The sequence below is a fragment of the Methylotuvimicrobium sp. genome (assembly GCF_050611805.1).
GTDB lineage: Bacteria > Pseudomonadota > Gammaproteobacteria > Methylococcales > Methylomonadaceae > Methylotuvimicrobium.
The window spans coordinates 1-57,671 of the sequence record NZ_JBNGHF010000010.1; the positions used below are offsets into that span (position 1 = coordinate 1).

General features: G+C 48.4%; 44 protein-coding genes and 1 CRISPR repeat array (1 of these 45 running past the window's edge). Of the genes, 10 read left to right on the forward strand and 34 right to left on the reverse strand.

The window, feature by feature from the left end:
• Positions 1-48 precede the first annotated feature (48 nt).
• Entirely contained in the window at positions 49-279 is a 231-nt protein-coding gene (locus ACRJJO_RS06810) for a sulfurtransferase TusA family protein (RefSeq protein WP_431065118.1), read from the reverse strand.
• A gap of 80 nt (positions 280-359) precedes the next feature.
• Between ACRJJO_RS06810 and cysG the strand changes: the two genes are divergently transcribed.
• The 3 genes from cysG (at position 360) to ACRJJO_RS06825 (ending at position 3,803) form a co-directional block, all read left to right on the forward strand.
• On the forward strand, positions 360-1,763 hold the full coding sequence (gene cysG, locus ACRJJO_RS06815; RefSeq protein ID WP_431065119.1) for a siroheme synthase CysG: 1,404 nt from the start codon (positions 360-362) through the stop codon (positions 1,761-1,763).
• A gap of 10 nt (positions 1,764-1,773) precedes the next feature.
• The gene (locus ACRJJO_RS06820; RefSeq protein ID WP_431065120.1) at positions 1,774-2,721 is read left to right on the forward strand and encodes a WD40 repeat domain-containing protein; all 948 of its coding nucleotides are present in this window, start codon (positions 1,774-1,776) and stop codon (positions 2,719-2,721) included.
• 746 nt (positions 2,722-3,467) lie between these two features.
• Positions 3,468-3,803 (forward strand): c-type cytochrome, encoded by a 336-nt coding sequence (locus tag ACRJJO_RS06825; RefSeq protein WP_431065121.1) that lies wholly within the window; start codon positions 3,468-3,470, stop codon positions 3,801-3,803.
• Positions 3,804-4,129: 326 nt separating this feature from the next.
• Here the strand turns inward: ACRJJO_RS06825 and ACRJJO_RS06830 are convergent, their stop codons facing one another.
• From ACRJJO_RS06830 to cas6, 20 genes are all read right to left on the reverse strand, one after another.
• Positions 4,130-4,735, reverse strand: a complete 606-nt coding sequence (locus tag ACRJJO_RS06830; protein WP_431065122.1) for a hypothetical protein — start codon at positions 4,733-4,735, stop codon at positions 4,130-4,132.
• A gap of 233 nt (positions 4,736-4,968) precedes the next feature.
• Positions 4,969-6,180, reverse strand: coding sequence for an argininosuccinate synthase (locus tag ACRJJO_RS06835; RefSeq protein ID WP_014149087.1), 1,212 nt, complete (start codon positions 6,178-6,180; stop codon positions 4,969-4,971).
• Positions 6,181-6,503: 323 nt separating this feature from the next.
• The gene (locus ACRJJO_RS06840) at positions 6,504-6,770 is read right to left on the reverse strand and encodes a GIY-YIG nuclease family protein (RefSeq protein WP_431065123.1); all 267 of its coding nucleotides are present in this window, start codon (positions 6,768-6,770) and stop codon (positions 6,504-6,506) included.
• A 6-nt stretch (positions 6,771-6,776) separates the two neighbouring features.
• Positions 6,777-7,112: an ASCH domain-containing protein gene (locus ACRJJO_RS06845; RefSeq protein ID WP_431065124.1), complete on the reverse strand. Its 336-nt coding sequence runs from the start codon at positions 7,110-7,112 to the stop codon at positions 6,777-6,779.
• 247 nt (positions 7,113-7,359) lie between these two features.
• Complete coding sequence (gene cas2 / locus ACRJJO_RS06850) at positions 7,360-7,668, reverse strand: CRISPR-associated endonuclease Cas2 (protein WP_431065125.1); 309 nt, start codon at positions 7,666-7,668, stop codon at positions 7,360-7,362.
• A complete protein-coding gene (locus ACRJJO_RS06855) occupies positions 7,668-8,414 on the reverse strand; it encodes a CRISPR-associated endonuclease Cas1 (protein ID WP_431065126.1) in 747 nt (248 codons plus the stop codon). The genes cas2 (ACRJJO_RS06850) and ACRJJO_RS06855 overlap by 1 nt, the downstream gene beginning before the upstream one ends.
• 2 nt (positions 8,415-8,416) lie before the next feature.
• Positions 8,417-9,370: a CRISPR-associated endonuclease Cas1 gene (gene cas1, locus ACRJJO_RS06860; protein ID WP_431065127.1), complete on the reverse strand. Its 954-nt coding sequence runs from the start codon at positions 9,368-9,370 to the stop codon at positions 8,417-8,419.
• Between the two features lie 3 nt (positions 9,371-9,373).
• Positions 9,374-9,658 carry a CRISPR-associated endonuclease Cas2 gene (cas2, locus tag ACRJJO_RS06865; RefSeq protein ID WP_017839245.1) on the reverse strand — a complete coding sequence of 95 codons (285 nt, stop codon included), beginning with the start codon at positions 9,656-9,658 and terminating at the stop codon, positions 9,374-9,376.
• Positions 9,659-10,381: 723 nt separating this feature from the next.
• Entirely contained in the window at positions 10,382-10,771 is a 390-nt protein-coding gene (locus tag ACRJJO_RS06870; RefSeq protein ID WP_254055184.1) for a hypothetical protein, read from the reverse strand.
• A gap of 802 nt (positions 10,772-11,573) precedes the next feature.
• Positions 11,574-14,712: a CRISPR direct-repeat array (repeat unit 37 nt; unit sequence GTCTTAATCCCTTCTTAATAAGGTCTGGTATTCAAAT).
• 83 nt (positions 14,713-14,795) lie between these two features.
• On the reverse strand, positions 14,796-15,926 hold the full coding sequence (locus ACRJJO_RS06875; protein WP_431065128.1) for a Card1-like endonuclease domain-containing protein: 1,131 nt from the start codon (positions 15,924-15,926) through the stop codon (positions 14,796-14,798).
• 583 nt (positions 15,927-16,509) lie between these two features.
• Positions 16,510-18,621, reverse strand: coding sequence for a CRISPR-associated ring nuclease (locus tag ACRJJO_RS06880; protein ID WP_431065129.1), 2,112 nt, complete (start codon positions 18,619-18,621; stop codon positions 16,510-16,512).
• A gap of 456 nt (positions 18,622-19,077) precedes the next feature.
• Complete coding sequence (locus ACRJJO_RS06885; protein ID WP_431065130.1) at positions 19,078-20,349, reverse strand: TIGR02710 family CRISPR-associated CARF protein; 1,272 nt, start codon at positions 20,347-20,349, stop codon at positions 19,078-19,080.
• 344 nt (positions 20,350-20,693) lie between these two features.
• A complete protein-coding gene (locus tag ACRJJO_RS06890) occupies positions 20,694-22,349 on the reverse strand; it encodes an RAMP superfamily CRISPR-associated protein (protein WP_431065131.1) in 1,656 nt (551 codons plus the stop codon).
• Positions 22,346-23,302, reverse strand: coding sequence for a type III-A CRISPR-associated RAMP protein Csm4 (csm4, locus tag ACRJJO_RS06895; protein ID WP_431065132.1), 957 nt, complete (start codon positions 23,300-23,302; stop codon positions 22,346-22,348). Before csm4 ends, ACRJJO_RS06890 begins: the two co-directional genes overlap by 4 nt.
• Positions 23,302-24,021: a type III-A CRISPR-associated RAMP protein Csm3 gene (gene csm3, locus ACRJJO_RS06900; RefSeq protein WP_431065133.1), complete on the reverse strand. Its 720-nt coding sequence runs from the start codon at positions 24,019-24,021 to the stop codon at positions 23,302-23,304. Before csm3 ends, csm4 begins: the two co-directional genes overlap by 1 nt.
• 14 nt (positions 24,022-24,035) lie before the next feature.
• Entirely contained in the window at positions 24,036-24,416 is a 381-nt protein-coding gene (gene csm2 / locus ACRJJO_RS06905; protein WP_125219792.1) for a type III-A CRISPR-associated protein Csm2, read from the reverse strand.
• Between the two features lie 177 nt (positions 24,417-24,593).
• Complete coding sequence (locus tag ACRJJO_RS06910; RefSeq protein WP_431065134.1) at positions 24,594-25,124, reverse strand: REP-associated tyrosine transposase; 531 nt, start codon at positions 25,122-25,124, stop codon at positions 24,594-24,596.
• 98 nt (positions 25,125-25,222) lie between these two features.
• A complete protein-coding gene (cas10, locus tag ACRJJO_RS06915; RefSeq protein WP_431065135.1) occupies positions 25,223-27,910 on the reverse strand; it encodes a type III-A CRISPR-associated protein Cas10/Csm1 in 2,688 nt (895 codons plus the stop codon).
• A gap of 2 nt (positions 27,911-27,912) precedes the next feature.
• Complete coding sequence (csm6, locus tag ACRJJO_RS06920; protein WP_431065136.1) at positions 27,913-29,010, reverse strand: CRISPR-associated ring nuclease Csm6; 1,098 nt, start codon at positions 29,008-29,010, stop codon at positions 27,913-27,915.
• Positions 29,011-29,131: 121 nt separating this feature from the next.
• The gene (cas6, locus tag ACRJJO_RS06925; RefSeq protein ID WP_431065137.1) at positions 29,132-30,100 is read right to left on the reverse strand and encodes a CRISPR system precrRNA processing endoribonuclease RAMP protein Cas6; all 969 of its coding nucleotides are present in this window, start codon (positions 30,098-30,100) and stop codon (positions 29,132-29,134) included.
• An 847-nt stretch (positions 30,101-30,947) separates the two neighbouring features.
• On the opposite strand from cas6, the gene ACRJJO_RS06930 reads away from it, so the two are divergent.
• The 4 genes from ACRJJO_RS06930 (at position 30,948) to ACRJJO_RS06945 (ending at position 37,763) form a co-directional block, all read left to right on the forward strand.
• The gene (locus tag ACRJJO_RS06930) at positions 30,948-32,510 is read left to right on the forward strand and encodes a Re/Si-specific NAD(P)(+) transhydrogenase subunit alpha (protein WP_431065138.1); all 1,563 of its coding nucleotides are present in this window, start codon (positions 30,948-30,950) and stop codon (positions 32,508-32,510) included.
• A gap of 9 nt (positions 32,511-32,519) precedes the next feature.
• Positions 32,520-33,911, forward strand: a complete 1,392-nt coding sequence (gene pntB, locus ACRJJO_RS06935; protein ID WP_431065139.1) for a Re/Si-specific NAD(P)(+) transhydrogenase subunit beta — start codon at positions 32,520-32,522, stop codon at positions 33,909-33,911.
• An 810-nt stretch (positions 33,912-34,721) separates the two neighbouring features.
• The gene (locus ACRJJO_RS06940; protein WP_431065140.1) at positions 34,722-35,909 is read left to right on the forward strand and encodes a glycoside hydrolase family 57; all 1,188 of its coding nucleotides are present in this window, start codon (positions 34,722-34,724) and stop codon (positions 35,907-35,909) included.
• Positions 35,910-36,299: 390 nt separating this feature from the next.
• A complete protein-coding gene (locus tag ACRJJO_RS06945; protein WP_431065141.1) occupies positions 36,300-37,763 on the forward strand; it encodes a glycosyl hydrolase family 57 in 1,464 nt (487 codons plus the stop codon).
• 499 nt (positions 37,764-38,262) lie between these two features.
• Here the strand turns inward: ACRJJO_RS06945 and ACRJJO_RS06950 are convergent, their stop codons facing one another.
• From ACRJJO_RS06950 to ACRJJO_RS06970, 5 genes are all read right to left on the reverse strand, one after another.
• Positions 38,263-38,868, reverse strand: a complete 606-nt coding sequence (locus ACRJJO_RS06950; RefSeq protein ID WP_431065142.1) for an alpha-ketoglutarate-dependent dioxygenase AlkB family protein — start codon at positions 38,866-38,868, stop codon at positions 38,263-38,265.
• A 33-nt stretch (positions 38,869-38,901) separates the two neighbouring features.
• Positions 38,902-41,280, reverse strand: coding sequence for an EAL domain-containing protein (locus ACRJJO_RS06955; protein ID WP_431065143.1), 2,379 nt, complete (start codon positions 41,278-41,280; stop codon positions 38,902-38,904).
• 92 nt (positions 41,281-41,372) lie between these two features.
• The gene (locus ACRJJO_RS06960) at positions 41,373-42,674 is read right to left on the reverse strand and encodes a M18 family aminopeptidase (RefSeq protein WP_431065144.1); all 1,302 of its coding nucleotides are present in this window, start codon (positions 42,672-42,674) and stop codon (positions 41,373-41,375) included.
• On the reverse strand, positions 42,671-43,060 hold the full coding sequence (gene msrB, locus ACRJJO_RS06965) for a peptide-methionine (R)-S-oxide reductase MsrB (RefSeq protein ID WP_404355873.1): 390 nt from the start codon (positions 43,058-43,060) through the stop codon (positions 42,671-42,673). Before msrB ends, ACRJJO_RS06960 begins: the two co-directional genes overlap by 4 nt.
• Entirely contained in the window at positions 43,057-43,581 is a 525-nt protein-coding gene (locus ACRJJO_RS06970) for an O-acetyl-ADP-ribose deacetylase (RefSeq protein WP_431065145.1), read from the reverse strand. Before ACRJJO_RS06970 ends, msrB begins: the two co-directional genes overlap by 4 nt.
• 102 nt (positions 43,582-43,683) lie before the next feature.
• On the opposite strand from ACRJJO_RS06970, the gene ACRJJO_RS06975 reads away from it, so the two are divergent.
• A complete protein-coding gene (locus tag ACRJJO_RS06975) occupies positions 43,684-43,935 on the forward strand; it encodes an OadG family protein (protein WP_431065146.1) in 252 nt (83 codons plus the stop codon).
• Positions 43,936-44,105: 170 nt separating this feature from the next.
• Here the strand turns inward: ACRJJO_RS06975 and ACRJJO_RS06980 are convergent, their stop codons facing one another.
• From ACRJJO_RS06980 to ACRJJO_RS07015, 8 genes are all read right to left on the reverse strand, one after another.
• The gene (locus tag ACRJJO_RS06980) at positions 44,106-44,828 is read right to left on the reverse strand and encodes a hypothetical protein (RefSeq protein WP_431065147.1); all 723 of its coding nucleotides are present in this window, start codon (positions 44,826-44,828) and stop codon (positions 44,106-44,108) included.
• A gap of 51 nt (positions 44,829-44,879) precedes the next feature.
• A complete protein-coding gene (locus ACRJJO_RS06985; RefSeq protein ID WP_431065148.1) occupies positions 44,880-46,214 on the reverse strand; it encodes an O-antigen ligase family protein in 1,335 nt (444 codons plus the stop codon).
• A 1-nt stretch (position 46,215) separates the two neighbouring features.
• Entirely contained in the window at positions 46,216-47,343 is a 1,128-nt protein-coding gene (locus ACRJJO_RS06990; RefSeq protein ID WP_431065149.1) for a glycosyltransferase family 4 protein, read from the reverse strand.
• Between the two features lie 751 nt (positions 47,344-48,094).
• On the reverse strand, positions 48,095-49,120 hold the full coding sequence (locus ACRJJO_RS06995; protein ID WP_431065150.1) for a glycosyltransferase: 1,026 nt from the start codon (positions 49,118-49,120) through the stop codon (positions 48,095-48,097).
• A gap of 343 nt (positions 49,121-49,463) precedes the next feature.
• Complete coding sequence (locus tag ACRJJO_RS07000) at positions 49,464-50,384, reverse strand: branched-chain amino acid transaminase (protein WP_431065151.1); 921 nt, start codon at positions 50,382-50,384, stop codon at positions 49,464-49,466.
• Between the two features lie 37 nt (positions 50,385-50,421).
• A complete protein-coding gene (gene glnE, locus ACRJJO_RS07005; RefSeq protein ID WP_431065152.1) occupies positions 50,422-53,292 on the reverse strand; it encodes a bifunctional [glutamate--ammonia ligase]-adenylyl-L-tyrosine phosphorylase/[glutamate--ammonia-ligase] adenylyltransferase in 2,871 nt (956 codons plus the stop codon).
• 343 nt (positions 53,293-53,635) lie between these two features.
• On the reverse strand, positions 53,636-54,400 hold the full coding sequence (locus tag ACRJJO_RS07010; protein WP_431065153.1) for an ABC transporter permease: 765 nt from the start codon (positions 54,398-54,400) through the stop codon (positions 53,636-53,638).
• Positions 54,400-55,329 carry an ABC transporter ATP-binding protein gene (locus tag ACRJJO_RS07015; RefSeq protein WP_431065154.1) on the reverse strand — a complete coding sequence of 310 codons (930 nt, stop codon included), beginning with the start codon at positions 55,327-55,329 and terminating at the stop codon, positions 54,400-54,402. Before ACRJJO_RS07015 ends, ACRJJO_RS07010 begins: the two co-directional genes overlap by 1 nt.
• A 369-nt stretch (positions 55,330-55,698) precedes the next feature.
• Between ACRJJO_RS07015 and ACRJJO_RS07020 the strand changes: the two genes are divergently transcribed.
• Together ACRJJO_RS07020 and ACRJJO_RS07025 are read left to right on the forward strand one after the other, a co-directional pair.
• Positions 55,699-57,198 (forward strand): exopolyphosphatase, encoded by a 1,500-nt coding sequence (locus ACRJJO_RS07020; protein ID WP_431065155.1) that lies wholly within the window; start codon positions 55,699-55,701, stop codon positions 57,196-57,198.
• Between the two features lie 6 nt (positions 57,199-57,204).
• Positions 57,205-57,671, forward strand: the 5' end (the start) of a protein-coding gene (locus ACRJJO_RS07025) for a hypothetical protein (protein WP_431065156.1). Its footprint extends 784 nt past the window's final position; 467 of the gene's 1,251 nt are visible here — the first part of the coding sequence; it begins with the start codon at positions 57,205-57,207; its stop codon lies beyond the right edge, outside the window.

A 57,671-nucleotide genomic window follows, 5' to 3' on the forward strand; every position in this document is an offset into this window, starting at 1 on the left:
TTTCACCTTTCACCTTTCACCTTTCACCTTTCACCTTTCACCTTTCACCTATTTCTTCTTGATATAAAAAATCTGCTTATCTTCTTCTTTTAAATAATCGAGAATTCGGTGCCCGGTTTGATCGGAATAAACCCCGATATCCAAATGCGCGGCGGGGTCGGTTGCGATGACTTTGACCACATGGCCGCTCATCATTTGCTGCAGAGCTTTTTTCAAACGCAACAAGGGCAATGGGCAATTAAGGCCGGTGGCATCGACTTCAATATCGTATTCAATCATGATTGGGTTTTATTTTTCAGTACAGTCTGAGGAGTCGCTATAATATCACTCTCGAACCCATACGCGAATTGCCAAACCCAATGGACTATTTTCCGATTTTTTTCAAATTGACCGGTAAACCCTGCCTGGTCGTCGGGGCCGGAGAAATTGCCGCCCGTAAAATCGATCTACTCGCTAGAGCCGAAGCCGACATTACCGTCATCGCCGAAGACATCGGCGAAACGGTCGCCGCCATGGCCGAACGCTGTCAATTGACGATCAAACAAAAATCTTTTCAACCTGAAGATATTGAAAACATCATATTGGTCGTCTCGGCAACTAACCGGCTCGAAACCAACCAACAGGTTTCAAAATCCGCACACGAACGCAACATACCGGTCAATGTCGTGGATAGTCCGCAGCTTTGCTCATTCATTTTTCCGGCCATTATCGACCGCTCGCCGTTAATCGCAGCCGTATCCTCGGGCGGCGCGGCGCCTGTTCTAGCACGACTACTACGTGCGAAAATAGAAACGCTAATTCCGGCAGGATACGGTCGCTTGGCGCAACTCGCCGAGAAATTCAGACCGTTGGTAAAACAACGAATCGGCTCTCCTGCTCTGCGTAAAATTTTCTGGGAAAACACCTTTCAAGGATCGGTAGCGGAACTCGTATTCGCCGGTAAGGACGAAGAAGCCGAACGACAGATCCAAAATTCCTTGCACGAACATCAAAGCGCCAAGCCCCAAGGCGAAGTCTATTTAATAGGCGCCGGTCCCGGCGACCCTGATTTACTCACATTTAAAGCCTTGCGTTTAATGCAACAAGCCGATGTCGTCGTTTACGACCGCCTGGTCGCGCCGGCCATTTTGGATCTGGCACGCCGCGACAGCACCAAAATTTATGTCGGCAAACAGCGTAGCGAACATAGCCTGCCGCAAGATCGGATCAACGAATTACTGGCCGATTTAGCTAAACAAGGCAAACGGGTGGCGCGGGTAAAGGGCGGCGACCCGTTCATCTTCGGGCGCGGCGGCGAGGAGATCGAAACACTAATGGAACAAGGCATTCATTTTCAAGTCGTCCCCGGCATTACCGCCGCATCGGGTTGCGCATCCTATTCCGGCATTCCTTTAACTCACCGAGAACATGCACAATCCGTTACTTTTGTCACCGGCCACTTGAAAGACGACACCATTAACCTTAACTGGCAGCAACTCGCAAAACCGAATCAAACGCTCGTCATTTACATGGGCTTGGTCGGCCTACCGATTATTTGCCGCTCGCTGATCGAACACGGCGCCAGCGAAAACTTACCGGCCGCATTGGTACAACAAGGCACAACCGATCGTCAGCGCGTGTTTACCGGTACGTTGAGCACCCTGCCCGAGATTGCCGCAAAACAAGATATCACGCCGCCAACATTAATCGTTATCGGCACTGTCGTCTCCTTGCATGAAAAACTTCAATGGTTTACCGGCAATCAAGCTGCAACCGTCTTATGAGAACACTAATATGATCATCCGGATTATCCTGGCACTCTGGCTTGTCGCATTATCGATCGGGTGCGACCGAACGCCGAAAGCCGATAAAACGGTCGTCTTGGCTAATGACGGCATTTTTTCCGCCGATCTGACCGATCATTATGCGTTAATAGGAAGAACCTCGGGACCTGCGGAACTTTGGCAATTAAAACCCAGGGCGCTTTTGCATAGCTGGAAACACCTTGAAGACGAAAGCGGCATCGTCCATGCCGCGATTTCAGGAAACGAACGCTACGCCGTCACCGCGCAGCGCGACTCGATTGCCTGGTGGCGAATCGCCGACGGCGCGTTGCTGAATGTTTGGAGCCTGCCCGGAATCGGTTCGGTCAGCTTATCCCATGACGGCTTACACGCCTTGATCGGACTCCCGGATAAAGCCGTCTATTTTGCATTGAATCAAGGCCGAACGCTTTACGCCTTTGCGCACGATAAAGCCGTCTTAACTACTGCACTAGACCGAATCGGTCACTATGCATTAACCGGGTCGGAAGACAACACTGCAAAATTATGGGATTTAACCAACGGTACGCTCAAATACAGTTGGCCGCATCACAATAAATTGGCGACTGTAGCATTAAGCGATGACGGACAATATGCATTGACCAATGCGGCCTTGAGTCAAGTTCTTATTTGGAAAACATCAACCGGCAAAGTGTATAAAGACGTAGGCCCTAAACTGCTAACCTTATCCGCCGCGCGCTTCTCCCGCGACAGTAAATACGTAGTTACCGGCCGCACCTCGCAGCGCATCGATCTTTGGAGAGTCAGTACCGGCAAACTCGAAAAACTTTGGCGCCCCAAAAAAGAAGACGCCTGGCGTCCTTCGGCCGCAACCATATTGTCTCTAAGCTTTACCGACAATGAATCGAAACTATGGAGCATCGCCGCCAACGGCTACCTCCAGCGCTGGAAAAAATAAGGCTGTGTTCGCGTTAATATAGTCATCGCACCCCAGATTTCGGCATTAGTATCTACTTGGCCTGGCTGCCCCGAAGCAAGATCGGTATGCATTCCCACGCAGGAGCGGTGGGAACGAGGAGTAAAACATCCCACCACCGGAAGCACTTCTCCCTGTAAATAATGATTCCGGTTCAGTTTGTATTCAGCCGGAATAACAATAATACACCTCAACAAAGCGATATTTTTCAATTGAAATGCCGAAGAATCAGCCCTGCTGACTTAAATCTTTAGCATGAATTGGACAAGATCCGTTCTTTGTTTCAAAACCATACTATTATCCTCCAGCCGAAGGCAATGGCTAACCGGAACAAGGAAGTACCGGAACTTTTTGTGTAACGCGTATTGTTTAATAAACTCATAGAGAATCAGTCAACTTTTTACGAGGCTCAAACCTATGATTTACGATTACCCGTACTCACTCCATTATCGGCGATCGAGCTTAATTTCGTTGTCTAGCTATGCGCATACATACGTCGTTACAAAACAACAATCTACAAATACATTATTCAAATATACCGAATAGTTACAGAAAGGCAACCACGCTTATCTCGGAATTCAAGCGAAGCATTTCAGGAAATAATCCTAATAAAACAATCAAATTGTATTTGAATTTTTACGTTAAATCCCCTATTCTTTGCGGCTTTAACTTTTAATCGAACCGTAACCGGGTTATGGTTCTTTTTTAATAACCAAGAGAGGTCAAAAATGAAAAAATCCTTAATCGCAGCAGCAGGTTTCGTAGCTCTGGCTTTAAGCAGTCAAGCATTCGCAGCCAGTGACGTAAAAGTCGGCAAAAAAATCTATGATCGCGCATTCGGTCGCGGCTGCGGTGCTTGCCACGATATTTCATCAAATCCGCAATTACGTGAACTAATCAAAAGCGGAGCCTTAGACCGTGCAAAATTCGGCACTGTATTGAAAGAAGGCAAAGGCGGTATGCCGAAAGCAGTCGATCAAATCATGAAATTGGGCCCTGTCAAAAAATCAGGCATGAGCGAAGAAGAAGCGATCGATTCTGTTTACGAATACCTGAGCAAATAAATAACAATAATCATCGGTCAAACTTAAACGTTTGACCGATTTGCTTAAAAAAGCCGCTAAAGTTTATACGTTAGCGGCTTTTTTGTTACTCTTAAGTTCAAGACATGTCCTCGTTCCCATCGCTCCAGCGTGGGAACGCATACCGATCTTGCCTCGGTAGCCAAGGTATGGATTCCCACGGAGGACCGTGGGAACCAGAAATGGGATAAGCACTAAGTTGGCGTAGAGGGGGAGGTTAGCTCTTGCTAGTTTTATCGATCACTGGGGACGCAGAGCGTCCAGGGATGCATTCCCACGCAGAGCGTAGGAACGATGATACATTAGGATTAATGCTTACCTAAAAAACCGCGACGGTTATTTTGGTGTACCAGCCTTCTGCGCGTTCTAAACCAAACGCCGGCAATTGCCGCCAGCATCAACCCGCAGGAACCAAGAGTCAAATAGATCAGATTCTTTAATTGAGACATTTCAGCCAACAATTGTTCGTTATTGGCTTCAGAAGGGTTGGGTTTAGCCGCATCGGAGTAAGAGCGCAGCATCTTGACATCGTTCTTAAGATCCGCAATCGTCCCCAAAGAATAATTGACGCTACCTAATTTCACGCTTTGCTCGAGCGTTGTCAACTTACTTTCTATCGAACCGCTAATCAAGCCGATCAACTGCGCCTTGAGAGTATCAATTTCAGCAGACATGGCAGGATTCTTAGTTTTATTAAAAGCCTGTTCCATTTGAACGGCCTTTAAATGGTTGATAGTGTCCTGAGAAGGCATAAGAAAAAACCCCATCAGAAACACCATAGTTGTTAAAAAAAACACCGCATAGATCAAAACCCGGTTCACCTTGACCAGACTCTGATGCGACGGAATTCTTTCCACAACGATCAAACCACTGTCCCGTCCATTACCAGAGTTCGAATTTAGCTTTTCGCTCATTATTTCTTCCTCTCGATACGGAAATTCCTTAGCTGACAGCTTCCCCACCGAAATTTTTTATTATTGACAAAATTGACTCGCATAAATCGCTTTTATCCGATAACCGCGTAATAATGCCTAACACTCAGCGGTTTGAGATAAAAAATTAACCTGGCAATTATACAAGTTTAAATGAAATTGTCCTTCTTTTTATCGGGATCGCCAACCAATCGGCATGACGACCTCTTATCGGTTCAACGGCCTTTTTTTGCTGCAATACGCATTCTCAATGCATTCAATTTGATAAAGCCTTCGGCATCCTTTTGATTATAGGCGCCCGCATCGTCCTCGAAAGTCGCAATCGACTCGTCAAACAAACTATCGGTATCGGAAGAACGGCCGGCCACAATGACATTGCCTTTATAGAGTTTGATTCTAACGGTACCGTTAACATTGACTTGCGATGCATCGATCATTTCCTGCAACATTTTCCGCTCAGGACTCCACCAATAACCGTTATAAATCAAACTGGCGTAACGCGGCATCAACTCGTCCTTCAAATGCGCGACTTCTCTATCGAGCGTCAAAGACTCGATTGCTCGATGCGCTTTGAGCATGATCGTACCCGCAGGCGTTTCATAACAGCCGCGCGACTTCATACCGACATAACGATTCTCGACGATATCGAGCCGACCGACGCCATTGGCGCCTGCGACTTTATTCAATTTCTCCAACACTTCGGCAGGCGAATGAGGCACGCCGTCGATCGCGACGATATCGCCGCCTTGGTAAGTCAATTCGATATAAGTCGGCTCATCGGGCGCCGCTTCCGGCGAAACCGACCAACGCCACATCGACTCCTCGGGTTCCGCCCAAGGATCTTCGAGAATACCGCCCTCATAAGAAATATGCAGTAAATTGGCATCCATCGAATAAGGCGAAGCCTTGCCGCGTTTCATTTCGACCGGAATACCATGCTGCTCGGCATAGCTGAGCAATTTTTCGCGCGAGGTCAAATCCCATTCGCGCCATGGGGCGATAATATGAATATCGGGCCGTAACGCATAAGCGCCCAACTCGAAACGAACCTGATCGTTGCCTTTGCCGGTCGCACCGTGAGAAATCGCCTCAGCGCCGGTTTCATTAGCAATTTCGATCAAACGTTTCGCAATCAACGGACGGGCAATCGACGTACCGAGCAAATATTCGCCTTCGTAAATCGTATTGGCGCGGAACATCGGAAACACGAAATCGCGCGCGAACTCCTCGCGCAGATCGTCGATATAAATTTCCTTGATGCCCATGGCCTGAGCCTTTGCTCGCGCCGGCTCGACCTCTTCGCCCTGGCCGATATCGGCGGTAAATGTGACCACTTCGCAAGAATACACATCCTGCAACCATTTCAAAATGACCGACGTATCCAAACCGCCGGAATAAGCCAAAACCACTTTATTAATATCGGACATATCGCCTTTAAATACCTTGAGTTAAAAAATGTCGTAAATTATACCGTAAAAAAGCCGTAACAATACTCCCTTTATAGTCAAAAAATGGCTAACTTTATGAAGGTATGGGGTGTGGCTAGCGAGGATGTCGGCAGCAGGGATTGCTGCCGTCAAGCCCCCATGGATGGGTTCACCCAGCACCTAAATTCCATAGTCCATTGGCTATGGTTAACTATATTGGATAATTTAGGTGCTGGGTTTACGGCGGTCCTCGATAGACACATCCCATACCTTTTATTCTTAGACGGTTTTTCGATCAAAAGGGAGTAGAGTCGAATCCTACGTTAATCGGTTAATTGATTAACGTCCGAACGCAACAAAAGCAGTTTATGCGCGCGTTTCAATCGCTTGATGGCGATCTCGCGTTTTGTTGCGGAACTGCGGTCGTGCCCGCCTTCCAAATAAACTAGACGCGATGCTTGCCGCCCGCGAAAATATTTGGCGCCCAGCCTACCTTCCGAATGCTCCCGAAAACGCCGTTCAATATCATTGGTAATACCGGTATAAAGCGATTCGTCGCTACACAGAATCATATACACGAACCACTGCATCGCTGATTAATCGTCCTGCTTGATCTTGAAACTATGCACCCACACCAAATGCTCCGGCTCCCAGGTCATGCCCGGATGCATCGACAGAATCAACGCGCGATAGCTTTCCAAATTCGGATAACCTTCCGCCTTGGCATGCTCGTCGGTCATATCGCCCAATCGTTCGCGTTGCAAATCGGTTACGACGAAGGCCGTGCCGTCTAACTCGAATCCCTCGCCCGGCCAAGCATAAACGCCGTCTCGGCGTTGTTGAGTTTTTACACCGGACTTGGCGGCCTCGATGAGCTTCGGGTGACGAATCAAACGATCGATAGAACAGGTTTTCTCAGGGTATTGGGACATAATGACTAATTTCCAAAAACTCGAAAGTATAGCGGACCTGTCGTTATACACAAGCGCAGACGGCTATCCGAGTAAAAACAGTAATCGGGCGATAAATAGCATTAAGCGTTAATACTGTGGGAGCGACGCCTTCGTCGCGATTTCGGAGTCGAAAATAGATGGGAAACAAAAAACGACATTGAGGCCGCAATAATCAAAATAACAAGCCAGTCAAATTTCAGCCCAACATCGATAGACTTCTACCGGATCAACTCAAAATCCTATTCACGCCGCCGGTAAACAACAACACATCTTCCGGAAACAACTGCACGCCCAAGGTTTTGATTTCGCCGCATTCCGGCAAACGATAACAACGAATATCATCCTCCCGTTCATCGATCAAATGTCCAAGAGCCTGCAACAAGCGCAACAAACGAGGCCGCTTCATCACGACGATAAACACCGAATATTGCACCGGCAGACCCTGTTTTTTCAACACCCGATGGGTTTTCGACAACCGCTTGGGATCGGCAATATCATAAGAAATCAAATACAAACCCGCCGAACTGTCCGCCATTACGAAGCCCCCATCAAAAACCGGTGCAACTTATTGACCGTACCCCGAAACAAGATGCCGACCCGATCGGAACGGCCTTGATACAATTCGACCAAGGCGCGTTCGCCGGGAAGCGCAGAAGAACGCCCCTTCATATTCAACAGCGGCACATAAAAATCCCACAGCAACAAGCGGCTGAAATCGGCGGCTAAATCCAAGCGGTTGACTTGAACGGATTCATCCTGCACATCCAATCCCTGCTCCAGCAACAACAATGTCATTTCGCCATACAGCAACGACTCGACCCGATTTACTACATTCGGCCAATCGTTCAATAAATTCAAGCGCAAACCGCTAAGCAAATCCGCAACCGGTATTTCCCGCCAATCATGTAATCCCGCGCGCCGGGCAAAACTGCGTGCCGCCATTTTTTGCATGGCCGCCCGCCAAGTTTCATAACGTTGCATGCCATCCGGCCTTGACAATAAATCGAGCAAACGCTGGGCAAACAACTGCCTATCCCGGCTGACGCCCAACCAACGCGCCCTGACCTCGCCGGTTTTCGACAAAATCAACACGACGATACCGGCATCGGCGCAAGCCAACAATGCGCCCATCGTCCACTCGACCGAGCCGGAACACACCACCCGCGAAATTCGGGCTAACGGAAATAAGCGGTCGGCCTTGTCCGGCACCGAAATCCTAAGCGCCGGCTCGTCCAAAACCACCCGGCAACCGGTCTTCCCTTCGATATATAAGGGGCGCATTATTAACCCTCCCCTTCCGGCCGCAGCCTGTCTGCCAAGGCATAACCATAACGGCGCAACAAACGCCGGGCGCTTCCGACTTGACTCTCATAAAAACCGTAAAAACGCTGTCGGCCTTCCTTATTGAGTAAACACCGGCCTTTATCGTCGCTGAAATGCTCGGCCCGCAAACGCCGTTCGCGAAACAAATGCCAAACCCATGTATCCATTAAAGGTCGCAACGGCTCCATCAAATCGCAGGCCAAAGAATCCCGGCCGAAACTCACATCGTGATAAAAACCCAGCATCGGGTCCAAACCGGTCCAATGACAAGCCCTGATCGCATCGTAATGCAGTAGTGTATAACCTAACGACAAACACGCATTGACCGGGTCCGGCGGCGGACGTTTCTTGCGCCCGGCAAAATTGAGCGAGTCGGCGAATAAATGGCGGTAAGCACCGAAACAAGCCGCCGCCGCACTACCTTCATAACCTCGCAATTCCGGTAATGAAGCGCTAAACGCATCGCCGCGTAAAGTACCGCCGATGCCTTGCAAGGTATTCAGCGCGCCCGTCAAAGGCTTTCTCAAATCGGGACGCGCGGCCAAGGCATCCTGCAACAAACGCTGCTGCCCTCGCAACTTGGCCAAAACCAACCACTTCGCCAGCGGACGCCGTGTCTCATCGCTCAAACTCATCCGGTACTGCCCTAACCTTCTAGCCGCATCGCCATGCGGCTTAGCCGCCAACATCGCGGTCGCCTCGGTAGACCGCCCCGACAATACCAAAAAACCGATATTGCGTTGGGTCAACGCGCCCAACACCCGGCTTTCCAATTGAATATTGCCTCTAACGATTACGCGATCCAAAAGATGCAACGGAACCGTCCCTTTCTTTTGACCTGCTTCATAAAGCGCCAAAGCCTGGCCGTCGAGCTTGACCGCCAATTCCTTTCTATCCAAATACAAACTGCTCATCGTTCACCCCACATAAAAAAACGAACCGTCCTGAGGCAACACCGCCTTGCCGAGCGTCCGAATCGACTTCGGCCCAACCAACTTCAGCAAAATAAAACGGTCTTCCACAGGATCGATAACCCCGGCAACTTCATCCAACAGCGCGCGCTTTTCCGCCGGCGTCAAAAAACATTCGAACACCGACTTTTGCCCACCGGACGCATAAGCGCGCAGCACATACAAAGCCTTACGCAAACGCTTGTTGCAGGAAATATCGTAAGCCGCGAGATAAAGTTGCCGTTTTGTCATGGTTAAACAGCATAACGGTTAATTGCGGAGCATGAAGGGTTGGCAAGCTTGCCGGGGTTGGGGGGAGTGGTGAGTGGTGAGTGGTGAGTGGTGAGTGGTGAGTGGTGAGTGGATTTGCAAGGGGCGACGCGAGTTCCCGCACTAAAACGCTTTAGCCTGGAACCCCTAATTACGGATGTACCAATGCTCGAAAAGTCTAGACCCTCTGTGGGAGCGACGCCTTCGTCGTCCCTCACCTAATGCTAGGTGAGGGAAAGCCGCTGCCGCCAAACGACCGTTGTCGTTTTCGAAGGCTACAACGTTTAACTTAAAAAGAGCAGTGACATGTGTTGTAGACCGTTCGTGCTGAGCCAAGTCGAAGCATGAACGGTCTACACACTTTCACCGGCTTGGTGAAGTCTCAAATGTTTTTTTAGGTTTAACCGACTTGATTTCTGTGCTTAGGCGTTGCGACTTCGATCCCGCTATTCGTTTTTTGGCGTTATCGACCTCGAAAATCGCGATCTGGGGATCGCTCCCACCGTGCGATTATCGTTCCAACGCTCAGCGTTGGAATGCATCCCGCAATGCTCCAGCGTTGCGAGTGCACATTTAATTAAAACCGCTAAACCCGGCACGCCTAAAAGCATTTATCACACAGAACGCTGACGAAAAATAAAACGCTCCGCCGTTTCGTCAACGATGCGGAGCGCGGGGTTAAAAGGTAAAAGTAAAAGAAAAAAGTCAATCGACAACCACAGTAGGCGGTAAATTGACTTCCGGCTTCAATTCGGCAGCCTCATAACTATAGATAGCCGGATTATAAGCTTTATTCACATATTCGATAGTCAACGGAATCTCGGTTTCTTCACCTACATGCGCATAACTGTGAATGGCTTGCCCGTATGCTCTATTGACATAGATCAGGGTCGGTTTCAGAGATATCTCGCCGGCTTGCTTGCTCAAGTAACTGTAAATGTTGTGATTGATCGATTTGGATTGATAAATGAATTGAGGTTGACCTTCTGTTTCGGCATTCATTCTCGCTTCCGCACTTAATGGCGCCATGCCAATCAATGCTACAGCCAATGCTACCGACACAGTGCTTTGAATTCTTCCTGTTTTTATTTTCATTGCCGTGATCCTCATTTTGTTAAGGGCACTTCTAAGACTTAAATCTTGCGGTTGAGGTTCCAATGAAAATTCAACGCTGTTTACAGCAACAGGGTCAAGATACCCATAGCGCCATGATGCCTGACTATAATTCCGTTAAACCTGATTCGCAACGCAGGAGCGTTGCGGGATGCATTCCCACGCAGAGCGCTCATCGTTATACATAAATTGTAGGGTACGCTGCGCGTACCAAAACCGTGCCCTGGCGGCTCGGTTGGCACATGAACATTGCGGGGTTACCATGGTACGCTCAGCGTACCCTACGCGGATCGCCTAGCGCTAGGTGGTCCGCGAGTGTTAAGTGACAATAAATGGTATTGAGGTCTCATTGGCTAAGCTTGCAAAAGGGTAATTTTTTGGCTTATGTATAACGATGAGCGCAGAGCGTGGGAACGATGAAAGTGCACTCCGTACCCTTTTTTACTCTCAAATGGGGAATTGCTGCTATGTAGATTGCTCGTAATTATGGCTCTTCCGTACTTGCCGTGGTAATAGCGGATCGACACCGAATAAGAAAAGAAGATTTTCTTTAAGCAGATGGTATTAAATGTAATTTATTCATTAAGAATTAGCTTTGTCACTAATTTTTCAAATTACCACGGGAAATCCGGAAGAGCCGTAATTATTCACATCCCCCCTATCGTTCCCACGCTCCAGCGTGGGAATGCAGCCCGAGACGCTCTAGCGTCTCGTACCGCTGGAGCGGTACTCAGGCATTCCCACGCAGAGCGTGGGAACGATAAAAATAATCAAAAAAACCGCAGTCTTAATCCCTTCTTAATAAGGTCTGGTATTCAAATGATAATCACATCAGAGTTTCACGGAAATCTATTGGTCTTAATCCCTTCTTAATAAGGTCTGGTATTCAAATTGCTATTTACGCTCAAGACAAAGTCAGACAATTCGTCTTAATCCCTTCTTAATAAGGTCTGGTATTCAAATCTTAAAAGAAGCTAACCGCATAAGATACGCGGTTGTCTTAATCCCTTCTTAATAAGGTCTGGTATTCAAATAAATGAAGCTAAAGAACTAGCAACGAAAATGTTTGTCTTAATCCCTTCTTAATAAGGTCTGGTATTCAAATTTATTTGACGTGAGCAATGAGCAGGATAGCTTTGTCTTAATCCCTTCTTAATAAGGTCTGGTATTCAAATGGTTATGGATTGCACACGGAGGTACGTCAATAAAGTCTTAATCCCTTCTTAATAAGGTCTGGTATTCAAATCCGACCCTAATAACAAGGATGAAATTTCTAAGTCTTAATCCCTTCTTAATAAGGTCTGGTATTCAAATTAGAGCGGCATGTCGTATCTGATGGGCGTATTATTGTCTTAATCCCTTCTTAATAAGGTCTGGTATTCAAATAAACTAGAGACGGGCGTGACGCCCGTATTCGTCTTAATCCCTTCTTAATAAGGTCTGGTATTCAAATAAAGCGAATGATAGAGAAAGGCTTTAGATTTGTCTTAATCCCTTCTTAATAAGGTCTGGTATTCAAATCCAACATCAAAGAAAAACCGAACCGGCGGAACCGGTCTTAATCCCTTCTTAATAAGGTCTGGTATTCAAATTTTTTGAAATGCTTAAATTCGTGATTAAAAAACGTCTTAATCCCTTCTTAATAAGGTCTGGTATTCAAATGCTCAAGAAATGGGCAACAATAAGTTGCCAGAACCGTCTTAATCCCTTCTTAATAAGGTCTGGTATTCAAATCGCTTTACTCAGATACGCCCATCCCCGCGATGTCTTAATCCCTTCTTAATAAGGTCTGGTATTCAAATAATTATGAAATAATATACCCAACATCAAAGAAAAGTCTTAATCCCTTCTTAATAAGGTCTGGTATTCAAATTTTTAGCATCTAATAACACTGGTATAGGTGCAACGTCTTAATCCCTTCTTAATAAGGTCTGGTATTCAAATCGGACTATAACTACAAGTCTGGAATGTATGAACCGTCTTAATCCCTTCTTAATAAGGTCTGGTATTCAAATTATTTGAGCCTTCAAGGTCTCGATTTTTTTATCGGTCTTAATCCCTTCTTAATAAGGTCTGGTATTCAAATACATTCAGCAGTGGGATGACCGGGATATGGCGGTCTTAATCCCTTCTTAATAAGGTCTGGTATTCAAATACTTTATTTATACCAACGAAGAGGATATATTAGTCTTAATCCCTTCTTAATAAGGTCTGGTATTCAAATCTTTAAAAAACCACAAGATGGACATTGCAGCCGGGTCTTAATCCCTTCTTAATAAGGTCTGGTATTCAAATATAAAAAAAAGGGCTCAATAAAGAGCCCTTCTTTTGTCTTAATCCCTTCTTAATAAGGTCTGGTATTCAAATCTAGTAGAAAAAACAAAATTGATTGATAGAACGTGTCTTAATCCCTTCTTAATAAGGTCTGGTATTCAAATTCCAATAGTAGAGCAATACCAAACATACTTCGCCGGTCTTAATCCCTTCTTAATAAGGTCTGGTATTCAAATAGCCACACCAGAACAATGCCAAGCTGGTGTATTCGTCTTAATCCCTTCTTAATAAGGTCTGGTATTCAAATGGAACAACAAAATGAGGTTAATTCCAGACTATAACGTCTTAATCCCTTCTTAATAAGGTCTGGTATTCAAATTTATTAAGATTAGGTTATGATCTTAGATTGTCGTCTTAATCCCTTCTTAATAAGGTCTGGTATTCAAATATTACGCGATATACCAGCCTTACCAGAGCCATTTACGTCTTAATCCCTTCTTAATAAGGTCTGGTATTCAAATATTAAGAAACGGCAAGGTAATTGCCCACGCAAGCGTCTTAATCCCTTCTTAATAAGGTCTGGTATTCAAATATTAAGAAACGGCAAGGTAATTGCCCACGCAAGCGTCTTAATCCCTTCTTAATAAGGTCTGGTATTCAAATTATATATATATATATTATCAATCATTGAGGCTAATGTCTTAATCCCTTCTTAATAAGGTCTGGTATTCAAATGGATTTAAAATAATATAATAAATATAGGTAATCATGTCTTAATCCCTTCTTAATAAGGTCTGGTATTCAAATCAGATTAATAAACTAGGTAAGGTACATTACGAAGAGTCTTAATCCCTTCTTAATAAGGTCTGGTATTCAAATTTCACAGTAGGTGACATATGTAAACGTTGGTGTCTTAATCCCTTCTTAATAAGGTCTGGTATTCAAATCTGGTATATTTAGCTACACTCTTTTAGATTTGATAGTCTTAATCCCTTCTTAATAAGGTCTGGTATTCAAATAATAATAACATTATTAATATTGAAATTAATAATGTCTTAATCCCTTCTTAATAAGGTCTGGTATTCAAATGGGCTGATCGCTTCGGCTTCCGCCTTGCGCGTCTTAATCCCTTCTTAATAAGGTCTGGTATTCAAATAATGAAAACATTATACGATCAAATCGATAAAAACGTCTTAATCCCTTCTTAATAAGGTCTGGTATTCAAATGATATCTATTATAGAATTACGCTAAAATCTGATGTCTTAATCCCTTCTTAATAAGGTCTGGTATTCAAATTAATTTTAATTAAATTAAAGGGAAATTATAATGGGTCTTAATCCCTTCTTAATAAGGTCTGGTATTCAAATACACGTACCGTGCAATGGTAAACATTTATTAATGTCTTAATCCCTTCTTAATAAGGTCTGGTATTCAAATGAGTATGCACATTATTGGTGTTACCAAGTATAAACAGTCTTAATCCCTTCTTAATAAGGTCTGGTATTCAAATGACAAAGAATTGGACAAAGTACGAAATAACATTAGTCTTAATCCCTTCTTAATAAGGTCTGGTATTCAAATATTTAGTGAATGGGAGTATGCACATTATTGGTCTTAATCCCTTCTTAATAAGGTCTGGTATTCAAATAGCTCGTCTCTGTTCTCCTTTTGTTATCAATAGGTTGCAAAGGGGGTTGACGGGATTTACGGTTTTTGAAAAGTTAATTGATTTCACGTGATCCATTCCGTCAATTTTTGCGATAATTGCGCCAAACTTCGATGCGCGCAAATGGCGATGCCGAGATCATGCGCTCGTTGCTGATCGTATTTATTCGGCGGGTTGTAGCTTACCAGCATTGCGCGGGCTTGTAACCCTCCCAATAGATCCTTAAGACTATCGAGTTTGTACAATGCCTGGGTATTTTTGTTGTTGACCGGGTTTTTGTCGTGATGGGTTTTGCATTCTATGATGTATAGCCGGTTGTCCTTGAGAATCGCAATATCCATTTCATTCTTGATCGGCGGTTTTCTGTGGTTGCGTTCGACCTCGATGCTTCGTCCGACGTCTTGCAATACTAGAGATTTTTTCAGATTTAGGCAGACGCCCCACACATGTTGCTCCAACCAGCCGCCGTTGATGTAAAAGCGCGTGTCCTCGCTGGGAAAGATTAGCTGGCCGCCTTTTAATTCGAGTAATTGATGGCCTTGGAATAGTTCGATCAATTTTTCGAGTTGACGGTAATTTCGATGCTTCGGGTCCAGTGCAACTGTCAGCGCGGGTTTGGCTTTTGCCGCATAAGCATTGAGCACGCGCAACGGTTCGGTGTAGGTTTCCGCGTTTAGGATCAGAGTTTTTGTCAATTCCCGGAAGCGTCGCGGCACGCCGTATTTATCGCCTTGGGCGGTCACTTCGGCACCGAAGGCTTTTAGAAATTCCGGTAGTTTGAGGCGGTCGGCCAAGTCGCCGCCGGGTAAGTCGGTCGGATGCATCCAGATTATCCGGTCGTGCTCCGGATGTACATAAAAAATCGGTTTATCGAATTCGCGAAAGACTTCATAGGCTGCAATACTCATCGGTTTGGTGCCGCCGGTGGCGTTGAGCGCGATGTTTTCATGATGCACGGCGAGCAAATCGACAACTTGATCGCGAATATGCTCAATATCCCAGGCATTTTCGACCGGCCAACGAGTTATATTGCCTACTCTGCTTCGAATCACCGATTCCAACCAATCGGCGCGTTGCCGCATATCGGCGCTGACTAGCATGACGACTTTCTTCGGACGGTATTGTTCATCGAGTATCGGCGTGATGTTGGGCACGGCTTGGGCTGAGATTAGGATCAGATGGGTGTCGATGTTCATGGTGTTTTTGGGGTTGATATTCTTGTTCAGTTGGGCTTAGGGCCAACCGCCGTGGGCCGATAGGGTTTTGAGCTAGGTTGTCGAAGAAAGCCGCTTTTAGCAAAGTGCCGTGTCCCCACTTTTTAAACTCAAAATATTTTGGAATTTGTGTAATTATTCACATCCCACTATCGTTCCCACGCTCCAGCGTGGGAACGAAGACCGAGACGCTCTAGCGTCTCGTACCGCTGGAGCGGTACTCAAGCATTCCCACGCAGAGCGTCACTGCCATTAAGTTAAGCCGTTCGTGGTGAGCCTGTCGAACCATGGACGGCTTAACTTATCGACCCAGGATTTTTCCATTCACCCTTCGACAGGCTCAGGGCGAACGGAAAAATCCTTAACTTAATGGCAGTGACGCAGAGCGTGGGAACGATAATTTTATTTATTTTTTGCTTTTTCGGTAGGGCCGCCGAACTCCCGCCTGTCTAGGTAGCCGGTGCTTTAATCGAAGCCTTGGCACTTTCGGCTTCGATATCGTCTGTTGGTTATCGGAGTTTTCGGACTTCGACGATCGCGATCTGGGGATCGCTCCCACAACAGCTTAGCCTTGCCGGCTGAGTATTTCATACATCTCGCTATCGCATTGCTTTAACAGTGCTTCTTTCTGCTTGCCCGGTAAGAAAGCATGAATGAAGCTTTGCTTTATCATCGCTAGAGCGTCCCATTGCGTTAATTCGCCCCCGCTCATCCTGGCCGCCGTTAAATATTCGCAGCTCAGCGTGGTAAGGCTGATGCCGGGATTGTCGGTGCATAACGTCAACGGCAAACCTTCCCGCCACAATGCCATTAAGGGATATGGCTTGCAGTCTTCGCTTTCCGGCCATTGCGGGTCTTGAAAGCCGACTACTTCGCGGTTGGAGGTCGGGCATAATTCCAAACAAATATCACGATTACGAAACCGCTGCGCCAGCGGCGGATTGTCATTTAAAGTCAGGCCATGACCTATTCTGTCCGCATGCAAATGATAGGCGGCTTGCCAGATCGATTCGGCCGGCTGGCCTTCTCCGGCATGGATGGTAATCGGTAGGCATTGTTCGAATGCAGGCGTAAACAATCCGGCGATTTCCGAGGGCCGAGTTTGCTGTTCGTCGCCGGCCATGTCCAGTCCGACCACAAAATCAGGCCATTGATGCTGCGCCGTGATCGCCAATTCAATGGTTTGTTGCAGTCTTGCCGTTCGGTCTCCTTCAATATCGCGCCGGTCTGCGATCACGATAAAGCGAAATTGCGGTTTTTTTCCGTCCGGCAAGCTTGTCAGTGCTTTTTTCAGGGCGCTATAAAAACACTCCAGAAACACCAGACCATCGCCATATTTCTGGGGACTTCCACGCAATTCGATATAGGCAAGGCCTTCTTGCACGGCTTGTTCGACTATGGCTTGCGCGTAGGGTTCGATTGCCGCAGGATGACTTAATATAGCGGAACCGGTGAGTTCGCCGGGCCGTTCGTAGGCTGCAAATTTTTGCGGATGCCGGCTCGTTAATGCGATGCGCGGTTCGGTACAACGCCAGAGGTTGTTTTGCAGTTGCTCGTCGTCGGCATACCTTAGCAACGCGGCGCTGTTATGACTGCGAACGCCTTGTATTTTCAAAGATTCCGGCCAATGCCAAGGCCATTCAATGCTTTGCAACAAGGGCCGGCAATGGCCCCTCGCTCGTTGTTGTTCCTGTTGCGTCAGGCTTTGCCAGACTGCTTCGGCGACTCGTCGTTGGGCTTTTAGATCCAAACAGCCGCCGATATGCCGATGCAAGTCGGCTTTCGGCAGCATATCCAGCCAATCGAGATGTTGTACATCGAGCGGCACGGTTCTTAGCTGTTCTATGGTTCTCGGCGGCAGCCGGTAAAGACTGCGCCAGTTTTCGTGATGTTCGCTGCGGCCGAGTTCGGATAGATAATTACCTAGCAAGCGGCTGCCGTGTTGTTCGCGTTTTTTCAGTTCTTGCACCAACGATGGCGTATCGACCGCCCAGACTTGCGACCAACCCGACTGCGGTAGCGGCAATGAAAAGGCTTCGGTGGCGATAGCTTCGGTCCGGTCCATGCGCAAATCCAGCAAATCGCTGCGCTGGGTTTTGCCGGTAATGAGCGGTGTAACGGCAAGACAGCAGTCCGTATCGAAGGGCCGGGTGAACAATTCCGGCGCCGCGTCTTGCAATGCTTTGGGCATGACTTTGAAATCTTTGCCGACCACATGCAGCAATGCTTGACAGCCGAATAAACCCGCCGCCCATTGCAAATCGGCGCTCATCGTTTTGCGTCCGCCGGCCAGCGATAGAACGACTTGTCCGCCCCGAGCTTCGGCGTGTGCTTTCAGACAGGCGCGAGCGATCAATTCGCGCATCCGTTCGCATTCCGCTTGAGTGGCTAGTTCGTCGGTATCGGCTGCTTGCCAGATACGCAATGTCATGGGTTTTGTCAGTAGCCGGCTCCATGCGGTCAATGAACTTAGGCTTTTTTGGGTGGCTTCGCCTTGCGTGGTGCACAGCCAGATTTCGTCCGGTGCTTGTAAGCCGTATTCGTTTCGAAGTCGTTCGAAAGATTCGTTTTCGGGATGTTCGGCATACAGCGGCAAGCGGTCCGGCGCCAAAAAGCCGTATACTTCGGGAACGACGGCCCAACTGGCGCCAAGGGTCATGAGTACGATATTTTTCATTGATTGATCATTTGGGAGAGGCGCTATTGTAGAAGATACGGGTATTGTTTGTGGGAGCGACGCCTTCGTCGTCCCTCATCTAACGCTAGGTGAGGGAGAGTCGGTGCCGTAAAGCTGTCTCTGTCGTATTCGAAGCCTGCAATGTTTAACCCTAAAAAGAGCAGTTGAGAGCCTCAAACTACCGTTCGCCCTGAGCCCTTCGGCTGCGCGCTCAGGAGAGCCCCGTCGAAGGGTGAACGGTAGTTTGAGGCTCCACCAAGACGGTGAAAGTGTTGTAGACCCTTCATGCTTCGACTTGGCTCAGCACGAACGGTCTACAACACATGTCAACTGCTCTTTTTAGGTTAACCGCTTTTTTTCAAAGCTTTGCCGTTGCGGCTTCCCCTCACTGAGGGGCGATCTAGGGATCGATCCCACAGTAGCTGCGCTCAGCTACCAAGTCTTCTATTGATAAATTTACAAGTCATAACTTTGCGGCAATTGCGGCGGCATGTCTTTTATCCCGACTCGACGGCTTTCGTTCAGTAACATCGGTAAAAAGTGCTTTTCCAACCAGTCCGCCAGTTGTAGCCAATGCGGCTGTTGAACGGGCGCGAAGCCGTGCGCCAGGATCGATTGATTGCGGCTTTTGATTTGATTGAGCAAGTTTTTTTCTTCCGCCTTGATAAATTCGGCAGCCGCACCTTGGGTTTTGACCTTGACCAACTGCCAAGCCTGAAATAAACCGGCTTGATAAACTCCTTCTCTATTGGCCGTCAGCTCCATGCCGGCGGGAATTTCGGCTTTCGCGATGTTGGACGTATCGATGCCGCAATGCGATTTCAGCAGCCATTGCGCGGTCCATTCGATCAAGCGGTAAACCCGCGCGACGGCATCGTCGTAGCGGCCTTGCGCGGCGCGGCGCCGGGCATTGAGATACAAGTCGAGCAGTTGCGCCGGCTCGCGTTTTTCCGGCCGTTGGTCGCGCAAACGCATTGCTATCGGCAAATAGGCTCTAAGTTCGTTCGGCAAGCCGGGCGCGTAGTTTTGCAACAGATCGAGCGCGGTTTGATGGTTGAAGTTGTCCCATTCGGCAAAAGCGCGGCTCAAGTCGCGAAAACGCGTGAACCGGCTGCGTAATTGCGCCTGGTTCGGCGCTCTGATGTCTTTGAGCCCGGCCTCGGCTTCGCCATAAGCGAAACGACTCCACGCTTGACGATATGGCGAAATTTGCCGTTCGAAGCGGATTTGTTCGATATTGGCCAAGGCCGCGTATTGCGAGCCGTCATGTACCTTGATCAAATCGGCTCGGCTGCCGGTTACCAGTTGCAGTTGAATGTCTTGCCGTTCCATCGCCGCCATGACCAATCCGGCACTCATCGATTTGGTGCCGCCGGTGTAATCGGCCATGATCGACGCGTTCGGAAAGCGCCGCACCAGTCCATCCAGTGCTCGATTGCAATCGGCGTAGATTTGGTCCAAGTCGTCCGATAAAGTCGTACACACCTCGTATTGTTCCGGCGTCAATCCGGTTTGCGCCGGGATATTGGGCAGGCTGGGTTTGTCGTCCTTGGGCTCGGCTTTGATGCAATTGCCGCTGCCGGTAATTTGCACGACGGAACCGGGCCGCCCGGTTGCGGGATCTTTGTCGGTGCAGACAAACAAAACGAAGTCGGGGCGCAGGTCGTTGATGGCGGTTACGATCGGCTGATGACTGCCGCCGACGGTGCAGATTAGGATTTGGGTCATGGTTTGATTATTTTTAGTTGTAGATTATCGTTCCCACGCTCTGCGTCACTGCCATTAAGTTAATAAGCCCGTCATTCCGCCATGGACTGGCGGAATCCAGTGCCATGGATGGCAAGCTTTTGAGGCACACTAGAGCCTGAATGCAAGCATTACTTATACAGTGATGGCTTAACTTAATGGCAGTGACGCTCTGCGTGGGAATGCAGCCCGAACCGCTCTGCGGTTCGGGTACGCTAAAGCGTCCCTGTCAGGGTCCCACGGTCCTCCTTGCGAACGCAAACATTGGCTGCCGAAGCAAAATCGGTATGCATTCCCACGGAGGACCGTGGGAACGAGGATAAAAATCAATCCTGTAGATAGGCAAGCACTTTCAAGCTGCGTTGTTTCAGTTTCACTTTTTGCTTATTCGTTCCTTCAAAATCCGGAAGCCATTTGCCTGCATCGGCCATCAACTCTTTGATTTTTTGGGCAATACGTTTGGCGTCTTCTCCCTGCCATCGGTCCGATTCCAAGGCTTGCAGCAAGCGGGTGTCGTGTTCTTGTTGTTGAAACGGTTTTAGAAATTCTTCGACTTCCCGGTCTATCGGGCTTAATGCTGCCAGGCGTTGCTGCTCCGCCTCTTGTTGCAGGCGCATTTCCTCTGCGCGTTGTTGCTCGGCCTGTTTTTTCGCTTCTTCTTGTTGTTGCCTTAATTCGGCTTGTTGCTTGAGTGCGTTTTGTTTGGCCGATTGCCGCTGCAGCCAATCGACCAAATCTTGATTGCCTTGCTCCAGCCAGTTTTGCAGTCGGCTATCCGGGGTTTTCGGATCGATTTCGACCAAGAGCCATCCGAATGGCAGCAGATTGGTTCGATTGCCGATGTCGTCGGCGGCCAGCCACCAGGTTTTGGGTTGATTTTCCCATTTCGGCTTTTCGCCTCTGCCCTGCATGATTCTAATGTTGCGAACGCCATTGAGGGTTAAAGCCTCGGCTCCGCTATGCCTGCCAACACGCAGCAGGAAGGCTTCGCCGTTATGCAATCGCTGAGTAAGCCCTTTATCCATTAACTGTTCAATCTGTCTGAGCCAATCGACTTGTAAATAATCCCTTTCTTTCATGCCGTTGATTTCTCTCCAAAACAAGCCCATATAAAAATCGTTACAGGCCTTGGCGATGTCTTGTGCTGTCCAGTGCAAGTGTGGCTTGGGCAGTTTGCGGTTATCTTGAACGACGGATTGCGTATCCAACAGCGTTAAACTGCCGGTGAAACCTTGGTAATGATGAGGCGCCACGCATTCCAACAATTGATAAAGATTGCTCACTTCGGCTTGCGATTGCAGCAATTTTCCGTTTTTTATGACAGGCTTGCGTTTGCGATTGACGGCGAATTGTACCTGGCAAGCCGGCTTATCGGCTTTGCCTTGCCAGCCCGCGTCGCCGACCGATATAAGCCGCATCGGATCGGTATGAAACTTCCCTTCAAACAAGGATTCTTGCAGTTTTTGGTTCGTTTGTTTACGGTCGATCAAGGACTTTCCGTCATTGATATCGTCTAACAGCGCTGTCCTTATAGCGCCTTTGATACTGCTGCCCGGTAAGAGCGGAAGGCCGTCGACCGGATTATAAAAGGTGCGATCGATTTCCAACTTGTTGATGACTCTTCGGCCTTGACCTTCGTGTTGCGCGGTTTGGCCGATCCGTTTTCGATACAACGATTTGATTCCGCCGGCCGTTGGCACGGGGGGCTTGGCAAAGGCCAGTAGTTTCTCTCTATGGTTATGAAAGAAAGATTGCACCTTGGTTAGCATCGTGTCATCGGGCTTGCCGTTGACGATAGCCAATAATTGTTGTCTGTCGCTGTCGCTCAAACCAGCCAGCGCAGCCCGGCTATCGAAACTGTATAAAGCCCCTGCTTCATCGTCGATAACATAATTGCCCGGCTCGTAGCTTTCATCGGCGCCAATGTGAATGGGCGATAACGGTGTGTATTTCAGCGTGTAGTGATTCAAAAAATGTGTCATGAACATTCCTTGGCTTGAAAATTGACGGCTATGACGGGAGCATAGCCTTGATGTACCGTGGCGGGCAGCGTTTTCGAGAGTTCGCCGTTGCCGCCGATGCCTTGGCCGATAAAACCGGACGCCGAGGGCATCGTAGCCATGAGCGCGGCGGTTTGCGCCAATAGAATCGGATTTTTGAACGGTTTGCCTGCTTGGTGAACGGCGATATCGCCGTGCCGGCCAAATCGGGTGAAGAGTTGATAATAGCTGCGTTCAGGCGCAAAGCCCATGCGTTGCGGAGCGCATGGCGCCAGCGTCAAACTGCTATTGGCATCGGCTTGAGAAGGTAACTCGGCGGCTTGAAATGCTTCCAGCTTGAATTTACCAAGCCCGATGCTGGCATCGCGTCCGAAGCCGAATTCGCCGATATCGGTCAGGCAATTTTGATAATCCTCCGCGCTCAACCGCTCGGTATCCAATAGCACATAGATATGCCAACGCAGACCGGGAATGAACCATTCCTGTTCGATGCTATAGGGAGCAAAACCTCCCTCGCCTGTCGTATTGCTTCGCCGGTCGATGGTATTGTGGGGCTGTGGATGTTTTTCACTCAATTTACCGAAGTCGCCGGCGATATCTGCCGCCGTTTTCGCCAAGCCCAACCATTCCGACACCGGTTTTTCGATTTCCGCTTCGGCTAGCCAACAACGCTTTTTGACGGCTTTTCGATCCGTTCCGTCGATCGGACGATAATAGCTAAACGGTAGTTTCGGTAACGGTAGATAACCTTGCGGAAAGGCATCGGATGCGACCGCGAAAGGCCTACCTTCAGTATAACCATTTAATAGCTCGGTCAGGCTTGCTTCACCGAACCGGTTGCGAATCGCCCAACACAGTTGACCGAACAAGGTATCGCCTTTTAGCGGCGTCGCGAATGCCGACAACGGCGTAAGCGTCACACTAAAGCATTGCATCAGACGGCCTCTTTTAAATCGAGTTGTTCGAGTTCCGTTTGAATGTTTCGGCCTTCCAGTTGCAAATCTCGAAAGACGATTTTGCCGTAACCGCGCGATCCGGAACCGCCCAGGCCGGTCAATTCCAACAATTTCATGCCTTGCAGCACGGTATCGAGTAAGTTTTCATCGTCATGAACGCGAATCGTCAGATTGAAATCGAATTTGGCGGTTGCAGGGACGCGCTCGGTGTTGCGAGGATGCTCGGCCGTGCCTTTGATTCGGTCGATCATGTTTTCCATTTTGGTTTCCGTCAGCAGCAGGTTTTTGTCATCCATTTCTTTCGCCCACTCCGGGCATAACGAACAATCCCAAAACGATAGCCGGCTCGGGCCAATTTCAGCCAATAGTTCCGAAGCAATATCGCCATCGGGCGCGCCTCCGAACAATTTGACTAAGGCTTTCGCTTTATCTAACACGTTGCCATCGAGTTTCTTCAAGTGTTTGAAGCTAAGCGGTTGCCCATCCGTTTGTCCGACCACGCCTAATTGCCATTCCAGGAGGCTACGCATTTTGCCTTTGATGCTGGAACCGGGAATATAAGGCTGTTGCGTAATAGGATTTTTGATAACCGGATTATCGGTGCCGCCAATATGAATTTCGGTGTTGCCGCTACCGATATGAAGACCACTCAATAATTCGATTTGGCCGGTAAGTTTTTGTATTTTGGTAAGTTGCATATTGTTGCCTCCGATCAATTTGGGCGTTCTTGTTTATAAAAGCCCATGAAGGCTTCCATGAATAATTTGAATGTGTGCAGGGTTTGAGCACAGATGACTTGTTGCAACCCTTTATGGATCAAGTCAACAAAATTGTCATCGACTAACTTACGGCCTCTCGCATATGCTGCCTTGGCGTTGATCATCCGAATAAAGGGTAAATAATCATCAAATTTTTCAGGATTTTGGCGTACCTTGCTGTCCCATAAAACAATTTCGTCATAAAACTTTCTGAGTTGAGTTGCCTTATTGACTCTGTCACCTCCGCTCGCAACAACTTTGGCCACATTTTTGGCTATGTCATTGAACAAGTCCGGGTTGATTTTTTCGCCCGGTTTACCGATGTTTATTTCCATGTTGTTCTCCTGTTTGTCTATGTCGCTTAAATTTCATTTCGCGCCGCAAGAGCGGCTTAGGCTTGCTCCCACGCCGGAGCGTGGGAGCCATGTTTTAAAGCTCTTATCGTTCCCACGCTCCGGCGTGGGAATGCATCCCGGGACGCTCCGCGTCCCGAGTAAAAGAGCCATTCGACTTCACCACGGGTCTATCTCAAGCAGAGGCTCGCCGCCAAAATAATTCGCCGCGCTGGAATAACGCCAATGCTCCGGCTTTGCGACATAACCCCGCTTTACCGGATTATGGTGAATGTAATCCAGCTTCTGCCTCATCATCGCTTCGTTGAGTACCAACTCGGCATGCGCGCCTTCTTGCCAGAACTGATACGCTCTATCCGTTTTATGCGCTCGTTTTGCGAAACGAAGCCGGTCCAGGATGCGATCGACTCGATTTTCTTGTAGGTAATCGATGATCTTCCGTGCCGTATAGGATTTGAAGCTATTCAGGCATTTATCCAAGCGCTCCGAATGTGCGACGAAGTGCAGATGATTTTCCAGCACGACGAAGCCGTATAGTTTCAAGCCTTGCTCTTTGCGTTGATATTGCCAGCAATCGAGTAGTACCTGCACGGTCTCCGGACGCGTGAAGACCGGTAGCCATTCCATTATGGTGCAGGTTAGAAAATGCGGCTGGCCCGGTTCTTTTATCGTGTAGCGGCTTCTTCCCATAGTGTTTCCTATCTCGACGCGGAGCGTCTTCGGATGCATTCCCACGCTGGAGCGTGGGAACGATGAAGGCCGCGACGCAGCGTCGCTTCCGAAATCACTTAATCGCGTTGCTGGTATAGGTGGCAAAACAGCGCGACTCGATAATTACTGCCGTGCCGAATGATGCCGGCATTGGCGATTTCCTCAGCCAGTTCCGCTTGTCGGCGTTTACGCTGTTCTTTATCGAGATGCTTGTTGCGCTCCAGCATGCGCACGGTACGGTAAGCGAAGTAGCTATGCCAAATCGCGTTTTCCGGCTTTTCGTCGACCTTCTCGGCCATGTCGATCAAGTTGAGCAGGCCGTAAACATAGCCGGTGCTTAAGTCCATGTCTTCGCTGAGTTCCTGCAAACGTTTCCGGCGGGTTGCCAAGGCGCTGAACTCTTTCCAAACCATGGCTTGATTAAAACAGTTGACGGCGTTTTTGGGCGAAGGCGCAACTTGACCGGGATTATGCGCTTTGGCTCGCTCCAGCGCATCCTCCGCCATTTCGCCCAACTGATTGATCGGCAGGCCGGGCTTGGTGGTGCTGATACCGGCGGAAAAGTGTACTTCGGGATTGTGCGCGACGTATTCTTGAAAAGCTTGCCGCATTTTGCCGGCCATATTTATCTGCGACAGCCAAGGACCTATCAGAAAAAAATCGTCGCCGCCGGCAAAGACCGTGTAGGTGTTTCGATATTGGTCATCGGATCGGCACAGCCATGGTAAATAAATCGTAAAGAATGCGTTGATTTGCCGGGACAAGGCGGCGGTTTTACTGAAACTGGTATCGTCTCCAAGTCCCGATTGAAAGATCATGCCGAGATTATCGACATCGCCTTTTAAGGTCGAAAGTGCCGTAATACCCTGCCATCGATGGTTTTCCTGCAAGGTTTGATCTTCGCAGGCAATATGATTGAGCGTTTTCGCATCGCCCAATTCCAATTTGTCCTCGCCGGCATATTTGCCCAATAGCGCCTCCGCTTGCGCCTTGTCATCAAATATCGGCACATAGGCATTGATCGTTCGTCTGGCATAACCGTTCCACAATGCGCCATCCGCAGATTTCGGCAGCGAAAAATCCCACGCCCTGAGCAGATTGCCGTTTTTGGCCTGTTCGCCGAATTTACCTTGGATGTCTTGGTTTTCGGCAAAACCGATATGGTAGCCGAACACCGGTATTTTGAGTGTGCTGGACATATTCAAGGATTGCCGAGTGATCAGAATACGCTCCCGGCGCGTCAACCACTCCCCGGTTTTCAGTTGGTCCCACGCCAATCGGCTAATGCTGGTTTCTTGGTCGAGTTGCTCGCTGGCCGGCGATTTTCCGTCAATTTTGCAAACGCCTTTTGCATTATCAAAGCTGTCGAGAAAGTCTTTGAATACGATCGGCGCCTCTGTATCACCGCACAGATTCAGCCGCTGGTTTTTGGTAATCTCCAGTTGATCGAATAGTTTAGTAATCAGTCTCATATAGGGGCTTGGCTTTCCGGCTTTACCGCGCCGAAAATCGTTACACGAGGCATCCGTCCAAGCTAATCCGACCCCTGCTTGCCCCCAACTATGCTGTAAAAACCAGTCGTTTAACTCTTGCTGAACCTGTTGCAGCGTTTCAATAGTCGCCGGCGTATTCGGCGCGACGATCATGAACTTGCCGGCGGCGTTGATGACTTGGCTCGTGGATGGTAAAGCCAATGCTTCCAAAACCTTGAGCGCCGCGCATTCGCTGAGCAATGAGACATAAAATGAACGGCCGCGCAGCAATTTGGCGGCTCTCTTGTTGGTTTCGCCGCCGCTGGCGAAAATGAAATCCTGAATACCGAAAAAGTCGCCTTGAATCAGTAGAATCTTCTTCTCTTGCCAGCTTTGTTCTTGGGCTTTGAGTGCTTTGGCAGCGTTTTCATCGGTTTCGCCCCGCTCGTGGTGATAACGCCACAATGCCGTTGCCAGCGCCGCCGCGACTCGGGAATGGTCGTATAACGAAACATCCGGGCGGATATTGAATGCCGTGGCGGAAGGAATGGCTTGTGTATAAACGCCCCATAAGGTTTCAAAATGATCCAGCCATAACGACCAGTTGTTACGGTGCGATTTCGGCAATAATTTCAACGCCTCGACAAAGCCCTGCCATAACTTCTCATATTCCTTTTGTGCGGCTTTGTCGTCGTTGCCTTCGCATTTCTCGCTCTTTACCGGAAAAATACTATTTGGCGACAGCGGTTTGAGCGGATAGCGATACGCATAGTGTTGCTTGTCTTCGCTATGCAAACGTATTTGCTCGAACAAGGTCAACTGCCTTGCGGTGTAGTGATTTTTGCCCGTCTCTGTAATATCTTCGCCGTGATTGTAGGTTTCGAATTCTTCTCGGTCGAAGCCCGATGCCACGCGATCTGCCGTCGCGATGATCCATTGTAAAAAGGTCTCCGGCTTATGATGCTTGGCTGCGGCATTGATAAACGAGTCATCGGCTTCCTTGGATTTCCACGAACCGAAAGGCGCGAAATCGGTGCCTTTCAACTCGGGCATGGATTCTTCGATCAAATCCATCGCTAAACCCGTATAGGCTGCATGAACATGACTGAACCAGCCTTTGTCATCGACATGATTTTTCCGATGCGGACAATAAAGCTGTTTGTTGGCGTCTAGTATTTCTTGGTCGACCGGTATCCTCGCCCGTTCGGCAAACTTGCCTAAATCGTGTAAAAAAGCAGATAAGGCGATGCGGCTCGATTGATCCAATAATTTTCTTTTTTCTTGTTCTTGCATATTTATGACTCCTGATAATGTATCTGCCCTACTTCCAACGGTATCCAATACCCCGTCCTGGGCCGCTTGCCAACTGCGGCGATCAGGTAGGGTTTGGCGTTGACGCCTAGCGCTTCTTTTAGCCGGCTGTTGACTCCGGATTTTCTTTGTTCGAAAAAGGCTTTGCTCATGCCCTCTTCCAGTGTTTTCAAGGTTCGGTCGGACAAGCCCAGTTCGCCGGCGATTTGCCGGTAGCTTTTTAGGTATTCGAACATGTATTCCATGTCGGGCACGCCGTCGGACGGGCATGTGACAGGCGGCATGTTGTGCGCTTGCCGGTTGAGCAGCCATAGATAAAACGCCAGTTCGACCGGTTTGAGTTTGATCGCGGCGCCGTGCGCGCTGAGGGTTCTTTGTTTGAAGTCGATGGTCAATTCGGGCGGGCCGAGTTTTTGTTGAGCGTTGGCCACGGCGCGGCTGAAGCTGGTCTTGCCTTCGAGTAAAGCCGGGTCGAGGCCGTGGCGTAAGCGCACGAAGGCTATGTCGGCCAGGACGACTTCGGCGTGTTGCGTGTCCAGCGGTTTTCGGGTCGGGTCGTTGCCGTAGATGATTTGCGACTGCGGCGTCGGGTAATAAAACTGCGGATGCGATTCGTAGTCTGGCGATACCAGGACATGGCTGAGCCGGTCTTGCGAACGTCCGTAAAGCGACAGTGCATAGCCGGCGTAGAAGCCCATGGTTTTTCTGCCGCCGGCGATCGATACGTGAAGTTCGCGGTTTGGGTCGGCGGTCAGTTGTCTGATCCATTCGGTGATGCCGTCGGCCATCGCTTGGTTGTCTTCGCGGCTGCGGATGTCCAGCAGCGGTTCGCCGCTATCGCGTTGCAGTAAATGGATGTCGCTTTCGTCGAAGGGCGGCATGGGCAAATCGTAGTCTTGATAAAATCTCTTGAGCCAGCCGTCGTTGATCAATGTTAGCTTGGCTCGTTGCCGGCCTTCGGCCGTGGTTAGGATATGGATGCGCGCGGGCATTTCGTCTTTCTGCTTGTGCAGAGCGTAGAGCGTTTCGGTGACGATTTGCGGTGTTAGGCCGGTTACGGCGAATAGGGTTGTGTTCGGCATTGGGTTGTTCTTCTTTTTTTTATAAGTTTTCGGTGCTTGGGCCTTGCGGCTTACCCTCACCTAGCGTTAGGTGAGGGTCGATCTGGGGATCGCTCCCACAGGGTAGTCATTCGATCCTACCTTACTTCGTTGACTTTTCTTCACTTGGCAAGCTTGTCGGCTTTATCGTGTAGGCGCCGAGCCCCATGCTGGTCGCCTTGCCGGCATGCGTCCATTGGCCTAGCCAAAGATAAGGCCAAAATGCTTCATTATTGCCTTGCATGTCTAAACTGAATCGGCCGAGCAGTCCGCCCATGTTCATTTCGGTTTGTTGTCTCGACGAGTAGCGCGTCCAGTCATGCCATTGAAGTTTGGTTTCGGTGCAATGCGTTGCAGATGCCTGTTTGGTCAGTCCGGCAAAGTCGGTTTCGAGCGGCTTGTCGGTATGAAAGTAGCTGAGCATCGACTGACGGCGCAGCAGGTTGGCGAAGAATGCGCCGAAGTTAAAATGATCCGGCGTCAGGTTTTTTCCGTCTTGTTTGATGCGTAGCGGCGTCTCCAATAAGATCGTAATCGATTCAGGCGGATCGGGTATCTTAGGCATCGATGCCGGCGGCCTCGGTTGCAGTTCACCCTCGCGATATAGGGTTTGCCCGCCCTCCATGGAATCGAGATAATCGATATGATGCAGTTCGAAGCGTTGTCGGTGTCCGCCGATGCCGTCGAGCCCGGCCTTTTGCAATGCATGAACGATGTACGGAAAGTAACGTTCGGCATGTCCGAATAAGATCATATCTAACGTATAGTTCGTGTCGATGGCGTCTTGCCGGGGAAACCGTAATACGAAAGGATGCGGCGCTGCATTGTATTTTCGCATTTTCTCGCTACCCGGTGGCGGCGGCGTTTCGAACACGACGCTGTAGGCGCAGGCGTTTTTTAATAGACATTGCGCGCAAGGCGTATTACGAACGACGCAAACGGTCTTTTTTAATGCATGGCCGAATGCGCCGCGCCAGGCGGAACCGGGAAAAGCCGGCAGACGAACCGGATGTTCGGTTTCGAAATGGAATCGGTAGTGATTGAACGGAATGGTGAGCGGTGTTGGGTGCATATGTAACCTCCTTGTTTAAGTTTAAACAATCTAACGGCTTTTCCCCGCTTCGGCAAGCTTTTCAGGTTCATTCATTTCATATTAAAGAAAACTTGAAATGCCCTGATTAGCAAGTTTCTTTAGCTAAAACGCAAAGCTGGTACATCCTTAGGATTTCGTGACAAATAACTTTCTTGTTCTATGAATTTTGTAGCGGGTTCGGTAACTCGCTTGACAGGACGCCATGAATACGTCCGTGTAGTCTTGACGGCGGCTTTCCCTGCCGCCGACACCTGTCAAACGGTAAGTATTCAGACCCCGTTGGCAAATTACCGCAATTCAGGCGTTATTGTTGGCCTCCCCCTTTGAAAAAAGGGGGGATTGAGGGGGATTTATTTAAGAAATCTCCCCTAGCCCCTCTTTTTCAAAGAGGGGCCTGAATACTTGCGTCAAACGAGTTACCGAACCTGCCTACCCTGAATCAAAAAACAGGGAAGTTATTTATGACCAAACCCTTAGCAGGACGGGTTAAATAACCCATCCTGCTAAAGATGGATACCGAAAGCACTTCGTTTGTAACTATTCAGTCCCCGGCAATTATAGTTTCCACGCTCTGCGTGGGAACTATAGGGGATTTGAATAATTACCTCGATTGGGCTTTCTCGCAGTTATTATCAATAGTTATTGAAATGCAATGGCGAATTGCCTATGCTCCGCAAGCGGAGTTTAATTAACTTCGTATTTCATAACGCTCGACTCGATTCACGGCACATCAACAACGATATTGCCCTATAAGCCCACAGGTCTAATCGGTCAGTAGCCCTCATACCGGGACGATGTGCTTAAACAAAAACAAAAAGGAAGCACTATGAAAATTGGTATCCCTAAAGAAGTACACGAAGGTGAAAAGCGCGTCGCGACGACGCCCGAGGCAGCCGAAAAAATCATCAAGCTCGGTTTTTCGGTCGCGGTCGAATCCGGCGCGGGTCTCGGTGCCGATATTTCGGATGAAGCCTATCGAAAAGCCGGCGTTGAAATCATCGATAGCCCCGAAAAAATTTGGCGGGACTGCGATGTAGTCATGAAGGTACGTCCGCCGCAAAAACATCCGAAACTCAAAAAAGACGAAGCCGAATTGCTCAAGGACGGCGGTCATTTAATCAGCTTTATTTGGCCCGCACAAAATGAAAAATTAATGCAGAAACTGGCCGCGAAAAACGCCACGGTAATGGCGATGGACAGCATCCCTCGCATCTCCCGCGCGCAAAAAATGGATGCGCTCAGTTCGATGGCCAACATTGCCGGCTACCGCGCCGTTATCGAAGCGGCTCAACATTTCGGCCGCTTCTTTACCGGTCAAATCACTGCGGCCGGTAAAATTCCGCCAGCCAAAGTCCTGGTCATCGGCGCGGGCGTTGCAGGGCTGGCCGCGATCGGCGCCGCGAAATCGCTCGGTGCGATCGTCCGGGCCTTCGACACCCGCCCCGAAGTCAAAGAACAAATCGAAAGCATGGACGCCGAATTCTTGATGCTGGATTTCGAGGAAGAAGGCTCCGGCACCGGCGGCTATGCCAAAACCATGTCCAAGGAATTCATCGAAGCCGAAATGGCTTTGTTCGCGCAACAAGCCAAGGATGTCGACATCATCATCACGACCGCTTTGATTCCCGGAAAACCGGCACCGAAGTTGATCACGAAAGCAATGGTCGAATCGATGAAGTCCGGCAGCATCGTCGTCGATCTAGCCTCGGAACAAGGCGGTAACTGCGAACTCACGCAAAAAGACAAGGTGGTTGTCGAGCATGGCGTCACGATCATCGGCTACAGCAATCTTCCCAGCCGTTTGGCGAATCAATCCAGCCAGCTCTATGCCACCAATTTAAGACATTTATTAACCGATCTTTGTCCCGAGAAAAACGGGCAACTCAATATCGACATGGAAGACGAAGCGATACGCGGCGCCACGGTTATCAAGGAAGGCAAGATTACTTGGCCACCACCTCCGCCGACATTGTCTGTCGCGCCGAAAACAACGGAAGATACTAAAGTCCCGGCCGTCATCGAGAAACCATCAGGATTACCGATACCACAACCGGTCAAGCAACTGCTTCCGCTGATTCTCGGCGGCCTGGCGCTGTTCAGTGTCGGCTCGGTCGCACCGGAATCGTTCATGTCGCATTTCACCGTGTTCGTGCTAGCCTGCTTCATCGGCTATCAAGTGATCTGGAATGTCACGCCGTCGCTGCATACGCCGTTGATGAGCGTTACCAATGCGATTAGCGGCATCATCGTGATTGGCGCTCTGATTCAAGTCTCGGCGCCGGGCTTTTTGATGACGTTATTGGCCGGTCTCGCCGTACTGGTCGCGTCGATCAATATCGTCGGCGGCTTTGTCGTAACACGCCGTATGTTAGAAATGTTCAGGAAATAGGAAGGTCCCATGTCTCAAAGTCTAGTTTCAATGTCTTACATCGCGGCGGCCGTTCTGTTCATCTTGAGCCTGAGCGGACTCAGCAATCAAGAGACCGCCCGTCGCGGCAATTATTACGGCATGGCCGGCATGACCATCGCGATTTTAGCCACCGTGCTGAGCGATTCGGTCACGGCCTATGTCACGCTGATCATCGCTTTGCTGATCGGCGGCTCCATCGGCGTCAAAGCCGCTCTGAAAGTCGAAATGACGCAAATGCCCGAATTGGTTGCAATCATGCACAGCCTGGTCGGTCTAGCGGCGGTTCTAGTCGGCTACGCGAATTTTATCGAGGAAGGCACTTCGCTTTTCGGAGTCGAAAAAACCATACATGAAATCGAGATTTATGTCGGCGTGCTGATCGGCGCGATTACGTTTTCCGGTTCGGTGATCGCATTCGGAAAGCTCAGCGGCCGTATCGACGGGAAACCGCTAATATTGCCCGCCCGGCACTGGCTTAATCTTAGTCTGCTGATCTTGGCGGTTTTGTTCGGTAAATGGTTTCTCGCGCAAGCAGAAACCGGCGGCGGCATGTTTCCGTTATTGTTGATGACGCTTATCGCGCTGGCCTTCGGCGTGCACATGGTCATGGCGATCGGCGGCGCGGATATGCCGGTCGTCGTTTCGATGCTGAATAGTTATTCGGGATGGGCCGCGGCCGCGACCGGCTTTATGCTCAGTAATGATTTATTGATCGTTACCGGCGCGTTGGTCGGTAGCAGCGGCGCAATCTTGAGCTACATCATGTGCCGTGCGATGAACCGGCATTTTCTTAGCGTGATTGCCGGCGGTTTCGGTACCGGTAGTAGCGGGGCGGCGGCTGAAATCGTCGGCGACGTCAATCCGATCACGCCGGAAGAAACCGCGCAATTGCTGATGTCGGCGGGACACATCGTGATCGTTCCGGGCTACGGCATGGCAGTCGCACAGGCGCAGCATACTGTGTTTGAAATCACTAAACTGCTCCGCCACAAGGGTAAGAATGTGCGTTTCGGTATTCACCCAGTTGCGGGACGCATGCCCGGCCACATGAACGTACTGCTGGCCGAGGCTAAAGTGCCTTACGACATTGTTTTCGAAATGGAGGAAATCAACGAAGACTTCCCCCATATCGATGTCACGCTGGTGATCGGCGCAAACGATATCGTCAATCCGTCGGCGCTCGACGACCCGAACAGCCCGATCGCCGGCATGCCGGTTCTTGAAGTCTGGAAGGGTCAAACGACGATCGCGATGAAGCGCAGCATGGCCTCGGGATACGCCGGCGTCGGCAATCCCTTGTTCGTGATGGAAAACACCCGCATGCTGTTCGGTGACGCAAACGACACGCTGCAGGCGGTTTTGAAAGCCTTGAGTGCTTGATAATTACTCCCTTTATACTCAAAAATTAGCTAACTTTATGAAGGTAGGGGTGTGGCTAGCGAGGATGTCGGCAGCAGGGAGCTGCCGTCAAGCGCCCATGGATGGGTTCACCCAGCACCTAAATTTCATAGTCCATTGGCTATGGTTAACAATCCTTGATAATTTAGGTGCTGGGTAAACGGCGATCCTCGATAGACACATCCCATGCCTTTTATTATGCTGTTACCCAAGGTCCACAGCTTGGGTAACCTGTTCAGGAAGCTGGAGCTTCCGGGGTGTCTTTCCCAAGCTGGAGCTTGGGAAAGAGCGTGATGTGGGTTGGCCGTTTTTAGCTTTATGCGCATAGGCGACGGGCCGAATTTTCATCTAAGAAGGGTTATATTTACAGGGCTGTCAATCGCATCCCTGCTATCAAAATCACCGAACAATTTTTCAGAATGAAGGACGTGATGAGGAACCTCAGCCTTATTCTAACCATAAGGGCGTCAAGGTTGTTGCTTATTTCGAAATGCCGGTGTTAAAGTACAGATAAGATTGATTGAATCAAGTCGCATGGCGTCTTAGGATTTCGTGAAAAATAACTTCCTTGTGCTATTGAGTTTTATAGCAGGCTCGGTAACTCGCTTGACAGGGCGCCGTGAATACGTCCGTGTAGGCTTGACGACGGCTTTCCCTGCCGCCGACACCTGCCAATCGAGCAACCGAACCGGCTTGCCTTGCATTCAAATAGGGAAGTTATTTATGACCGAATCCTTAATAAAGGTTAGTCAAATCAATTAACGGTCACACCACTTTTTAACGGTTACGCTTATGATCCATCATGCCCTAGCCTTACATTTTCACCAACCAGCCGGTAACCTTGAGTTTCTTTGGGAACATGAGCCCTGGGAAGCGGAAAAAATTCTCTTTGCGCTTGACCGGATTCCGAGAACGCTTTGGCCATATCAAGGCTTGGGTAAAGTCCACATCTCATTATCGGGAACTTTACTCGAAACTCTGTCGAACCCGTCTTTCCAGCAGCTCGTATACGGGAAAGTCGACTGCGGTACATTACTATGGTATCTCCAAAATGAAGAGATCATCCGAGTACTCGGCTCCGCTTATTACCACCCCGTTCTGCCGCTGATACCCGTAGCCGATCGCGAGCCTCAGGTGGAGCGCTGGCAGGGTATAGGAAAACACCTCTTCAACCGCGAGAAATTTTCGGGTTTTTGGCCGCCTGAAATGGGTTTCACGATGGAGTTGATTCCACTACTCAAACGATTCGGCTATAAATATGTCTTTGTCGATAGCGAACATGTGGAAGCATTAACACCGATGAGCTGGGAAGAATTGCATTATCGGCCTCACATAGCCCGTAACGGCAACGATAGCATTGTAGTGATCGTCAGAGACAGAGATCTATCGAACGCTCAAGAGTCTGGAATGGACTACGGTTGGTTCAGCCGCGAGGTTCACGACAGAACGCGTTGGTGCGATTTTGAACCATTAGTAACAACCTGCTCCGATGGCGACAATGGCGGATGGTTCCGCGATACCTCGCCTCATAACAACTTCTGGGGCGTCTTTTATCAAGAATTCATGGCGCAAGCCCAAAACGGCACCGACAATATTCGACCCGTATTTGTGGAAGATTATCTGGCTAAGCACGGTACCTATGGCGAGGTCTATGTCCGCCCCGGCGCTTGGAATACCGGTTGGCATCACGGCCGCGACTTTCAACAATGGACCGGCTCGCAAGCTCAAAAAGACGCCTTGGCTCGTGTCCATGCGATCAGCAAAATCGTTCACGAAACCCACTGGCAGACTTTAGAACAACCAGATATGAACTCTAAACTTGAGGATTTGCAAGAATCCACGATGTGGCACTTACTTCGTTCGGAAACCAGTTGCAACTTCTATTGGGGAGAAGCCTGGGTACATCGCTGTCATGAAGACCTTAACGACTGTGTAACGACCTTGGAAACTATTCACGAACTTATTGCCAACCCGAAATGATTGATTAAGATCACACATAAAATTAATTTTGATAAGCAAGAAAATTAAGCCGATTGCCAAGAATAAACCTACCCAATTGACACCGGATTTTTGTTCGACTACAACATCCGGAAAGGAGCCTAGAGTTGCGCTCTGTAACTCTTTCCGGCTTGCAGTAGTAGATAGGCCGAAAGACCAATCTGTTGAGTATTTTTTCGCCGGAAATCGCTTAAACCAACGTTTTTCGTTGATACTTCACCCCCCATCATCCCTATCGGCCGGATGCCGTCATCAAGCTTTCAAGGAAGCCAAAGCCCATTGCAATCCACGATGTCGCCCCGGCAGCCCATGCCCGAGCGACAATTAACGCATATATAATCTAACGTAAACTCAACCAATGAGGAATCTCAAATGGATCAACTTGCGGAATATGTCGATGAATTTCCCAATTTTTGCGGTGCCGAAGAACAAGTCTTGAAAGCCGTCCGACAAGGACGTCGTCAAGAATTCTATCGAGAAGCCGGCAAAATAGACTTCAGCAATACTCGCGCCGCCTGCGCGATTGCACTACACATGCATCAACCGTTGATTCCTGCGGGCGGTGACGACTTGTCGACCGCGGCCATTATCAGCAATCTTCAATATATGATGGAACACCCCGATATCGGCGACAATCACAATGCCGGCGCGTTCCATTATTGCTACAAACGGATAGGCGAGTTTATCCCACAATTAATCAGTGAAGGCAAAAACCCTCGCGCGATGCTGGAGTATTCCGGCACACTGTTCCACGGCCTGCGCAAAATGGGGCTTCACGATGTTTTCGATACGCTCAAAACCGTCACTTGCAATCCCGAATTCAATCACGCGGTCGAATGGTTAGGCGCGCCATGGGGACATGCCGTCGCACCGTCGACCCCGGTTCAGGATTTTCGTTTACACGTATTGGCGTGGCAACAGCATTTCGCGGCTATTTTCGGTTGGCAAGCCTTAGAGCGCGTCAGAGGCTTTTCGCCATCGGAAATGGCATTGCCCAATCACCCGGATGTCGCTTATGAATTCGTTAAAACTCTTGTCGATTGCGGCTATCAATGGGTGCTCGTGCAAGAACATAGCGTCGAACATCCCGAAGACGGCAGCAACCCGCGTCAGCCGCATTTACCGCATCGTCTGGTTTGCACCAACTCAGCCGGCGAAACCGCGAGCATTATCGCCATTGTTAAGACCCAAGGTTCCGACACCAAACTGGTAGCGCAAATGCAGCCTTGGTATGAAGCGCAAAGCCTATCGACGCTAATGCTAGCCGGACACAAGGTGCCGCCATTAGTGACGCAAATCGCCGACGGCGAGAATGGCGGCGTCATGATGAACGAATTTCCCGGCAAATTCATGGAAGTCGCCAGAGAGTCTTCTTGGAGCGACGTGCCGATGATGAATGCCAGCGAATACCTAGAGCATCTTTGGTCGATCGGCATAAAAGAAGATGACCTGCCGGCAATTCAACCGGTTTTTCAACGGGCTATTTGGCAGCGGATGAAGCCGGGAGATGGCTCGGATCGCTTGGCCAAAGTCATCGAAGAGATTAAAGGAGAAGACCATAGATTTCATATGGATGGCGGCAGTTGGACCAATGATTTATCCTGGGTCCACGGTTATGAAAACGTGCTAGGACCGATGGAAGAAATCAGCTCGTTGTTCAATGAAAAAGTCATTAAAACGAAAATACCGAGTTCCGATGCGCGTTATCGCAATGCCCTCTTCCACTTACTATCCTCGCAAACCAGTTGTTATCGTTACTGGGGTCAAGGCCAATGGACCGACTACGGACGGGAAATTTGCCGGCGCGCAAAAAATGTATTGGAATACGATTTTTAATCCTTCAACCTAGAAAGAGCAGTTGGCATGTGTTGTAGACCCGCCGAATTTCACGCTCTTTCCCAAGCTCTAGCTCTCATCGTTATACATTAAGTCAAAAATTACCGTTTTCCTCGTTCCCACCGCTCCAGCGTGGAAATACATGCCGATCTTGCCTCGGCTGACAAGGTATGGGTTCCCACGGAGGACCGTGGGAACCAGAAACCTCGATTTCATTTATTGTCACTTAATACCCTCGGATATCCCACACCTAACGCTCACTGCCATTAATTTAAGCCATCACAGAATTAAGTAATGCTTGTATCCAGGATCTACTTTGCCTCAAAAGCTTGCCATCCATGGCACTGGATTCCGCCAGTCCATGGCGGAATGACGGGCTTCCCTTAACTTAATGGCAGTAACACCTAACGCTAGGTGATCCTACAATTTATGTATAACGATGAGAGCTCCAGCTTGGGAAACAGCGGACAGCGGGCCTCCGCGCGAGTTAAATTTCTTTTTAAAAACCCCTGATTTTCCTAAACGTCAAATTGATCCGGGGCGATTTCAATTGCCCGGTTTTTGGAATGGCATGGCGCCAATGATGCTGAAGCGAGCCGGCCATGATCAATAAATCTCCATGACCCAGCACCAAGTCCAACTTCTCCTTGGATTTGTTATGAACTAGCCGGAACAGCCGCTCATCCCCCAAACTCAACGAAGCAATCGCCGGATTCATACCCAGCTCTTTTTCGTTATCGGCATGGTAACCCATCGAATCCTGTCCGCTTCGATATAGATTTGCCAGTACGCTATTGAAAGTATATGTAAAATCCGACTGGATTCGTTGCCGTATTGCATTCAGTTCGGCCGTCCAAGGCAATGGCTCATGCTTGACGCCGGAATAGGCATAAACCGCGTCAGGATCGCCGTACCAGCATGTCAAACGCGGCACGTTGACAGGTTTTCCAAACATCCATATCGATTCTTCCTGCCAAGCCAGCCTATCGAGCAATATCGCAAACAGCTCGTTCGCCTCGTCTAACGAGTAATATTGTTTGAGCAAAAAAACGTTGCCATCCCGAGGCGCTAAATTTTTGAGGGCGGATGAATCGAGTAACGGCATTTGTTTGACGGAATGAAAAAACAGAGATCGGGGCTATTGAACCTTAGCGGCCAGATTGATCAATCGAAGGTCTTTTAATAATACCGGCTTGCCGATTCCGTAACCTTGCGCATAATCGACACCCAGCTCACTTAGCAGCTTTAAAATGCGCTCGTTTTCGACGAACTCGGCAATTGTTTTCTTACCCATCACATGACCGACCTCATTGATAGATCGGACCATCGCCAAATCGACCTCATCGTCAACAATGTCTTTAACGAACAAACCATCGATCTTGAGAAAATCCACCGGTAAATTTTTCAAGTACGCGAATGAAGACAAACCGCTACCGAAGTCATCCAACGAAAATAAACTGCCCCGGTCTCTCAGCGCATTAATCGCGCGCGTTGCGTTCGATAAATTGGCAATCGCGGCAGTTTCGGTGATTTCGAAACAAATTTTATCTGTCGGAATTTCCCATTGCTTAAATCGATTGGAAATATATTCCAGCATCGTTTCGTCGGATAGCGATAACCCCGACAGATTAACCGAACATAACGACATCTTATCGATAAACCCGGGACGCATCGCCAGCCATTCGAATAACGAAGCAATAACCCATTTATCTAGGGCGGCCGCCAAATTATAACGTTCCGCAGCCGGTAAAAAAGCGCCCGGAGGTACGATATGCCCGGCGTCGTCTTGGTATCGAATCAAGGTTTCAAAATGCAAACCTTCATTGTTATGGCCGATAGGCACGATCGGCTGTCCGTACAGGCGAAATTGATGATTAGCGATACCTCGTTGAATTTTCTCGACCCACTGCATTTCTCCCTGCCGGGAAGCCAATTCCTGATCATTGGGCCGAAAAAGATGTACCCGATTGCGGCCTTTTTCCTTGGCCGCATAACAAGCCGCATCGGCATCCTTAAGCGATTCGGTGCTATTACCGCTGATACTGTTGATTCCGGCAATGCCAATACTGACGCCGATCGAAAAAGTTCTATCTTCCCAAGCAAAACGAAACTCTTGTATCGCCTTTCGGATTTTTTCACAGGTAATCGCGGCCTGCGTCAATAAACAACCTTTCATCAAAATACCGAACTCGTCTCCGCCCAAGCGCGCGAATAAATCATCTTGGCGGATTTGACTTTTGATCAATACGCTCAATTGCCTCAATAACTCGTCTCCGGCCACATGACCGCATGTATCGTTTACGACCTTAAATTGATCTAAATCGAGATAGCATAAGGCATACTCAGTTCTCGAATTACGCGCGGAACGCAAGGCCTGTTGTATTTGTTTATCGAATTCGGTTCGATTAAGTAGGCCGGTCAAGCTATCGTGTTGCGCTTGATAGGTTATCTGCTCGGATAATTTACGAGCCTCTGTTATATCCTCACACACCAATAAAATATTCATTTTATTTTGAGCTTGAATGACCCTCGCCGCGCCTCTGACCCAAATAATACTATTGTCCTGACAAACCATACGAACTTCGATTTTATTCACCCGGAGCGGATCCTTCACACAAAGTCCAAACATCTCTTCCATCAACGTGCGGTCATCAAAATGAACGAAATTAAAAATCAAATCGCCTTGCAGCCGACGGTCGCTATGTATTAATTGCCTCGCTCCAAATTTATTGACGGAAATAATGCGTCCGTCCGGTTCGACATTAAAAATAATCGTGGGATTATCGTCATAAAGTAGTAAATAGCGATTTTTCGCTTCTATCAGCGCTTTATTCTGCGTTTGAACGGTTGCAATCATCGCATTGAAGGTCTCGACCAACTGACCTAGCTCATCATCGGCGAACTTTTTGGCGCGAAACGAATAATTCCTTCCGGCATCTATTTTTTTAACGGTATCGAGTAAATGATTGACCGGCGCAACGATTAATCGAGATAGCTGTATTTTCAGTATTAGTGTCAATAAGATACTTGCCAATACCGTGATAATGAACCAACGGAAAAAATGAACCTGCTCCCAAAACATTCCCGAGATATCACCTACGAGATAAACCAAGCCGATAGTGTCGTTATTGACTTGAATCGGGGCACGGGCAACCGCCTGTAACCAATGCTGTTTTTCTAATTTATGTAACTCCGGGCATTGTTTCGAACCGTCCAAACTCGAAAAAACATTCCCTTGACTATCATAAACACAAGCCAATTTGATGACACCTAGTCGGTTGGCCGATTTCAATTCATGCTCGATTGGTCCGTGGCGACTCGTCGATAAGGCCATTACGCTGCGTTCACTAATCTTCTCGGCAGCTGAAACCAATTCAGCGGAAGCCGTCTGCTTGATTCCGACCAGTTCAAAAAATGCCCACAATAGAAAAATGCATACAACTAGACAAAGAGCGGCGAAAAATGTCGCCATCGAAATTTTATGCTCAAGCGACAAACTACGTATCGAGGGCATCATAATGTCCTAATTTATTTGGCAGTGCTATAGTCATAAGCTTTCCAATATCTACTCAGGACAAATCTCCATCGTCGAATTCGATCGTAGCCGAATCAATATTGAAAAAAACATTTGAACGCATCGATCATGTAACCGTGATCCAAAACACCGGCGCTTTCGCGAATACTGTGCATCGCCCACATGGGATTACCGACATCGACCGTTCGCAGACCCAATTTGGCTGACGTGATCGGACCGATGGTACTTCCGCAAGGCAAATCGCTTCGGTGAGAATATTTTTGATACGGTACGCCGGCCCGCTCGCACCAGCCCGCAAACATCGCCTCGGAAACGCTATCCGAGGCGTAGCGTCGATTGGCATTGACTTTAATAACGGGTCCCTTGTTGACTAGCACCTTATGGTCGGGTTCGTAAAACATCGGAAAATTGGGTTGATAGGCATGCGCCATATCCGCGCTGATCATGAAACTCTGCGTCAAGGCGCGTTGATAATCCTCGCCTTGCAATCCGAAGTTCGATGCAATCCGGCCCAATAAGTCCGGTAAAAAACTGCCGTCGGCGCCTTTGCAAGTCGTACTGCCGATTTCTTCATGATCGAAAAACGCGCATACCAAAGTTTTACCCGATGTCAGCACAGTTTCGTCCAATAAGGCCGTTAACGCGGCATGACAAGAGGCTAAATTATCCAGCTGGCTGTTCGCATAGAATTCATTATCCGCCCCCCAAAACGTACCTTTCTGCGTATCGTAGACATTGAGTTCGAAAGCCAGCAATTGCTCCGCCCTGATATCGGCGACTTGTTCGAGTAATTCCGAAAAATAGGTTGGCGGCAACTGCTGTTCGGCGAACAACGAAAGTATTAACGGCAGTTCGAGTTGTTTGTTCAATTTCAAGCCGTCTTCATTTACCCCTCGATTCATATGAATCGCCAAATTAGGCAAGCGCAACAACGGCCGCTTGAAATCGATCAATTCAGTATGTATACCATCGCCGGACTTGTAGCTAACTCGCCCCGCCAAACTCAAATCCCGATCGGTAAAAGTAGCCAGAATCGGTCCGCCATACACTTCGACGCCGACTCTGATATAGCCATCCAATAAATTCGCGGCATTCGGCTTGACTCGAAGCCCTGGAGAATCGGTATGCGCACCGATAATCTTGAAACCGGTTTCATCGAGTGGTTGATGCCCTTGTACAAACACGACGACCGAGGAATCGTCGCGAACGACATAGTAGCGCCCGCCGGGTTCCAAGGACCATTTAGCAGTCTCGTCCAGCTTAACGAAACCGTAAGGAAGTAAGGCTTTTTCAACCGTGCTTACAGCATGCCACGGGCTCGGGCTTGTATCGATAAAATCCAGTAATTGTTGAACCTGTAAACGTGAATCGATCATTTCTTTTTCAACTCCAATGCTGCCGAATTGATGCAATAACGAAGACCGGTCGGTTCGGGGCCGTCTTCGAAAACATGGCCTAAATGCGCATGACATGATTTACATGTCACTTCGACACGGCGCATGCCATGACTGCTATCCTCCGATTGAGTTAAGCTGTCGGCGGAAAAGACATCCCAAAAACTAGGCCAGCCCGAACCTGAATTGTATTTAGTATCGGAATCGAAAAGCGGATTACCGCAGCAAACACAATGATAAACCCCCTCTTCTTTACAATCGGTATATTTTCCGGTGAACGGCGGCTCGGTTCCTTTATTCCAACAGATGTTGTACTGTTCCGGTGTCAGTTTTTCTCTTAATTCTCGATCTTGTTTCGGCTCCGTCATAGCACACCTTTAATGCGGTTAAATTGCTCATGATAAGCCTTAAGTACCGGTTCGGCAAAACAGACCAAGTAAACCGTTTCCAAGTCGACACAATTTTGCAAATTATCGGCTATCGAATTGATCGCTATTCCTGCAGCCTGGTCCATTGGATAGCCGTATACGCCGCACGAAATCGCAGGAAAGGCAATCGACTTAAAGCCTTGTTCGGCTGCGATATCCAAACAAGAACGATAACAAGAAGCCAACAGCCGCGCCTCACCGTGGGTACCTCCCGACCATACCGGCCCGACGGTATGAATTACGAAACGGGCCGGTAATCGAAAACCGGGGGTTATTTTTGCCTGACCGACCCGACAGCCATTCAGTTTTTTACAGGCTTCCAGTAATTCGGGGCCTGCGGCACGATGTATCGCGCCATCGACGCCGCCTCCGCCCAATAATGAAACATTGGCTGCATTGACGATCGCGTCGACTTTCAGTTGGGTAATATTATCCTGGATAATTTTTATCGTCGCCGTCATAGTGCTCTCCGAATAATTTAACGCTAAAGCTTTGTCCGCGCCGAGTCGCTTGGCCTTATGATACAATTTCGCGATCGTAACTTTATAGATAAATCACAAACTATGACTGAAATATTAATCAGGGGCGGTGAGTTAATGGCGATAGGCATGGGGATTGTATTTCTGTTCCTTGCGATGTTGATTTTTGCCGTCAATTCAATGTCGGCACTAATCGCGCGCTTTATCGATGGACCAATTACCATCTCAGCAAATGTCAAATCCATACCCTCCGCCGCTAATGAAACTACCGACCCGGCCGTCATCGCCGCAATCACGTCTGCAGTTCATCAATATCGGAACCGACATCAGAAATAGAGTTAAAACCGGGCACGCAATAGACTCATCGATACAAAATTTTTACGGCGCCAGAAGGAGTGCGCCAAAATTTGTCAGATTTTGTTCAGAACAAGAAAGTCTTCAAAAGCCATTTTCGATTAAGCGTTGCTATTGGGCAGCAATTCCCAATTTGAGCATTTTCGCCGATCTTAGGATGTGGGGTATGCCTGTCGAGGAACGCCGTAAACCCATCCATGGGGGCTTGGCGGCAGCTCCCTGCTGCCGACATCCTCGCCAAGCACACCCCACACCCTTTTTGATCCCCTAATTGGGAATTGCTGGCTATTGAGTGATACGATGCCTATCACCATTTCATCTATTAAAATTACGACTAATATCGATATGCATTCAAGCAGGCCGCCCCTGCGAATATCATTCGACTCAACCGTCTTGTCTTTGTAAATTCGTTCGTGTCCTAGACCATGTTTGGCACCTAAACTAAAAACCCTATACGAATCAATATCTTCTTGATTCGTAAATGACCGTAAGGCACTACATGGGCGGTTTTTAAGCGAAATTCGATCTATAGTAGAGTTTTTTGTACACCTCCAGGAAGCGGGGTCAAGGCCCAATGTGTGGTAAATCCGTGCTAATTCCGCTTCCGGTTGTGTGCTTTTGCGGATGTGCAGAATACCTCCGTCGGCGCGCCGGAAGGAGGCGGTGACGCGCTGCTGAACGGACAAGATGTCGCGCAGTGTGGACCAGCGGTCGTGAATGCCGTGTTCTTTCAGTTGCCGGCGGATGATTTGCACAAACTGATAGGCCAGGACGGTGATGAACAAATGGCCGTCGACGCGGACTTCTTTGTGATGGTAGACCGGACGAAGCCCGAGTTCGGATTTAAGGCTACGAAACACACGCAAATCACTCAAAGATTCAATTAGTTTCGCCTTCCAAGCTGATTAATCAAAGGGCAGTTCAAGTTATGTAACCATATAATTTTTTTTCGAGTATTTAGTTTTTCGTGGACTAATTGCCGAATCTAGATTTACTGTTGAAACAGATTGGGTGAAGCTAAAAGCGAAGGCAAGCGCATACCAAAACATAATCGCGTTCCAATTCGTGAACAGACTCATTGACGACATAAGAGGCCACAAAAAAGGGATCAATGACAACAAAGCGCCCAACGCAAACGGATAGTTATCTACGGTTATATTTCGGTGCGCTTTGATCATTCTAACTATCATCAAAGCCATCAGAACGATGAATAACAAGAGCCCCGGAATTCCGCTTTCAGCCGCCCATTCTAGATATGGATTATGCGGATGCAAGCCGCAATTCGCCGGATCATTTTTAAACCAGCGATAGCCTTCCTGCCGGCAAACTTGTCGATAATTTTTCAGCCCAACACCGGTCAAAGGGTAGTCCTCGATCATAGATGCCGCGTTCGAAAAGATCATGCCATAGTGAGAATCCGAAAAACTGGCCAGTTGAAAGATCGTATCATCGATCATGCGCGATTTTATCGATGGCGATAGCGACAATGCTGCGCTGCCGAGCGTGATCCCGAGCGCTATAGGAATAAATAGCCCCCTGCGCAAATTTTTTAACGAGGCAAAAAAAATGACAACGGACAATGCAAGACTCAAAAATGCGATGCGCTCTCCGGTGATCAATACACTGACTAAAAGCGCGATGGCCAGTAAATAGATTAAGCCGATTCGTATCGATCGTTTGTCGATCATAGCTATGATCGCGGCCGTCGCAATTCCCAATACAGGCATAATAACTTTGGCTAAAAAAGTTCCGGCGATCCAGTCTTTGAATGGCCCGCTCAGTCGCCCCGAGTCCGAACTGGAAATGCCATGCAAGGTATCTCCAAATATAAACTGTTTCCAAAGAGAAATGATCGTTATGAAAATACAAGCCGCGATGAATAGTGCAGCAGTTCTGCGATATTTTTGATCATTCAGAATCCATTCTTTCAACGCGGCGATAAACACGACGAAGCGAATCCATAACAATGCGCGGCTGATCGATGCATTAAAATCGATAACTGCAAAAAAACTTATGAAAATCAGCCAAACCCAAAGCAACATCGCCAATAAAAACCAGGATTCGCGCGCCCATGCCCAGTATCGTGTAATGGCTGAACGAACTAAAAATGCAATACCTATCAAGGTTAACATCGCATCCGCGTATCCTTGCCCGAATATCATCGCAGTTGGAATTAGAGAGGTCATTGCCAGAAAGATACGGTCGATCCATTTTTGAGGCCAACACCAACAAGCAAAGAAAATATTTTTTGATGAAATCATCTTAAGAGTCCTTAGGCAATAATAATGCGTCGCGGTGCTCATCCAAAATCGAACTCACTTGCTTTTGTTCAAATTGAGAAAAAGCATCCCAGCATTTTTGCTGTATTGTTTTTCTCATGTCGTTATCGGAAAGCAGACTATTCAAGGCATACGCCAGCGAATCCCTGTTAACTGTTTTTAAAAGCATACCACAACCATTATTGATTTCGGCCAATCCGCCGTTTGCAGAGGAAATTAAGGCCGAACCGGACGCCAGGGCTTCAATCGCGGTGCGCCCGAGTGGTTCGTTCCATTTCGACGGAACCGCGACGATTGCTGCATGTTGAAAAAACTGCAATACCTCCGCATAGGGGCGATGCCCCAGAAACTCTGCTTGAGGCCCGAGCGGTCTGAGGCATTCTTGGACTCGCGCTTCGAATTCGGACAATCGGCCTGTCTGTCCATGTCGTTGCGAACCGATCATTACCGCTTTCCAGTCTGGATAATCAGGCAGTACAAGAGCGCTTGCTTCGGCGAATTCGAGCGCCCCTTTTTCTTCTACGATGCGTCCTGCGTATAAAATAAGATTTTGTTTATCAGTAAGGGAGTCTGAAAGCCGACCAATGCCATTATAGAGGACATGAAGTTTGCTTCGGGCAGATTCTTTGTCTACATCGGTATTCTCAAGGAAGCGCTGGCGAATGTAATCGCTAACGCAATAAATGGCAGCTGCCATATCCAACAATTTTTTTCGGGCCTGCGGCGAGCGCGTCGGTTTCATCAAGGTTGCATCGTTATGCAAAAACAGCGAAATCGGAATCTTCGGCAGTTTTCTTTTTAGATAAAAGAACACTTGCGGGCGGTTATGGATTTCGATCAGATCAGGAGGGTTGTGTTTGACCGAATGATAAAAAGCCGATGCCAACCCAATATTGCGTCCTTTGATCGTTCTGAACCTGGGTTTCAAACCACGATATTGATGCTGTGGGGGCGATGAATTCAGTTCTTTGCCGTAAAAAATCAAACTCGAACGGTAGCGGCTGAAACTACTTAGATCGAAACAAAAGAGCGAAATGGCTCCGGCTTTGTCGTTCGAAAAGTTTTCGGCAAACGGCAATAAAACCGCGATTCGATATTTTTGATCGCTCATGAATCAGAACCTGCAAAAAGGTTGATTAGATATATGATCGTGCGCGCCGTAGTGCTCAGGTTTATGTGTAACCGATCCGGCTTCGTGACTTTCACTTCTAACAATCGGCTTTTCAATGAAGACGAGGACATTGAGCTCTATCAACAATATTTAATCAAACTGGCAGTATTCTGACATAAATAACTCACGCTGAAAATCTTGGAAACGGAGCGTTAGCGAAGTGAAGATTTTTAGTCCCCGATAGCCGTAGCGCCGGGTGTTTTGCCGGAGTCTGCGCGACTAGCGCAGGCGGAGGCAAAATACAAGGCATCGCGACACGGCGTCAAGCCATTTGTGGGAGTGCTACGGAGCCGCATCGAGTTGACGATGATGTGGCGTAGTGGCACGGACGCAGGGCGAATCGGGGCCGCCGAAGGCAATAATCGCCAAGCAATTTTTCGCTGCTGAAATCGGACGGACCCTATTTCAGCTTTCGCGAAAAATCTTGGCGCGCTTGATTTGGCTTGCAATAGAATCAGTAGTGTCACTTGAGTTCAAGTTAAAGTGTAGCTGTAAAAATTTTGGGGATAATGCATTATTCTAGAAAAAGAATTTCACCATTAAGATCATGAAGAATAAAAGATTAATTCAATAACTTGTTAAGCATTTATATAGAAATTTCGTTCACCCAAAAAATTGCCGGGAATGTTTAGCTAATCTCTAAAAATACTTCATGAACTTCGTTAAGAAAAAATATTGAATCCACGCTTTATCAAACGGAATTTAATAAATTTCTGTAAACCTTTAACGTATTGCCGACCATCGCATCCACCGTAAACTCATCCTTACCGATCTTCCAGACTGGCTCCATCAGTTTACACCAACGGTCTTCGTTGAAAATCAATTCGTCTAATTTTTGACGAATCGCTTCAACATTGACATCCATGATCAGCGCCTTATCCAGCACCTCATTGGCAACCGGCACATCAGTCGACAAAACGGGTTTTCCGAGTAACACCGCTTCCGCAAAGACATAAGAAAAACCTTCATTTCTCGATGAAATAATCACACCGTCGACACCGGACAGAATTTTCGGAACATCGTTTCGAAAACCCAACAACTTGATACGATCCTGCAGCTCAAGTCGTTTAATCTGTGATTCAAGCTCGTGTTTCAAAGGCCCATCACCTAAGACCAACAGATTAGCGTCAACTTGTTTCATTGCCTCGACCAATAAATCGAAGCCCTTCGCCGGCACTAGCCTTCCGACTCCACATAACAACGGTTTGTTCGGCTGCAAGCCAAATTCTTCGATCAACTGACGCTTAGTTAATTTTTGCTCATCGAGATTCAATCGAATCCCGTTATAGACAACCGTCATCGGAATCTCTTTTCGGATAAAACTTCCGGCCGCTTTACTTACCGCAATGACATGATCAATGTTCTTAAAAGGACGCCCTTTTTTTCTGTTCGCGTTATGAATAGTACCGAGAGTCTTGGCTGAAATCGCTGGACTCAGTTTCGATAGCAGTGAGACCGCCTTATTGGCTTGCGCATGTACAATATCATAATCGCCTTTCCTGATGACAGTCAGTAAATCCCAAAGCATCAGCGGATTGTGCCGGCTTCGACTGAAATCGAACGGAATGAAATGAACTCTTTCGGAAATAAATTTGCACAAATCAGAGGGGGCTACTAACGTGACGTCCTCGATTTTCGACAATTCGTTAGATAACTCAATGACGTGCTTTTCAAGCCCCCCGAATCCGGAACTTGCAACAATTTGACAGATTTTCATAGCATTTCAGATCCGAGGTTTACTGATAGGGCCGAAAATTCGGTCAACGGCTTATTCATATTGCTTTATGTTTTCTAAGTAAGTCGGAAAATCGTATGCGTCTCTGCATGTTTGCTACTAACGATAAAGATCCCCTCCTGTCGAGTCGTCGAAGATCATAATTTCGGTTTTTTTCTGTTTCCCACGGTCCTCCGTGGGAACCCATAACTTGGCTGCCTAGGCAAGATCGGTACGCATTCCCCTAGAGAGAGGTGGAACACTCCCGGCAGTACTGATGCGTTCCGGCGTGCGCTCTGCGTGGGAACGATAGAAAATCGGAAACTTAAGCAGCCATAGCCATATCCTAAACGTAACTCAACCACTCCTGATGGTCGGCGCGTCTGCCATGCACATAATCGAAATACAGCGTTTGCAATTTTTCGGTTATTGGCCCTCTCACACCGTTACCGATGGACCGACCGTCCAATTCGCGAATCGGCGTCACTTCTGCGGCAGAACCCGTGAAGAAGGCTTCGTCGGCGACATAGATTTCGTCGCGCGTGATACGCTTTTCCGACACTTCCAAGCCCTGCTCTTTCGCTATCGTCATCACGGTATCACGAGTGATGCCTTCGAGTGCCGACGTCGTTTCCGGAGTATAAATTTTACCGTTACGAATGATAAACAAGTTTTCGCCGCTACCTTCCGCCGCAAAACCTTCGTGATCGAGCAATAAAGCTTCGTCATAACCGGTCGCTAAAGCTTCTTGGAGAGCCAGTATCGAGTTGATATAATTGCCGTTTGCCTTGGCTTTACACATCGTGCTGTTGACATGATTGCGCGTATAAGAGGATGTCCTGACGCGAATGCCTCGCTCCATGTTTTCGGCGCCGAGATAAGCCCCCCATTGCCAGGCCGCGATCATGACATGCACTTGCAAGTTATCGGCTCGAAGTCCCATGCCTTCCGAACCGTAAAAACACATACTTCTAATATAGGCGGTTTCCAGATCATTCTTAGAAACGGCTTCGCAATGGGCCTGATTGAGCTCTTCCTTGCCATAAGGAATAGGCATATTGAGAATTTTCGCAGAACGAAACAATCGGTCGGTATGTTCGGCCAACCTAAAAATCGCCGTGCCTTGGTCGGTCTTATAAGCCCTTAAACCTTCGAAAACGCCGGCACCGTAATGCAGGGTATGCGTCAACACATGGACTTTGGCCTCCCGCCATTCTACCCATTTGCCGTCCATCCAAATCAGCCCATCTCTATCGTCCATCGTCATTATCGTGTCTCCACTTCAACTTGAAAAATGCTTGTCATTAATCCATCACCTGTTGCCAAATACGTTCTACTTGAGCTCTCAATTGCGCAAAACTCTCTTCCGAAGCCACGGCTTTATCGTCTTGCAGTGCTTGTTTGTGACCGTAATCACGATAGCAGCAATAAGCCTGTTTGAGTTGCTCGGTAACCGGCTCCGATAAAGTCCCGATTTGCGCCAAGCCGTCCAACAAACGGATATTATCGGTATAGGTTACCAAGGACTCGTTGGCTGCCGCCTGATCTAAAACGCAGAATTGTACTATAAACTCAATATCCGCAATACCACCTTTGCTTTGTTTTAAGTCGAACTCGCCGGCTTTGGTCGTATCCAGATTTTCACGCATTTTTTCGCGCATGTCGCGCACTTCTTTTTTCAAGACATAATGATCCCGGGGGATGCATAGAATTCGTTTGCGAATCGCTTCGAACTCGGTTTTTATCGTCGGGTCGCCGGCGATGAAGCGCCCTCTAACTAAGGCTTGATGTTCCCAAGTCCAAGCATTATCGCGCAGATAGTCCTCGTAAACATCGACATGATTGACCAGTAAGCCGGCATTGCCGCTTGGCCTTAGACGCATATCGACTTCATACAAAATACCGGACAACAGACGCGTATTGAGCATCTGCATGACTTTTTGCCCGAGCCGCCCGTAAAAATGCGAACAACTGATCGGTTTAGCGCCGTCGGTCAGCGCATGCGTATCCTTGCTGTCGTATAAAAACACCATATCGAGGTCGGACCCATAGCCAAGCTCGATGCCGCCCAATTTACCGAAACCCAACACGCCGAAGCCGATCGAAACATGATCGGTATTCGGCGGAGCGCCGTGCTTGTCGGTCATGATCCGCCAACATAGCGCAACGGTGTGCTCGACAATTGTTTCGGCGATATAGGTCAAATAATCGCTGACCACCATGATAGGGATAATGCCCATGATATCGGCGGCCGCTACCCTAAGCAGATTGATATGCTTAAACTTGCGCAGCACCATCATCAATTGCTCGGTATCTTGAATGTTGATATCGGCCAGCATCTCGGCAAGTTCGGCTTGCAAGGCTTGCTTTTTCAGAGGTTCGTACAACGAACGGGTATCGAGCAACTCGTCGAATAACACCGGATAGTGAGCCAAATAATCACAAATCCACGGGCTTGCCGCCGACAACTTGACCAATTGCGTCAGCGCTTCGGGATTTTCATAGAGCAACGATAAGTAAACATTACGTCCCGCTACCGCTTCGAATAAACGCAAAATACGTTTCAAGGTTTCATCCAGATTTTCGACTTGCCGCACCGACTCCAGCAGTTGCGGCATCAAGCGGTCCAGCACGGCTGCTCCTTTGGCGGTGAGCCGCTTGACGGCCGGCGATTTTTTGAATTCACGTATTTGAAGCAACATTTCTTCGGCGCTGCCAAACCCTAAATCCACCAATTGCGAACAAAGCTCTTCGTCGTCCGCATGCGCCGCCCAAATCGATTCGGCCTCGAGATTTCTTTTATCTTGTTTGGACAGCGAAAACACCAGATCGAATTCGTCATGAACTTGCCTGCGAATATCATCCAACTTCGCCTTGAAACCCGGCCAGTCCGAAAAATCCATCGAATACGCCAGGATGAGTTGAGCCTGAGGATCTTGCGGCAAATCGTGAGTTTGCCGGTCTTGATATTGTTGAATATGATTTTCGGCTTCACGCAGAAACCGGTAATGACCGATCAACTGCTCGGCATCGTCCGGCGCCAATAACGCCATCTCGCCTAGCCTCTGTAAAACCTCGACGATACGTCGATTTTGCAAAGACTTTTCCTGGCCGCCGCGGATTAATTGAAAAGCTTGTCCGATAAATTCGATTTCGCGTATGCCGCCGGGACCGAGTTTAATATTGTCGAGCCTGTCTTTGCGCTGCAATTCTTGCGTAATTTTATACTTTAACGAACGCAGTTCTTCGAATGCGCCGTAATCGAGATAACGGCGATACACGAATGCATGCAGCATCTTCATCAATTGCGGACCGGTGTATGCGTCACCTGCAACCTGACGGGCTTTAATCATTGCATAGCGTTCCCATTCGCGCGCCTGGGTCAGATAATAATTTTCCATGCCGTCGAAGGTCATGATCACTGGACCGCTATCGCCAAACGGCCGAAGCCTGATATCGGTTCTGAACACAAAGCCGTCGGCAGTCGTTTCGTCCAGGATTTTGACCAGCTTGCGGCAAATTTTGCTAAAAAATTCACCATACGTGGTTTCTTTTCTATCGTTTAAAAACCCGTCTTCGGCGAACGCGAAAATCAAATCGATATCGGAAGAATAGTTCAGCTCATAGGCGCCGAGCTTGCCCATGCCGAGCACCACCATTTGCTGGGCTTGGCCGTTTGCCAGCATTGGCGTGCCGAATTTATCGCAGGCTTGCCGATATAAAAAATCCAAGACATAACGAATGCAGGCTTCGGCCAGCCATGTCAATTCATGCAAGGTTTCTTCGAGCGTCGCCCAACCGGCCAGATCACGCCATGCAATACGAACCATTTCCCGATTTCGCAAGCGTCGCAGCGACACCATCAATCCGGCTTCGTTCTCATCCGTCAACTTTGCTAGTTTGTCGGCATACTGCGTCTCGGTATACGACTTAAACAACTCGTCCGACTCGATCAAATCAAACAACATCTTGGGACAGCGAATACAGCTATCGGCCACGAAAAGACTCGATGTCCAAACCTTAATCCACGAGGCCAGTAATGGTTCGGGATAATCCGAAACAGTCGTTAATGATGCGTTTTGCTCGTCCCATTGCTGCAATTTTGCCTGCACGTTTTCAACAAGTTCTGCAGGCAAAGTTTGTAATTGCGATTTAAGTTGGTCGATTAAAGTCATAGATAGTCGAAGAATTGAATAAGGCGAATGTACAAGAGCTTTTTATCCTACTCCTTTTTGATCGAAAAACCGTCTATAAACAAAAGGTGTGGAGTATGTCTATCGAGGACCGCCGTCATCACATACCTTTTATTCTTTGACGGTTTTTCAATCAAAAGGAAGTAACTTCAAATTTACGCGAACACAGCCTAATTGTGAGTATTCAGTTCCCCGGCCATTCTCGTTCCCACGCTCTGCGTGGATATGCCTGATTACCGCTCCAGCGGTACGAGACGCTAGAGCGTCTCGGGCTGCATTCCCACGCTGGAGCGTGGGAACGATAGGGGGATGTGAATAATTACGCCTAATTTTTTATTCCTACCCCTTTATGCAACAAATACAGACTGAATAGAGTAAGAAAAACGATAAAACCGCCGGTTATCGCAAATGCTATTTGAATATCGACATCGGTCACGTTGATCAGACCGTAACGAAACGCATTGATCATATAGAGTATCGGATTACCCAACGAAATTTTCTGCCAGATGCCGGGCAGCATCGATACCGAATAAAACACGCCGCCAAGATAGCTTAGCGGCGTCAACACAAAACTGGGAATGATCGCAATGTCGTCGAAGCTCTCGGCAAATACCGCATTGATAAAGCCGGCCAACGCAAACAAAGTTGCAGTCAACAGGAATACGGCAACAGTAACCCAAGGGTGCGCGACATCGATTTGAGTAAACAACAATGAAATTGCAGCGACTACCAAACCAACCATGATGCCTCTAACGATACCGCCGCAAACGTAACCGGCCAAAATTACCCAATTCGGAACCGGCGCCACTAACAATTCCTCGATATGGCGCTGAAATTTAGTCGAATAAAACGACGATACGACATTCGCGTAGGAATGACTAATCACCGACATTAAAATAATTCCGGGTACGATGTATTCCATATAACTGGCCCCATCGATCGGGCCGATACGATCGCCGATCAATTTACCGAAGATCAAAAAATACAACGCAGTCGTCACGGCCGGCGGCAAGAGTGTTTGCGGCCAAATTCGCGTAAATCGGCGCACTTCTTTCACCACGATGGTTTTGAATGCAATAGCGCTATTCATTAACTAGCCCCTTGCTGCTTAGTCGAATCGATCAGATCCATAAACAATTGTTCAAGCCGATTCGATTTATTTTTGAGACTGGCGACCTGGATGTTTTGTTCGGACAGCGACGCAAACAATTTATTCAGACCCTCTTCTTTCGGCACTCCGACATCCAACGAAAAATCGGATAGTCGTTCGATATGATATCCAGGTATCACCGGCGCCGATACCACTGGAGCGGCCAGGTCCAAAACGAAATGATTGACATGCAAACGGGCCAATAAGCCGGCCATATCGGAATGCTCGACAATACGCCCATGATTGATGATGGCAATATTGCGGCACAGACTTTCGGCTTCCTCCAGATAATGTGTCGTTAAAATGATCGTCGTACCCTGCCGGTTGACTTCCTGCATCATTTCCCACATAGAACGCCTGATTTCGATATCGACACCGGCAGTCGGCTCGTCCAAGACCAACAACTTTGGCGAATGCACCATCGCTCTGGCAATCATCAATCGTCGCTTCATGCCACCTGACAGACGCCTAGAAACATCGGTGCGTTTATCCCATAAATCCATTTGTTTCAGACAAGTTTCGGTGCGACGGATCGCTTCTTTCCGCGGCATGCCGTAATAACCGGCCTGATTGAGCACAATTTGCTGCGGCGTTTCGAATTGATTGAAGTTAATCTCTTGCGGCACGATGCCGATACAGCTTTTCGCGAGATCGCGTTGTTTTTTTAAATCATAATCGAATATCGTCACATCACCGCTAGTTGCGGTGACTAGAGAACTGATAATACCGATTGTGGTAGATTTACCGGCGCCGTTCGGCCCAAGCAGCGCAAAAAAGTCGCCGTCTTGAACATCCAGATCGATGCCTTGCAACGCCTGAAAACCGTTATTATAAATTTTAGTGAGATTACGAATGGATAGGGCATTCATCGGAAAAGTAAGACTTAACGCAAACCAGCAAATAAGTTAAATTAGGCGCCTGCCTGCCGTATATACTTCGCGCGGCCACATTTTCGGTAAGCTAACGCGCTCTTTTGTCCGGTAGCTGCGTTACCTACATGGATGTAGGTAAGGGGCGTGAGCAGGAGCGGAAGCTTTGCGAAAACAGTTACATAGCTTGCTATGCGCCTGTTTTCGCGCCTTGCTACCGAACAAAATAGCATTGCCATAAAAGCCGAAAACATGACCGCACGAAGTATATGACGATACGCGCGTTCGGCGTCGATATTTCGATTTGGCAGAAAAACCATGCAATTCTATCAGAAACCCAACCTTTTCGCCGACTAAACTGGAAAGACAGTGCCTCAAAAAATACCCGAAATCGTAGCCGCCGTGGACCTCGGTTCCAACAGTTTCCATATGATCGTATGCAGCCTAAAAGACGGCAAAATGCATATTATCGACCGAATCAAAGAAATGGTCCGATTGGCGTCCGGCCTCGATAAAAAAAATCATTTGGATTTGATCACACAAAAAAGAGCGCTCGAATGTCTTGAGCGATTCGGTCAACGCATTGGCAATCTTCCTTCCGAAAGCGTTCGATGCGTCGGCACCAGCACCTTACGCAACGCAACGAATTCAAGACAATTCATTCTCAAGGCCGAGCGTGCTTTAGGCCACCCGATTCATGTCATTTCCGGCGTCGAAGAAGCGCGCTTGATTTATCAAGGTGTCGCCTACAGCTTAAGCAGCAGCGCCACCAAACGATTCGTAATGGACATCGGCGGAGGCAGCACCGAATATATCATCGGCACAGACGATAAACCGCGTATTAAAGAGAGCTTGAATATGGGCTGCGTGTCGGTCAGCAACTTGTTTTTCCCGGATGGAAAACTGTCCGTACAAGCGGTCAATGACGCACTGCTATTTGCCCAGCAAAAACTCGATCCGCACCAAAAAAGTTACAACCATAAGAATTGGGATGAAGCGATCGGCGCTTCGGGTAGTTTAAGAGCCATTCAAAAGGTTCTGGAAGCGACCGGTTGGAGCAATAACGACATTACCTTAGAAGGCCTCGACAAACTCATGGACCGCATCAAGTCGGTTAAGCATATCAATGACTTGAATTTACCGGAACTCGACCCGGAACGCTTGCCGGTATTCCCTGGCGGCGCCGTGATCGTCGCCGCAACCTTCAAAGCCTTGGGCATCGAACAAATGACGGTATCCGACGGCGCATTACGCGAAGGTCTGGTCCATGATTTATTGGGGCGCATCTATAACCGGGACATCCGTTCCGATACGGTGCACATGCTATGCGAGCGCTATCACACCGATCAAGCTCATGCCGACCGCATCAAAAATACATTACACACGATGCTGAAACAAATCGAACTTTTTCGGGACGATGATAACAAAGAAAACGGTATCAACTTTTTAGATTGGGCTGCCGACTTGCATGAAATGGGCCGCGACATCGCTCACAGCCAATATCATAAACATGGCGCCTATATCATCGCGAATGCCGACCTGGCCGGTTTTTCCAAACAGGATCAAGCTATAGTGTCGGTTTTAATTAAATCGCATCGCAGAAAATTTTCAATGAAACGCTTCGAAGGACTGTCCGAACCATGGCAACAATATGCGCCATTCATGACAATATTGCTGAGACTTGCGATATTGCTCCACCGCAATCGTAATGACATTGAATTACCCGAGTTTTCAATAACAATTGTTAAATCCAAACTGAAATTAACCTTTCCTGAAGGTTGGCTCGACCAGTCGCCGCTGACCCGTGCCGATTTAAACAAAGAGGCCGATTATTTAAAGGCAGCCGGATTCAAACTATCCTGTTGCTAACTTTTAATGTTACTGCTTACCCGTTTTTTATTCGCTTTATTCACCGCGCCGCCGGTACTTTTGGCCATAGTCATGCTGTATGCCGTAGAACCCGAACCTTCGGTTCGAGCCGATTGGCAAATGAATGACAAGGATGTCGAACGGGCTAAACAAATTTTCGAAGGCAGCCCGGTTAGCGACAACATCAGAACCATCGAGCTGAACGAACGGGATTTGAACATAGCGCTGAACTACATTCTCGATAACTATCTAAACAGCAATTCAATACTGACACTTGATGATACATCGATCGGTTTTAAAATATCGCTGCACTTACCGAAAAATCTTTTCGGCAATTATCTTAACCTTCAGTTCAACTTAGCCAAGACGAACGGCTCGACACACATTCACTCATTAAAGATCGGGCGCGTCGATTTCGCCGACGAACTTGCCGGATGGCTGATTAAAAAAACGATCAAGTATGCCCACCTGAA

Bases quoted from the DNA above. Each gene is read 5' to 3' on its own strand.
- ACRJJO_RS06950 (WP_431065142.1), bottom strand. From the start codon at position 38,868: ATGCCGTTACTCGATTCATCCGCCCTCAAAAATTTAGCGCCTCGGGAT.
- cas2 (WP_017839245.1), bottom strand. From the start codon at position 9,658: ATGACAAAACGGCAACTTTATCTCGCGGCTTACGATATTTCCTGCAAC.
- pntB (WP_431065139.1), top strand. From the start codon at position 32,520: ATGTCTCAAAGTCTAGTTTCAATGTCTTACATCGCGGCGGCCGTTCTG.
- csm2 (WP_125219792.1), bottom strand. From the start codon at position 24,416: ATGGAAATAAACATCGGTAAACCGGGCGAAAAAATCAACCCGGACTTG.
- ACRJJO_RS06845 (WP_431065124.1), bottom strand. From the start codon at position 7,112: ATGTCCCAATACCCTGAGAAAACCTGTTCTATCGATCGTTTGATTCGT.
- ACRJJO_RS06830 (WP_431065122.1), bottom strand. From the start codon at position 4,735: ATGAGCGAAAAGCTAAATTCGAACTCTGGTAATGGACGGGACAGTGGT.
- cas2 (WP_431065125.1), bottom strand. From the start codon at position 7,668: ATGGCGGACAGTTCGGCGGGTTTGTATTTGATTTCTTATGATATTGCC.
- ACRJJO_RS06940 (WP_431065140.1), top strand. From the start codon at position 34,722: ATGATCCATCATGCCCTAGCCTTACATTTTCACCAACCAGCCGGTAAC.
- ACRJJO_RS06875 (WP_431065128.1), bottom strand. From the start codon at position 15,926: ATGAACATCGACACCCATCTGATCCTAATCTCAGCCCAAGCCGTGCCC.
- ACRJJO_RS07000 (WP_431065151.1), bottom strand. From the start codon at position 50,384: ATGACGATGGACGATAGAGATGGGCTGATTTGGATGGACGGCAAATGG.
- ACRJJO_RS06985 (WP_431065148.1), bottom strand. From the start codon at position 46,214: ATGATTTCATCAAAAAATATTTTCTTTGCTTGTTGGTGTTGGCCTCAA.
- csm6 (WP_431065136.1), bottom strand. From the start codon at position 29,010: ATGCCGAACACAACCCTATTCGCCGTAACCGGCCTAACACCGCAAATC.
- ACRJJO_RS06820 (WP_431065120.1), top strand. From the start codon at position 1,774: ATGATCATCCGGATTATCCTGGCACTCTGGCTTGTCGCATTATCGATC.
- ACRJJO_RS06970 (WP_431065145.1), bottom strand. From the start codon at position 43,581: ATGACGGCGACGATAAAAATTATCCAGGATAATATTACCCAACTGAAA.
- csm3 (WP_431065133.1), bottom strand. From the start codon at position 24,021: ATGCAACTTACCAAAATACAAAAACTTACCGGCCAAATCGAATTATTG.
- cas1 (WP_431065127.1), bottom strand. From the start codon at position 9,370: ATGAGCAGTTTGTATTTGGATAGAAAGGAATTGGCGGTCAAGCTCGAC.
- csm4 (WP_431065132.1), bottom strand. From the start codon at position 23,302: ATGCAATGCTTTAGTGTGACGCTTACGCCGTTGTCGGCATTCGCGACG.
- ACRJJO_RS06945 (WP_431065141.1), top strand. From the start codon at position 36,300: ATGGATCAACTTGCGGAATATGTCGATGAATTTCCCAATTTTTGCGGT.
- ACRJJO_RS06885 (WP_431065130.1), bottom strand. From the start codon at position 20,349: ATGACCCAAATCCTAATCTGCACCGTCGGCGGCAGTCATCAGCCGATC.
- ACRJJO_RS06975 (WP_431065146.1), top strand. From the start codon at position 43,684: ATGACTGAAATATTAATCAGGGGCGGTGAGTTAATGGCGATAGGCATG.
- ACRJJO_RS06835 (WP_014149087.1), bottom strand. From the start codon at position 6,180: ATGTCCGATATTAATAAAGTGGTTTTGGCTTATTCCGGCGGTTTGGAT.
- ACRJJO_RS06870 (WP_254055184.1), bottom strand. From the start codon at position 10,771: ATGAAAATAAAAACAGGAAGAATTCAAAGCACTGTGTCGGTAGCATTG.
- ACRJJO_RS06880 (WP_431065129.1), bottom strand. From the start codon at position 18,621: ATGAAAAATATCGTACTCATGACCCTTGGCGCCAGTTGGGCCGTCGTT.
- ACRJJO_RS06840 (WP_431065123.1), bottom strand. From the start codon at position 6,770: ATGCAGTGGTTCGTGTATATGATTCTGTGTAGCGACGAATCGCTTTAT.
- cysG (WP_431065119.1), top strand. From the start codon at position 360: ATGGACTATTTTCCGATTTTTTTCAAATTGACCGGTAAACCCTGCCTG.
- msrB (WP_404355873.1), bottom strand. From the start codon at position 43,060: ATGACGGAGCCGAAACAAGATCGAGAATTAAGAGAAAAACTGACACCG.
- ACRJJO_RS07015 (WP_431065154.1), bottom strand. From the start codon at position 55,329: ATGAATGCCCTATCCATTCGTAATCTCACTAAAATTTATAATAACGGT.
- ACRJJO_RS06890 (WP_431065131.1), bottom strand. From the start codon at position 22,349: ATGACACATTTTTTGAATCACTACACGCTGAAATACACACCGTTATCG.
- cas10 (WP_431065135.1), bottom strand. From the start codon at position 27,910: ATGCAAGAACAAGAAAAAAGAAAATTATTGGATCAATCGAGCCGCATC.
- ACRJJO_RS06825 (WP_431065121.1), top strand. From the start codon at position 3,468: ATGAAAAAATCCTTAATCGCAGCAGCAGGTTTCGTAGCTCTGGCTTTA.
- ACRJJO_RS06960 (WP_431065144.1), bottom strand. From the start codon at position 42,674: ATGATCGATTCACGTTTACAGGTTCAACAATTACTGGATTTTATCGAT.
- ACRJJO_RS06810 (WP_431065118.1), bottom strand. From the start codon at position 279: ATGATTGAATACGATATTGAAGTCGATGCCACCGGCCTTAATTGCCCA.
- ACRJJO_RS06995 (WP_431065150.1), bottom strand. From the start codon at position 49,120: ATGAAAATCTGTCAAATTGTTGCAAGTTCCGGATTCGGGGGGCTTGAA.
- glnE (WP_431065152.1), bottom strand. From the start codon at position 53,292: ATGACTTTAATCGACCAACTTAAATCGCAATTACAAACTTTGCCTGCA.
- cas6 (WP_431065137.1), bottom strand. From the start codon at position 30,100: ATGCACCCAACACCGCTCACCATTCCGTTCAATCACTACCGATTCCAT.
- ACRJJO_RS06930 (WP_431065138.1), top strand. From the start codon at position 30,948: ATGAAAATTGGTATCCCTAAAGAAGTACACGAAGGTGAAAAGCGCGTC.
- ACRJJO_RS06955 (WP_431065143.1), bottom strand. From the start codon at position 41,280: ATGATGCCCTCGATACGTAGTTTGTCGCTTGAGCATAAAATTTCGATG.
- ACRJJO_RS06855 (WP_431065126.1), bottom strand. From the start codon at position 8,414: ATGCGCCCCTTATATATCGAAGGGAAGACCGGTTGCCGGGTGGTTTTG.
- ACRJJO_RS06990 (WP_431065149.1), bottom strand. From the start codon at position 47,343: ATGAGCGATCAAAAATATCGAATCGCGGTTTTATTGCCGTTTGCCGAA.
- ACRJJO_RS07010 (WP_431065153.1), bottom strand. From the start codon at position 54,400: ATGAATAGCGCTATTGCATTCAAAACCATCGTGGTGAAAGAAGTGCGC.
- ACRJJO_RS06910 (WP_431065134.1), bottom strand. From the start codon at position 25,124: ATGGGAAGAAGCCGCTACACGATAAAAGAACCGGGCCAGCCGCATTTT.